The organism is Nocardioides sp. J54, assembly GCF_000519005.1.
Taxonomy (GTDB): domain Bacteria; phylum Actinomycetota; class Actinomycetes; order Propionibacteriales; family Nocardioidaceae; genus Nocardioides.
The window spans coordinates 1-55,781 of record NZ_JAER01000029.1; the positions used below are offsets into that span (position 1 = coordinate 1).

Consider the following 55,781-nt stretch of genomic DNA (forward strand, 5'->3'; position numbering starts at 1 on the left):
TGGACCCCCGACGTCTACCAGGGCGCCCCGACCGCGGTCACCGCCTTCATGGCCGCCGGCACCAAGGTCGCCGCCTTCGGCGCCCTCCTGCGGCTCCTCCACGTCGCCTTCGGCGGCGAGCGCTGGAGCTGGCAGCCGATGCTCTGGGTCATCGCGATCGCCTCGATGGTGCTCGGCGCCGCCCTGGCCGTCGTACAGAACGACGTCAAGCGGATGCTCGCCTACTCCTCCGTCGCCCACACCGGCTTCCTGCTCGTCGGCGTGCTCGGAGCCCAGGGCGCCAGCGAGCTCGCCGAGGGCCAGTACACCTCGCTCGAAGGCGTGCTCTTCTACCTCACCACCTACGGCTTCGCGACCGTCGCGGCCTTCGCGATGCTGACCCTGGTCCGCGACGCCGGCGGCGAGGCCACCCACTACGACCGCTGGGCCGGCCTGGGCCGGCGCTCGCCGCTGGTGGCCGGGACCTTCGCCTTCTTCCTGCTCTCGATGGCCGGCATCCCGCTGACCGCCGGGTTCATCGGCAAGTGGGCCGTCTTCACCTCGGCCATGTCGGCCGGCGCCTGGCCGATCGTGCTGATCGCGCTGGCCAGCAGCATCGTGGCGGCATGGGTCTACACCCGCCACATCCGGCTGATGTTCTTCACGCCCGAGGACGATCATGGCGCAGCGGCGGTGATCCGGCCGTCCCTGCTGACGAGCGGCACGATCGTGGTGTGCCTCGCTGCGACGCTCGTGCTGGGCGTCGTGCCGGGACCGGTGCTCGACCTGATCACGGCGGCGGGTGACTTCATCAGGTGACCGCCGGACCGGACCTCACCCTCGAGTCCACCCGCAGGGAGCGTGCCGCCCGGGCCGGTGAGCGCTGGGATGGGACTCTCCGACCGAAAGGCTCTCCGATGTCCGAAGCCTCGGGGCGTGCCCTGATCGTGCCGTCCGTCCTGCCCGCCGACCTCGCCCGGGTGGGCGAGGAGGTGTCCGCCCTCTGTGACGCCAGCGTCGACCGGATCCAGTGGGACGTGATGGACGGCGTCTTCGTGCCAAACCTGACCTTCGGCCCTGACCTGATCGCCGCGGCTGTGTCCGCGTCCCGGGTGCCCTTCGAGGCGCACCTCATGGTCGTCGAGCCGGACCGCCTGCTCCACCGGTACGTCGAGGCGGGCTGCGACCTGGTGATCGTCCACGCCGAGGCGTGCACCCACCTACACCGCACGCTGACCACGATCCGCGACCTCGGCGCTCGCAGCGGTGTCGCGCTGAACCCGCACTCGCCGGCCGACACGGTCGCCCACGTGCTCAGCGAGACCGACCTGGTGCTGGCGATGACCGTGAACCCGGGCTTCGGCGGCCAGGCCTACATCCCGTCCGTAGAGCACAAGGTGGCCCAGCTGCGCCGGATGATCGACGAGTCGGGGTACGAGATTGAGCTCGAGGTCGACGGCGGCATTACCGACACCACGATCGCCGGGGCGGCGGCTGCTGGCGCGGACGTGTTCATCTCCGGGTCCTGGCTGTTCAACCACGCCGCTGGGAAGGCCGCGGGCGTCGAGCTGCTGCGCCGCCTCGCCGACGAGGCCGCTCCGGCGCGATGACGGACGCCCCGGTCGAGACCGTCGTCTTCGACGTCGACGGCACCCTGGTCGACAGCGAGCGCGACGGCCACCGGGTGGCGTTCAACCGCGCCCTCGCCGAGCTCGGCCTCCCGGACCACTGGGACGTCGGGACCTACGGCGAGCTGCTCGCGATCGCCGGCGGCGCGCGGCGCCTGGCCCACTGGTTCGAGAGCCGGGGGAGGAGCGCCGGGGAGGCGCAGGAGCTGGCCGGCCGCGTGCACGCCCGCAAGACCGCGCTGATGGCCGGCATGGTCGCCGCGGGGGAGGTCCGGGCCCGGCCGGGCGCGGTCGCGCTGACCGACCTCCTCCGCGAGCACGGCACGACGATCGCGGTCGCCACGACCGGCACCCGGGCCTGGGTGGAGCCGCTGCTGGACCTCGCCTTCGGGCCGCGCTTCGAGGTGGTCGTCACCGGGACCGAGGTGCCGGAGCTCAAGCCCAGCCCGGCGGCGTACGTCGAGGCGCTGGCGCGGCTCGGCTGCGACCCGGCGCGGGCGGTGGCCGTCGAGGACTCGGAGAACGGGCTGCGGGCGGCGCTGGCCGCGGGCATGCGCTGCGTGGTGGTCCGCAACGACTACACCCGCGACCACGACACCGCGGGGGCGTCGCTCGTCGTCGACGCGCTGGACGCCCCCGCACTCGTGGACTGGTTCCGGGCGCGGCTGGGTCTCAGCCGGCGCGGACCCGGTCCCGTCGCTCCATGAGGCGCCACAGCATCGGGGTGAAGATGAGCTGCATCGCCAGGTCCATCTTTCCGCCGGGGCACACGATCGTGTTCGGGCGGGACATGAAGGAGTCGTGGAGCATCGAGAGCAGATAGGGGAAGTCGATGCCGCGAGGGTCCTTGAACCGGATCACCAGCATCGACTCGTCGGGCGTCGGGATGGTGCGCGCGATGAACGGGTTCGACGTGTCCACGACGGGCACCCGCTGGAAGTTCACGTCGGTGCGCGAGAACTGCGGGCAGATGTAGGTCACGTAGTCGTGCATCCGGCGCAGGATGGTCTCGGTGACCGCCTCGGTGGAGTAGCCCCGCCTCGCCTTGTCCCGCTGGATCTTCTGGATCCACTCCAGGTTGATCACCGGCACCACGCCGATCAGCAGGTCGACGTGCCGGGCGACGTCCACGTCGTCGGTGGCGACGCCGCCGTGCAGGCCCTCGTAGAACAGCAGGTCGGTGTCGTCCGGCAGCGCCTCCCACGCGGTGAAGGTGCCGGGCTCCTGGCCGTAGGGCTCGGCCTCGCCCTCGTCGTGGAGGTACTTGCGGACCTTGCCGGTGCCCCCATCGCCGTACTCGCGGAAGAGCTCCTCGAGCTCGCCGAAGAGGTTGGCCTCCGGGCCGAAGTGGCTGAAGGTGTGATTCTGGTCGGCGATGGCCTGCTCCATCTCCTCCTTCATCCCCATCCGGTCGAAGCGGTGGAAGCTGTCGCCCTCGACGAACGCGGCCGAGACCTGCTCGCGCCGGAAGATCTGCTCGAAGGTCCGCATCACGGAGGTGGTGCCGGCGCCGGAGGAGCCGGTGATCGCGACGATCGGGTGACGTGTCGACATGGCGGCCTCCTCAGGTCGCCGCGCGGTAGAGGCCGCGCAGGCCGTAGAGCGGGTAGCTGATGTCGTCGGCGTCGTTCGGCTCCTCGTGGTAGCGCACGATCCGCTCGACCTCCTCGCGACAGCCGAAGATGAACCCCACCCGCTGGTGCAGGTCGGTGGGCTCGATGTCGAGGATCCGGGTGCGCCCGGTCGAGGCGAGCCCGCCCGCGTGCTCGATCAGGAAGGCGATCGGGTTGGCCTCGTAGAGCAGCCGCAGCCGCCCTTGGACGTCGGGGTTGCGGGTGTCGCGCGGGTAGAGGAACACCCCGCCGCGGGTCAGGATGCGGTGCGTCTCGGCGACCAGCGACGCGACCCAGCGCATGTTGAAGTCCTTGCGCCGCGGTCCGGCGACGCCGGCGAGGCACTCGTCAATGTAGCGGCCGACGGGCCGCTCCCAGAACCGCCGGTTGGAGCTGTTGACCGCGAACTCCGAGGTGGTGGCCGGCAGCGTGATGTCGGGGTGGGTCAGGATGAACTCGCCCAGGTCCGGGTCGAGGGTGAAGCCGTGCACGCCGCGGCCGACCGACAGGACCAGCAGCGTCGAGGGACCGTAGATGGCGTAGCCGGCGGCGACCTGCCGGGAGCCGGGCTGGAGGAAGTCGGCGGTGGCCGCGTCGACCCCGGGGGTCGGGGCGCGGAGGATCGAGAAGATGCTGCCGACGGAGACGTTGACGTCGATGTTCGACGAGCCGTCGAGCGGGTCGAAGGCGAGCAGGTACTTGCCCCGTGGGTACGCCGAGGGGATCGGGTACGGCTCCTCGAGCTCCTCCGACGCCATCCCGGCGACCTGGCCGCCCCACTCGGTGGTCCGGAGGAAGATCCCGTTCGCGACGACGTCCAGCTTCTGCTGCTGCTCGCCCTGCACGTTCACGGCGTCGGCCTTCCCGAGCACCCCGGTGAGCGCGCCCGAGGCGATGCGGCGGGAGATCGCCTTGCACGCCAGCGCGACGTCGAGGATCAGTGCGTTGAGCTCGCCGCTGGATCCGGGGTGGCGGCGCCGTTCCTCGATGAGGAACCTGGCCAAGGTCGAACGGTCGGTGATCATCCGCGTCGCCCCTCCTGTGGTGGTTGCTGTGGAGGACGAGCGAACCAGCGGGAGCGGGGCGGCCACATCCAGCGCAGGGGTGAGCAGGTGGGTGACGGTTCCGGCGCGATCCGGGCGACGGTACGACGGGCCTGGGGCGGTGCGCGGGCGAGGTCACCCGTGCGGTCCACCCGCCGGGGTGAGCCCCGGCCGGCCCGAGCGGGCCTAGCATCGGCTCCTCGTGAGGCTTCGACGCTCCCTGCCCAAGGCGGCCCTGCTGGCCGGCTACGACGGGCTCATCTGCGACCTCGACGGGGTGGTCCACCGCGGCGGGGTCGCCGTGCCGGCGGCGGTCGGCACCCTCAACAGCGCGCTGCGTGCCCGCCGGCGGCTGACCTTCGCGACCAACAACGCGTCCCACCCGCCCGAGGCGGTGGCCGACCACCTGCGCTCCCTCGGGCTCGAGCGGTCGGGCTGGTCGGTGGTGACCAGCGCGCAGGCCGCGGCGCACCACCTGCGCGACGCGCTCGGCACCGGTGCCCGGGTCGTGGCGGTGGGCGGTCCGGGGGTCACCGCGGCGCTGACCGCCGCCGGCCTGGTTCCGGTCCGCGTGGACGCCGCCGGTGCCTCCGCCGCCGGCGCCCTGGTCCAGGGCCTGGGGCCGGACGTGTCGTGGACCGAGCTGGCCGCGGCGTCCGTGCTGGTCCGCGAGGGGATGCCCTGGGTGGTGACCAACACCGACCTGCTACTGCCGGGAGCCCGCGGCCCGCTGCCCGGCAACGGGACCCTGGTCGAGGTGGTCAGGACCGCGAGCGGGGTCGAGCCGTCGGCGATGGGCAAGCCCGGACGGGTCATGTTCGAGCTCGCCCGTGGCGCGATGGGGACCTCGCGGCGTCGTACCCTCGTGTGCGGGGACCGGCTCGACACCGACATCGCCGGCGCGGTGGCCGCCGGCCTCGACTCGGTCCTCGTCCTGTCCGGCGTCTCCTCGCTGCGCGACCTGGCCCTGGCCGCTCCGGCCCAGCGGCCGCGCTTCGCCGCCCCTGACCTCGGCGGTCTGCTGGCGGTGCCGCACCCGCTGCTCCCGGGCCGCTCCGGCCTCGCCGTGGTCTCCCGAGGCGGGCTGCCCGAGCCGGTGCCGTCGGCGGATCCCCAGCGCCGGCTTGCCTCGGTCGTCGCCCTCGCCTGGTGGGTGCTGGACGCCGGTGGCGAGCTGTGCCGCGACCCGGACGCGTGGGAGGAGCTTGAGCGCCGGGTCAGCCCGCCTCGCGCGGCGTCAGCGGCTGGATGACCCGGCCCTCGAACTCGTCCCACACGCGGTCGGCGCGGCTGGCGACCGTGCGCACGACCTTGCCGGCGACGCCGCTGTGCGGCAGGTGCGGGTGCGGCCGGGTGGGGGAGCGGCGCGCGGCGAGCGCCAGTCGGTCGCCGAGCCGGTGCGACTCGACCTCGGAGAGTCGCTCCGAGACCCGCGCGACCAGGTCGCGCTCGAGCTCGGCGACGGACTCGAGGTCGGTGCGCACCATCGTCCACACCTGCTCCCAGGCGCGGCCGACGTTCTGGGCCTGGCCGTACTGCTTGGCCTTCGCGATCACCAGCGCCCGCTCCAGGCGCTTCGCGGAGCGGAGGTACTCCCGGGCCAGCGAGCGGGCCTCCGGGTCGTGTTTGCGGGCGGCGGGGAGCACGATGTCGGCCACGGCGGCGAGGTGCTGCGTGGTCGCGACGAGGAAGTCGTCGGTGCAGGCCCTCCGGTCGCCCGGGCGCTGGCCCGGCAGCCGCGACACGGCCTGGCCGAGCCGGTCCTGCAGGGTGCTCAGGTGGTCTTCGATGGTGGTGCGCAGTGTCGTCATCGGTGCTCCTCGGCGAGAGAGACGATCGGGTCTGCCTGAAGCCTGCGCCGCCGATTCACAAAGGCACAAGGATGGGAATCGGCTCCCCCGTCGCCCTCACCCGCGGGGGTGAGGGGCATCCCCCGGGCGCGGGCGCACGCCGCCCGGCACCCGGGTACGACGGGCTCAGGGACGCGCGAGCGCCGGCACCAGGGCGCGGTGGACCGCGTCGCACGCGGCCGCCAGCCGCTGGTGGGCGCGGGCCGCGCCGCCGGTGGTCCACCCGTCGAGCGCGGGCTCGAGCAGGGCGCGGCCGAGCGCGAAGCCCAGCGCCCGCTGCTCGCCGTGGGCCTGCGCCAGGGCGGCGAGGGCGGCCAGCTGGTCGCTGACCGCGGACACCCTGTGGCCGGCGGAGAGGAACCACACCGCCGGCACCTCCGCGGGCACCGCCTCGTCGAGCACCTCGAGGGTGTGTTGGGCCACCGCGGTGGCCGCGATCGTGTGGCCCGCCCGCGGGCCCGGCGCCGAGAGCGGCAGCCGCAGGATCAGCCGGGCCGGGTCGCAGCGCACCTCGGCCGCCGCACGGAAGACCGCCTGGACCGCGTTGACGGTGACGGCCCGGGTGACGCCGACCGCGCTGCCCGGCATCGCCGGCAGGGCGACGGTGACCACCGGGACCAGCCCGGCCTGCTGGGCCAGTGCCGCCGCGGCGGCCACCGCCGGAGCGTCGACATGGGCCTCGCCGCGGGGGAACTCGCCCGGACGGCGGTTCGCGCGGACCTCGACGAAGCTCGCCCCGACCGCCCGGGCGGCGTCGAGCGAGCGCCCGATGTCCCCGGTGCCGCGCCCGAGGGCGAGGTGTACGCCGAGCGCGGTGCCGTCGCCCGCCGGTGGGGCCACCGGCGGGCGGAGCTGCTCGGTGTAGCCGGCGGAGAGCAGCACGCCGCCGAGCGACGCGCTCGGCCCCGGCGGGTGCACAGCGAACTCCACGAGATCGAGGGCCGCCTCCCCGCACAGCCCGCGATCGCGCAGTGCCATGTCGGCGTAGTCATCGAGGACGAGGACGCCGAAGCCCGGCCGGGCCAACGCTCCGAGGGTGAGGTCGAGGCGGGCCATGCCGGGAACCTACGAGCGCGCCCGCCCGGTATCCTCGCCCGGCGAGGGGGGAAGAGGGGTGGATCGCCTCGCCCCCGCCTCCCCGGCAGCGCGTGGGATCAGGCGGGCAGTGCGGTCAGCAGCGGGTCGAAGGCCGCGCGGCAGCGCACCGAGGCGTCGCTCGCCGCGACCACCAGCGCCGCGTCCTCGGTCCGGTTGTGGAGGTCGATCGCCCCGCTGTCCGGACCGTCGCGGTGGGCGTTGAGGAAGTCGTAGAGCATCCAGTCCAGCGCACACGCGGCCGCAAGGCGGTCGGCCTCCGGCAGGTCGGCGGCCGCGATCGTCGCCCGCAGTGCCGCCCGGTGCTCCTCCACCGCCGCCTCCTTGTTCACCCCGGAGCTGTCGTGCAGGAGCATGCCGAGGGTCGCCGGGAGGCGGCGCCCGTCGGTCGTCCGCACCACCCAGCGGGCGCCGGTCCAGGGCCGCTCCGGGTCGGCGACCACCAGGTCGCCGTACCCGCCGACGACGCCGAGGGTCGGGTCGTCGAGGGTGCCCTCGAGCGGGGCCGGGCCGAGCAGCCCGATCGGCTGGCGGGCCAGCACGCTGACCAGGGTCGCGGTGCCTACGATCTGGCCCGCCCGGACGTCGATCCGGCCGGCGCTGACGGCCACCGCGGCAGCGTACTCGTGGCACAGCCGGTCCAGGGACCGGTGCAGCTCGCGCAGCGCCCGCTGCTCGCCGGGGTCCGGGCGTCGGCCGCCCCCGAGCACCTCGCCGAGCCGGCCGGTCGCGATGATCAGCGCGTCGTCGAGGGCCTCGAGGTGGGTGGGCAGAAGGCGGTCGGGCTCGTCGTCGACCGCGACCAGGTCGGGCAGCGAGATCGGGGCACCGGCACTGGTGGCCCAGTAGAAGCCGGCCTGTCCCTCGTCCTGGACGATGCGCGGGCGTGCCACGGGCGTCAGGCCCCGCTCGTCGCCGGCTGGCTCCGGGCGGCGTCGATCCAGCGGGTCCACTGCTCGAGGCCCTCGCCTGAGCGGGCGCTCAGCTCGATCACCTCGGCGCCGGGGTTGACCGTGGCCAGGTTGGCACGGAACAGGTCGAGGTCGAAGTCGAGGTGGGGGAGCAGGTCCAGCTTGTTGACCAGCACCACGTCGACCGCGCGGAACATGACGGGGTACTTGAGCGGCTTCTCCTCGCCCTCGGTGATCGCGTAGATCATCACCGAGCGGTGCGCGCCCACGTCGAACTCGGCCGGGCAGACCAGGTTGCCGACGTTCTCGACGAACAGCACGTCGAGGCCGTCGAGGTCGAGCCGGCCGAGCGCGTCGGCGACCATCGGCGCGTCCAGGTGGCACTCGCCCCCGAACCCGTCGGCGGTGTTGAGCAGCGAGACCCGCGCCCCGGCGGCGGCCAGGCGGTCGGCGTCGATGCTGGTCTCGATGTCGCCCTCGATGACGCCCACCCGCTCGGGCGCGGGCAGCGTGCGCAGGGTGCGCTCGAGCAGCGTGGTCTTCCCGGCGCCCGGCGAGGACATCAGGTTGATGGTGAGGACCCCGGCGTCGTCGAGCACCCTGCGGTTCTCGGCGGCCCGGCGGTCGTTCTCGTCGAAGATCCGCTCGAGCACCACGATCCGGTCGGCCCCGGTCTCGTAGCCGGAGTGGTCGCCGAGGTGCTCGTCGTGCGGGTGGTCGTGGTCGTGCCCGTGACCATGTCCGTGACCGTGCCCGGTCTCGTCGTCGTGGCGGTGGAAGCGTCCCATGGTGGTGCCCTCCTAGGAGACCGGCCGGCGGGCCGCCGGCGTCCGGTCGTCGAGGTCGATGGTGGTGATCAGGAACTCCTCGCCGCTGACGATGTCGAGCGCGGCGGCGCCGCAGTGCGCGCACACCAGCACGAGCACCTGCTCCACCTCGGTGTCGCGCCCGCAGGAGCGGCAGCTGCCGACGACGGACACCGACTCGACCACCAGCTGCGAGCCGGCCAGCGGGCCGTCGGCGCTGACCAGCCCCCAGCAGTAAGTGAGCGTGCCGGGGATGACCTGCCGCAGCTTGCCCACCTTGAGGTGGACGGCGGCCACCTTGCGGTCGCCCGCGGCCTTCTCGACGACCTGGTGGATGGTGCGGCACAGGGACAGTTCGTGCATGTTTCTCCTTCGGGCTGGTCAGCGCCGCAACGTCTGGGACGGCGACTCGCCGAACCGTTTGCGGTAGGCGGCCGAGAAGTTGCCGAGGTGGTTGAAGCCCCACCTCTCGGCGACCTCGGTGACAGTCACGCCGTCCCTGGGCAGGGCGTCGGCGAGCTGGTTGCGGGCGCGCTCCAGCCGGCGGTCGCGCACGTAGTTCATGGGGGTGGTGCGCAGGTCGTCGTGAAACGCCTGCTGGATCGAGCGCACGCTGCGGCCGGTGTGGAAAGCGATGTCGCGCAGCGTGATCGGGTCGGCGAGGTGCTCCTCGATGTAGTTCACCGCCGCGCGTACGGCGGCCCGGCCACCCGTGTGCGAGACGTCGGTGAGGTCGTGGTGCATGTTCGAGTCCTGCACCCACAGCAGCGAGGAGATGACCAGCTCCTCGAGCGGCCCGGCGCCGATGCCCTGCTGGATCAGCGAATCGGGGGTCATCACCTCGCTGGAGAGCAGCTGGATCGCGCCGTGCCAGCGCACCGCGGGGTCGGTGGTCAGCAGCATCTCGGGCGCGAAACGGACCGGCCGGTCGACGCTGCGGCCCAGCATCCGGGCCAGCTGGCGCAGCAGGGCCGGCACCTCGATCCGCACGATCAGCAGCGGCGTGTCGAAGGACAGCTCGAGCCTGAGGTTGGTGCGCGGGTTCACCACGATCGCCTGGTAGGTCAGGCCGGTGACCGGCGTGCCGTCGTACTTGCACTCCATGAGGCCGGTGGTGGGCATCAGCACCGTGTAGTGGTCGCCGGTCGCGGCGAAGTCGAGGCGTGCGGCGTGGTGGTAGTCGAGGTGGGCCAGGGTCACGTCGCGCAGGCGGACCGCGTGCATCGAGGCCTGGAAGGGCTCGGTGGTCGTGCCGTCGAGGACGGCGAGGCGGTGCTGACCCAGCAGGTAGCCCGCGAGCGTCTCGGCCTCCTCTCGATCGCCGGTGCAGAAGATCTCGGCCCCGGCCAGCGCGGTCGGCACACCTCGTGACCGGATGCGGCGACGCACGGGCATCGTCGTCCGGGAGGTGTTGATGAAGCCGAGCTTCGCCAATCGGGTCATAAGCCCGAGTGTGGCCGAACCGAGCGGCCTTTGTGCGCTCTGGCGACCACAATTCTGCGCGAATTGGATAGTCAGTGCGCATCCCTGACATCTCGGGCTCCGCGCGGAGGAGAGTTGCGTTCATGCATCACAGGTCTGCGCGTTTTGGATTTCGCCTGCGCTGTTTCGATAGCAGGCGGCCGCGGCCGTTCCTATGGTGATGGGACGTTCATCACATCCGGCCGGGTTCACCGGCGGGACGACATCCCTCCGAGGAGCGCGCATGACCGCAGTACCGACGGTCCATCAGCAGGCCTCGCTCGACTCCCTGATGGAGCGCCTCGACGACCCGCAGGTGGCGGCGGCGCTGACGAACCTGCTCGACCACGCCGACCTGCTCGCCATCCTGATCGTGGGCCTCGACGGCCTGGTCGGGCGCAGCGAGACGATCGGCGCCGCCCTCGCCGAGGGCCTGAGCGACCTGCGCGGCATCGCGGGCAACGGTGACGGCGACGTGGTCGCCAGCCTCACGACGCTGTCCGCGGCGCTGCCGAAGCTGGTCCCGGTGATCACCGAGGTGATCGAGTCCGGCCTGGTCGACACCGTCATCGATTCGGGGATCACCGACCCCGCGATGATCACCGAGGTGTCGCGGATCGGCCGGGGCCTGACCGCCGGAGCTGCGGCCGCCAAGGACCAGCCGATCGAGGTCAACGGCATCTTCTCCGCCATGAAGCTGCTCAAGGACCCCGACATCCAGCGGGCGGTCAGCTACTTCGCTGCCGTCGCCAAGTCCATCGGCGTCGAACTCGGCAAGAGCTGACCCCAGAGAAAGGCAGAACACACCGATGTCCTCAGTCCTGTGGCTCCAGGGCGGTGCTTGCTCCGGCAACACCATGTCCTTCCTCAACGCGGAGGAGCCGAACGTCGTCGACCTCATCGTCGACTTCGGTCTCGAGCTCCTCTGGCACCCCTCCCTCGGCCTCGAGCTCGGCGCCAACGCCCAGAAGATCTTCTGGGACTGCGCGCGCGGTGACCGGCCGCTCGACATCTTCGTCTTCGAGGGCACCGTCATCGAGAAGGACGGGTACGACGTCTTCGCCGAGCGGCAGATGAAGGACTGGGTCACCGACCTGGCCAACGCCGCCTCGATCGTCGTCGCGATCGGCGACTGCGCCTGCTGGGGCGGCATCCCCGCGATGGAGCCCAACCCGTCGCAGTCGACCGGCCTGCAGTTCCACAAGCGCGACAAGGGCGGCTTCCTCGGCCCGGACTGGAAGTCGAAGGCCGGCCTGCCGGTCATCAACATCCCCGGCTGCCCGTCGCACCCGGACTGGATCACCCAGATCATCGTCGCGCTCGCGACCGGCCGCACCGCCGACATCGCGCTCGACGACCTGCACCGGCCGCAGACCTTCTTCAAGACCTTCACCCAGACCGGCTGCACCCGCGTGCAGTTCTTCGACTACAAGCAGTCGACGGTCAGCTTCGGCGAGGGCACCCGCACCGGCTGCCTCTTCTACGAGTTCGGCTGCCGCGGCCCGATGACCCACAGCCCGTGCAACCGGATCCTGTGGAACCGGCAGTCGAGCAAGACCCGCGCCGGCATGCCCTGCCTGGGCTGCACCGAGCCCGAGTTCCCGTTCTTCGACCTCAACAAGGGGACGGTCTTCAAGACGCAGAAGATCTCGGGAGTCATCCCCAAGGAGGTGCCGGAGGGCGCCGACCACCTCACCTACATGGCCCAGGCCTCCGCCGCCCGGATCGCTGCACCGCAGTGGTCCAAGGAAGACATGTTCGTCGTCTGACGCCCGGATCTGACACAGAGAAGAGACGCTCCACATGACCAGCACCGACCTTTTCGTCAGCCCCCTCGGCCGGGTCGAGGGCGACCTCGACGTCCGCGTCACGATCACCGACGGCGTCGTCACCGACGCCTGGACCGAGGCCGCGATGTTCCGCGGCTTCGAGATGATCCTCAAGGGCAAGGATCCGCAGGCGGGCCTCATCGTGACGCCGCGCATCTGCGGCATCTGCGGCGGCAGCCACCTCTACAAGGCCTGCTACGCCCTCGACACGGCGTGGAAGACCCACGTCCCGGAGAACGCCACCCTGGTGCGCAACATCGCCCAGGCGTGCGAGACCCTCCAGTCGATCCCGCGCTACTTCTACGCGCTGTTCGCGATCGACCTCGTCAACAAGAACTACGCCAAGTCCAAGCTGTACGACGAGTGCGTGCGCCGCTTCGCGCCGTACGTCGGCACGGCGTACCAGAAGGGCGTCGTCCTCTCGAACAAGCCGGTCGAGGTCTACGCGCTGTTCGGCGGCCAGTGGCCGCACAGCTCGTTCATGGTCCCCGGCGGCGTGATGAGCGCGCCCTCGCTGGCCGACATCACCCGGGCCACCGCGATCCTCAACCACTGGAAGGACAACTGGCTCGAGGCCGAGTGGCTCGGCTGCTCGATCGACCGGTGGCTCGAGATCAAGACCTGGGAGGACATGCTCGAGTGGGTCGAGGAGAACGAGTCGCAGTACAACTCCGACTGCGGCTTCTTCATCCGCTACTGCCTCGACGTGGGCCTGCACAAGTACGGCGGCGGGGTCGGCAACTACATCGCCCCCGGCACCTACTTCGAGCCCTCGCTCTACGACCACCCGACGTCGGAGGGCCGCAACGCGGCGCTGATCGGCCGTTCGGGCGTCTACGTCGGCGGCAAGCACTTCGAGTACGACCACCTGCGGGTCTCCGAGGACGTCTCGCACTCGTACTTCAAGGGGGACCGGCCGCTGCACCCGTGGGAGGGCGAGACGATCCCGCTCGACGTCGAGGAGGCGCGCAAGGCCGGCAAGTACTCCTGGGCGAAGTCGCCGCGCTACGACGTGCCGGACCTCGGCCGGATCCCGCTCGAGGCCGGCCCGCTGGCCCGCCGCATGGCCGCCGGCAACCCGGACCGCGCGGAGCACCAGGACTACGACCCGCTGTTCATCGACATGATGGCCAAGCTCGGCCCGTCGGTCTTCGTGCGCCAGATGGCCCGCATGCACGAGGGGCCGAAGTACTTCAAGTGGGTCATGGACTGGCTGTCGCGGATCGACCTCCACGGCTCGTTCTACACCAAGCCCGAGGAGCCGCAGTCCGGCAAGGGCTTCGGTGCCACGGAGGCAGCCCGCGGTGCGCTCCAGGACTGGATCGTCATCGAGGACGGCAAGATCGAGAACTACCAGGTCGTCACGCCGACGGCCTGGAACATCGGTCCGCGGGACTCGAACTCGACCAACGGCCCGATCGAGTCGGCGCTGATCGGCTCGCCGATCGTCGACATCGAAGACCCGGTCGAGCTCGGCCACGTCGCCCGCTCGTTCGACTCCTGCCTGGTCTGCACCGTCCACGCGTACGACGGCAAGACCGGCCGCGAGCTGAACAAGTTCGTCGTCAACGGGATGGTCTGAGCCGGGCGGCTGACACGATGACCGACGTGCTGCCCCACGAGCTGCTGAGCGACGAGTTCGCCCCGCCGCCGTGCGAGCTGCTGGTGATGGGCTGTGGCAACATCCTGCGCGGCGACGACGCGCTGGGGCCGCGGCTCATCCGCCGGCTGTTCGCCGAGGGCGTGCCGCAAGGAGTGCGGCTCGTCGACGGGGGCACGGCGGGGATGGACGTCGCCTTCCAGATGCAGGGAGCAGCACGCGTCGTCATCGTCGACGCGGCGATGACCGGCAACCCCCCGGGCACCCTCTACCGGGTGCCCGGGGAGGAGCTGGCCGAGCTGCCGCCGGCATCGGGGCTGCACACCCACTCGTTCCGCTGGGACCACGCCCTGGCGTTCGGGCGCTGGCTGCTCGGGCCGAAGTGCCCGACGGACGTGACGGTGCTGCTGGTCGAGGTCAAGGACGTCGCACCCGGCGAGGACCTCTCGCCGGAGGCGATGCGGGGCCTGGAGGACGTGGTCGCGCTGCTGCGCGCGGAGTTCTTCCCCGCGCCGGAGGCGGACAGCGTCGAGGTGACGGCCGACGGCTACCTGCACCTGGGCGCGGAGCTGGTGGAGCGCTACTTCCCGTCGGGGGTGGTGGGCGCGCTGCGCGACGGGGAGGGCATCTACCTGGTGCCGATCCGCAGCCAGGCCAACGGTGGCCACCTGCTCAAGCAGCGCAACGCACGGGGCGACCGGTCGCTGCTGCTGCGCGAGATCTTCGACAGGGATCCCGTTCCGGGCCCGAAGCGCGTTGACTGGGACGTGCAACGCGGGGCCCTGGCGGTGCGGTTCGACTGATCCGGTCCCGTCCCCGCGGCGGAGGAGGCGCGCGATGGACGAGGAGCCGGCCCACCGACGAGACACGGAACCGACGGAGGAGGAGAAGGCAAGGGCACGCAAGGAGTGGCGCACGCAGGCGCCGAGCGGTCGGCACGAGGCCTACGCGGTCGAGACCGTCGTCGTCCCCGAGAGGGGGCAGTGGGCGGTCGACGTCGTGGTCGTCTTCGAGGACGAGGTCGTCCGCCACCGCATCGACACCTACCGCACCGAACGACTGGCACGGATCAGTGCCGACCTGATCAGGCGGACCGCGCTCCGGGAGCTCCCGGGCGGTCCCATCAACGGATGACCCGGCACCACGCCGGGGCACGACATGGAAGGGCGAGTTCCATGGGCGAAGGCCTCAGCGACCTCCCGCGACCCCAACCGCTCGGGGTGTTCCCGCTCCCGGCGGGCTACCTCCTGATCCCTGCCAGCGACGATCCCGCCGTCGACGAGGCCCGTACGACGATGCTGGCGGGCCGCCTCCCCACGACCTGGCCCGATGCCCTGGCCGCCCACCGGCTGGCCCACGCCGGCGACCTCGACGGCGCGCTGGCAGCCGTGGGCGACGACGGGGCCGGCACGTTCAACCGCTACGTGATCGACCCGACCGGGGTCGACCGCGCCGCCCTGCGCGCGTCCCTGCCCGCCGGGCTGGCGCCCCTCGTGGACGTGGTCGCCTATGCGTGCGGCCTCAGCGACGTCCCGCCCGGGGAGGGAGAGGCGACCGGCGAGGTGCTGGCCCTGGTGCGGGCCGCGCGGGCGACCTCCCTCCTCGAGGCGGGCGACGCGACCGGTGCGGTCGGCGTGCTGAACGACGCGGCGGAGGCGGCCGAGCCGGTCTCCGTCCCGCTCGCCGCGATCCTGCTCGGCAACGCCGCGGTGATTGCGCACGACCACAGCCTGCCCGACGCCGACCCGGTCAACGAGCTCGGTGCGGTCCTCAAGGTGCTGGAGGACGCCGACCTCCCGGTCGCCCGGGCCGAGCTGCACCTGCAGCGCGGGCTGTGCCTGCACGAGCTGGCGGCCGCCGGCCGGCGGCCGCTGACCGACGCGGTCGACGAGTACTACTCGGCGCTCCAGCTGGTCGGCCAGGCCAGCGCCCCGCACGTGTGGGCGAGCGCGAACCTCAACCTCGGCACGGCGTACCTGACGATGCCGATGGTCGAGGCCAGCGACCAGCTCCGCGCCGGCATCGCGATGCAGGCGCTGCGCGCCTCGCTCGAGGTGTTCACCCAGGAGGACTTCCCGCAGGAGTGGGCGAGCGCGCAGATGAACCTGGCCAACGCGCTGGTCTACACGCCCTCGACCCACCAGGGCGACAACATCGTCGAGGCCGTCGAGCGCTACGAGGAGGTGCTCGAGCTGCGCCAGCGGCAGGGTGACCCGCTCGGCCGGGCGCGGATCCTGGCCAACCAGGGCAATGCGCTGGCCCACCTCGGGGTGTTCGACCACGCGAAGTCCAAGCTGCACGAGGCCCGCTTCCTCTTCGAGGAGCAGGGCGACGTCGACGCGGTGATGGCCGTGCGCGGCGTGCTCGACGAGATCGCCCGCCAGGTGGTGCCCGGCAGCCAGGGACCGAAGTTCGGGGTCCCCCAGGGCGAGGAGGTGGAGCTGGTCCGCGAGCTCCGCGAGCAGGGGGTCGAGTCATGACGAGCCTGGCCGACCGGCCGGTCGCACCGGCGCCCGAGGACCGCGACGTCGAGGTCCTCGCCCAGGCGCTCGACGACGCGGTCGCCGCGCTCGCCGAGGTCACCGACCCCTCGGGCCAGCGCGTCGCGCAGGCGCTGCGCTCCTCGCTGGAGGACGTGCACCGGGCCGCCCTCGTCCACGTCGTACGACGCCTGCGGGACGACGCACGCGGCAAGGAGCTGCTGTTCGAGATCGTCGACGAGCCGGTCGTGCGGATGGTGCTGCTGATGCACGGCATCATCCGTCCCGACCCGATGACGCTCGCCCGGCAGGCCCTTGAGCAGGTCCGCCCCCAGCTGCAGTCCCACGGCGGCGACGTGGAGCTGGTCCGGATCGAGGGCGGCACCGCCTTCGTGCGCCTCTCGGGTGCGTGCAACGGCTGCTCGATGTCCGCGGTGACCATGCGCAACGGGGTCGAGGAGGCGCTCAAGGCCCAGGTGCCCGGCATCGAGGGAGTCGAGGTGCTGCCCAACGAGCCCGGCCCGACGCTGATCCCGCTCGGGGAGGTCGGCATCCGCACGGCCACGCCCGAGCGGGGCTGGGTGCGCAGCCTGCCGATCGGCGAGTTCACGCTCGACGCGATCACGGCCGTCGAGCTGGTCCCGGACGGCGCTCCGGCCGTCGACGCCATCGTGGTCAACGTGGGCGGCCAGCTGTCGGCGTACGTCAACGAGTGCGCGCACCTCGCGATGCCCCTCGACGACGCCGAGCTGGACACCAGCGACGGCTCGCTCACCTGCGCCCACCACGGCTACTGCTTCGACGCGCTGAGCGGCGAGTGCCGGACCTTCCCCGGTGCCCAGCTCGAGCAGCTGCCGCTGCGGGTCGAGGACGGCGAGGTCTGGATCAGGGTGTCGGCATGAGGGTGTCGGCATGAAGGTCCGGGTGATCCCGACGGGCTCCGAGCACCTCGGTGCCCGGCTGGGCGTGGATCCGTTCGCCCCGGCGGGACCGGCGCCGGAGACCTACGGGAGCTGGCGGCCCGAGGTGGTCGTGGGGGCCACCTCGGCCGGTGGCCTGCTCCTGCCGCAGGCGGAGCCGACGGCGTCGTACGTCTACGCGCCGCGCGGGGTGTGGCTCGAGGACGAGCTCCTGGTGGTGGCCGACACGGGCAACCACCGGGTGCTGGTCTTCGACCGGATCCCGTCGACGGACGGCGAGCCGGCGGACGTCGTGCTCGGCCAGCCGGACGCGACGTCGGAGGGCCCGCAGGCGGGCGGCCGGGGACCCGACCAGGGCATGCACCTGCCGACCGGGCTGCTCCGCACGCCTGACGGTCGCTTCCTCGTCGCCGACGCCTGGAACCACCGGATCCTGGTCTGGGACCGGGTGCCGTCGGGGGACCGGGCGCCGGACCTGGTGCTCGGCCAGCCGTCGGCGAGCGACGTCGAGCCCAACCGCGGCGGCGCGCCGTCGGCGACGAGCTTCTACCAGCCGTTCGGGATCGCGCTGGTCGACGGACGCTTCTACGTCGCCGACACCTACAACCGCCGCGTGCTGGTGTGGGTGGACGGGGTGCCGACCGATCCCGACGTCCCCGCCGACATCGTGCTGGGCCAACCGGACCCCACCTCGCGCGGGGAGAACCGCGACGGTCCGGTGGCGCCCGACTCCTTCCGCTGGCCGCACATGGTCACCGGCAACGGCGGCGGCATCGTGGTCGCCGACGCCGGCAACCACCGGCTGCTCGGGTGGCATCGCCACCCCGACGGCGACGTGCCCGCCGACTACGTGCTGGGCCAGCCCGACATGGGCACCGGCGTCGAGTTCCCCTACCGGCCGCAGACCGGCACCGGCCTCCGCTTCCCGTACGCCGCCGTCCGCACCCCTGACGGGCTGGCGGTCGCCGACACGTCGAACAACCGGGTGCTGCTGTGGGAGGGCGACCCCCGCGACCAGCACACCGTGCCCGCCTGGGTCCTGGGCCAGCCGACCTTCGCCGCGAACGGCGAGAACCGCTGGGAGCAGGTCGGCCCGGACACCCTGTGCTGGCCCTACGGCCTCGCCGCGTCCGGCGACCGGCTCGCCATCGCCGACTCGGGCAACAACCGCGTCGTGGTCTGGAGGCGGGGATGACGCGGACCACGACCGCCGGCCGCAGCATCGAGGTGCGCGGCGTGGTCCAGGGCGTCGGCTTCCGCCCGCACGTCGCGCGGCTGGCCGCCGCGCACGGCATCGCCGGCGAGGTGGGCAACGACGAGCTCAGCGTCTTCATCGAGGCCGAGGGCACCGCCGCGGCGCTCGACGCCTTCGTGCGCGCGCTGGTCGCGGAGGCGCCGCCGCTGGCGAGCGTCCTCGACGTCCGGGTGACCGACCGGGCGCCGTCCGGCGCCTCCGGGTTCCGGATCGTGCCGAGCCGGCACCGGGTGGGCGCGCGCACGCTGGTGCCGCCGGACGTCGCGGTGTGCGACGACTGCCTCGCCGAGATGCGCGACCCCGGCGACCGGCGCTACCGGCACCCGTTCATCACCTGCACCAACTGCGGCCCGCGGTTCACGATCATCACCGACCTGCCCTACGACCGGCCGGCCACGACGATGCGGGACTTCCCGCTGTGTGCCGCCTGCGCCGCGGAGTACGCCGACCCGGGGGACCGCCGCCACCACGCGCAGCCCGTCTCGTGCCAGGCCTGCGGGCCGCGACTGTGGTGGGAGCCCGTCGCGGACACCGACACCGTGGTGCTGGGTGACGACGACGTGCTGGTCCTCGCCCAGGGGATGCTGTCTGCGGGCCGGATCGTCGCGGTCAAGGGCGTCGGCGGCTTCCACCTGGCCTGCGACGCGACCTCGCCGGAGGCGGTCGACCTGCTGCGCGAGCGCAAGCACCGCCCGGACAAGCCGCTCGCGGTGATGGTGCGCGACCTCGAGCAGGCCCGCCGGGTCGTCGAGCTGACGCCGGCCGCGGAGGCCGCGCTGTGCCAGCCGTCACGGCCGATCGTGCTGCTCCCCCGTCGTACGGACGGTCCGCTGGCGCCGTCCGTCGCCGGGGACCTGGACGAGGTCGGCGTGATGCTGCCCTACGCACCGCTGCACCACCTCCTCTTCGAGCCGGTCCCGGGGTGGCCGGGCACCGGGGCGCCGCCGCTGCTCGTGATGACCTCCGGCAACCTCGCCGACGAGCCGCTCGCCTTCACCAACGCCGACGCGCGGGCCCGCCTGGCCGGGATCGCCGACGGCTTCCTGATGCACGACCGCGAGATCGCGGTGCCGTGCGAGGACTCGGTGGTGACCGTCGTGGACGGGGAGGAGGTCCCGGTCCGCCGCTCGCGCGGGTACGCCCCGCTGCCCGTCGCGCTGCCCGCGGAGCTCGGCACCGGGCCGACCGTGCTCGCCGTCGGCGCCGAGGTCAAGAACACCTTCTGCCTGGTGCGGGAGGATCTCGCGTTCTGCTCGGCGCACATCGGCGACATGGGCAGCCTGGAGAGCCAGACCGCGTTCGGCCGCTCGGTCGACCAGCTGGTGCGGCTGCGCGACGCCGAGCCCGAGCTGGTGGTGGCCGACCTGCACCCGGGCTACGCCACCCGACGCTGGGCCGAGGACCACGCCGCCGGGATCGGCCGCCCCCTGCTGACGGTCCAGCACCACCACGCGCACCTCGCGTCGCTGCTGGTGGACCGCGAGCGGGTGGGCACCCCCGTCCTCGGCGTCACGTACGACGGCACGGGCTACGGCTGCGACCGCCAGGTCTGGGGCGGGGAGATCCTCGCGATGGGCGCCGACCTGGCGACCTTCGAGCGCGCCGGACACCTGGCGCCGCTGCTGCTGCCGGGCGGCGAGGCCGCGGTGCGCAACCCGTTCCGGACGGCCCTGGCCCTCCTGGCCGGCGCGGAGGTCGCCACCGACTGGGCACCGGCCGACGTCGCCGCGGCGGAGGTGGCGCTGGTGCGCTCCCAGCTGGCGTCCGGCACCGCGTGCGTCTCCACGACCAGCGTCGGGCGGCTGTTCGACGGCGTCGCCGCGCTGCTCGGCGTGCGGCCTCGTGCCGGCTACGAGGCACAGGCCGCCGTCGAGCTGGAGGTGCTGGCCAGGAAGGCCCGCCACGGCGTACCGCTGGCCCTGCCGGTGGCCGGCGGCGTCATCGACTGGAGGCCGCTGGTCCACGACGTCGTTGCCGCGCTGGGGGGTGGCAACGAACCCGCCTCGGTGGCCCGGGGATTCCACGACGCGCTGGCCGCGGCCACCGCGGAGCTCGTGGTCGCCGAGGCGCGGGAGCGACAGATCGGCGTGGTGGGGCTGACCGGTGGCGTGTTCGCCAACCGCGAGCTGACCGCCGCGCTGCGCCAACGGCTGGCCCGGGCCGGCCTCGAGGTGCTCACCCACCGGCGGGTGCCCTGCAACGACGCCGGGCTAGCGCTCGGCCAGGCCGCGATCGGGCGAGCACTGGCCGCCCGAGGGTTGGCGTCACGGAGAGGAGTGGTCTGAATGTGTCTGGGAGTCCCGGGCCGGATCGAGAGGATCTGGTCCACCGAGGACGGCGCGCTGGTCGCGCTGGCCGAGTTCGTCGGGGAGGTGCGCCAGGTGTGCCTGGACTACCTGCCCGACCTGGTGGTCGGTGACTACGTCATCGTGCACGCCGGCTACGCGCTGACCCGGCTGACCGAGGAGTCCGCCCGCGAGACCGTCGCGATGATGGTCGACCTCGGGCTGCTGGCCGCCGACGAGCTCGCCGGCGGCAGCGCCGTGGTGGCGGCGATCCAGGCGCGGGAGTCGTCATGAGCACGACGTACGACGTCGGGGCCGCGCCGGGCCTGATCGACGAGGACCTCTCCGCCGACCTCGCCGGGGCCGCGCTGGCCCTGGCCCGCCGCTTCCACGCCGGCGCCACGCTGTGGGTGATCTCGCCCCAGTGGGAGCCGCACGCGCACCACGTCGCGGTCGAGTTCGTGCACCCGGTCGTCGTGGGCAAGCGGGCCCTGCCGTCCGTCGCACTGGTCGCCGCGGACACGGTCGCGGAGACCCGGATCGCCACCCGGCCCGGCGACGTCGTGCTTGCGGTGGCCGACGCCGCCGACGCGGCCGTCGCCGACGTGATGCGCCGCGCCCCCGCCTGGGGGGCCGAGACCATCTGGATCGGGTACGGCGAGCGTCCGCCCGCCGGCGCCGCGGACCACGTGCTGTGGGTACCCACGGCCGACCCGATGACGCCGGCGACCGGCCGGTTCGTGCTGATGTACCACCTGCTGTGGGAGCTCACCCACGTCTGCTTCGAGCACCCCGGCCTGCTGAAGCCCGAGGAGCCGGAGTGCACAGACGAGGTGTGCGTGACCTGCTCCGACGAGGGGCGGCTGGGCGAGGTCGTCGCGCCGCCGGCCGACCTGCTGTCGGGCGCGCTGGTGCGCACCGCCGACGGCGAGGAGTACGTCGACACGATGGTCGTCGGCGAGGTGGCTCCCGGCGACCTGATCCTGATCCACGGCGGGGCCGCCCTCACCCGGCTGGGAGAGGAGCCGGGCGCATGAACGACGAGAACACCGACTTCCTCTACCCGTTCATCGAGGCGCAGGAGACCGACGCGACGGCACTGCTGACCGACCTCGCGTCCTCGGCCCGGGCCAAGGCCACCGAGAGCGCCCGCCTGCAGGCGGCGTCGCTGGAGGAGTGGGGCCCCGAGATCGAGGCCGCGGGCCGGGCGATCGCCGAGCGGTTCGCCGCGGGCGGGCGGATGTACACCTTCGGCAACGGCGGCTCGTCCACCGACGCCGAGACGCTGGCCTCGCTGTTCGCGCGCCCGGCGCACGGCCGCCCGCTGGCGGCGCGCTGCCTGGCCGCGGACCAGGCGGTGATCACGGCGCTCGGCAACGACGTCGGCTTCGACGTCGTCTTCTCCCGCCAGCTGATGGCGCACGCGCGGCCCGGCGACATCGCCGTCGCGCTGTCGACCTCGGGCAGCTCCGAGGACCTGATGACGGCGCTGGTGGAGGCCCGGCGCCGGGGCCTGCTGACGATCGGCTTCTCCGGTCACGACGGCGGCCGGATGGCCGTCGCCGACGAGGTCCACCACTGCTTCACCATCCGGTCGCAGAGCATCCACCGGATCCAGGAGAGCCAGGCGCTCGTCGGCTACCGGCTCTGGGCGACCGCCCAGCACCACCTCGAGACCCTGCGGAAGGGGTATGCGTCATGACCAGCGAACGGCTGACCCCGTCGGCCCACGAGGTGCCGGACCCCGAGGACCGGACCCGGATCCGGATCGAGGAGTTCCGCAAGCGGCGCCCCCGGCTCGTCGACGAGGTGGTCACCATGGCCCACGGCGCCGGTGGGAAGTCCTCGGCGGCGCTCGTCGACCACGTCTTCGTGGAGGCCTTCCGCAACCCGGAGCTGGAGAACCTCGGCGACGGGGCGGTCCTCGCCCTCCCCACCGGTGAGCGGCTGGCGTTCTCGACCGACTCCTACGTCGTGGCGCCGTACGAGTTCCCGGGCGGGTCGATCGCCGACCTCGCGATCAACGGGACCGTCAACGACCTGGCCGTCAGCGGCGCGCGGCCGCAGTGGATTTCCGCGGCGTTCGTCATCGAGGAGGGATTCTCGATCGACAAGCTCAAGCAGCTGGCGGGCGAGATGCGGGCGGCGGCCGACGCGGCCGGCGTCCAGATCGTCACCGGTGACACCAAGGTCGTGCCCAACGGCGCCGCCGACGGGCTCTACATCACCACGTCCGGGGTCGGCGTGATCCCGGCCGGGCGCGAGCTCTCGCCGCTGGCGGTGCGCGCCGGCGACCGGCTGATCGTGTCCGGCACCATCGCCGACCACGGCATGGCGATCATGCTGGCCCGCGGCAACCTCGACATCGAGGCCGACATCGAGTCCGACTCCGCGCCCGTCAACGGGCTCGTGGAGGCCCTGCTCGCCGCCGCCCCCGGCACCCGCTGGATGCGCGACGCGACCCGGGGCGGACTCGGCACGGTCGCCAACGAGCTGGCCCAGGCCGCCGGGGTCGGGGTGGTCCTCGACGAGGGCCTGCTGCCGATCGACCCGACGGTGCTCGGCTGCTGCGACATGCTCGGCATCGACCCCGTCTACGTCGCCAACGAGGGCAAGTTCGTCGCCGTCGTCCCCGCCGACGAGGCGGAGGTAGCGGTGGCCGCGCTGCGCTCGCAGCCCGGCGGCGCGCAGGCCGCCGTGATCGGCGAGGTCCTCGCCGACCCACCCGGGATCGTGGCGATGCGGACGCCCTTCGGCGGTACCCGCATCGTCGACATGCTCGTCGGCGACCCGCTGCCCCGGATCTGCTGACCCACCGAACCCACGCAGGGAGATTGGAGACCCACCATGTGCCTGGGAATTCCCGGCCAGGTCGTCGAGATCGTCGATCCCGACGAGCACCTGGCCCGCGTCGACGTCAGCGGCGTCCGGCGCATCATCAGCATCAAGCTGCTCGCCGAGCAGGACGTCGTACCGGGGGACTGGGTGCTGGTGCACGTCGGGTTCGGGATGGCGAAGATCGACGAGCGGGAAGCGCAGCTGACGCTCGACCAGGTCCAGAAGATGGGCCAGGACTACCTGGACGAGATCGACATGTTCAAGAGCACCGACGTGGGAGATGGGATCAGCGCATGAAGTTCGTCGACGAGTTCCGCGACCCGGCCGCAGCCCGCGCCCTGGTCAAGTCCATCACCGAGATCGCCGGTGACACCGAGTGGAAGTTCATGGAGGTGTGCGGCGGGCACACCCACACGATCTACCGGCACGGCATCGAGCACCTGCTGCCCGAGAACATCGAGTTGGTCCACGGCCCCGGCTGCCCGGTCTGCGTGATCCCGATGGGCCGCATCGACGACGCCATGTGGCTCGCCGAGCAGCCCGACGTCGTGTTCACCACCTTCGGCGACATGATGCGGGTCCCCGGGTCCCGCGGGTCGCTGCTCGACGCCAAGGCGCGCGGTGCCGACGTCCGCTTCGTCTACTCGCCGCTCGACTCGCTCAAGATCGCGGTGGAGAACCCCGACAAGCACGTCGTCTTCTTCGCCGTCGGCTTCGAGACCACGGTGCCCTCGACCGCGGTGACCCTGCTGCGGGCCAGGACGCTCGGGGTGAAGAACTTCAGTGTCTTCTCCAACCACGTCACGATCGTGCCGCCGATCAAGGCGATCCTGGAGAGCCCGGACCTGCGGCTGTCCGGCTTCCTCGGGCCCGGCCACGTCTCGACCGTCGTCGGCATCCGGCCCTACCGGTTCGTGCCGGAGGTCTACGGCAAGCCCGTGGTGGTGGCCGGCTTCGAGCCGCTCGACATCCTCGCCTCGGTGCACATGCTGCTGCAGCAGTACGCCGGCGGGCGGTGCGAGGTCGAGAACCAGTACGCGCGCGTCGTACGACCGGAGGGAAACACGGCCGCGCTCAAGCTGATGGCCGAGACCTTCCAGCTGCGCCCGCACTTCGAGTGGCGCGGGCTCGGGTTCATCTCGCAGAGCGCGCTCAAGGTCCACGACGACTACGCCGACTTCGACGCCGAGGTGCGCTTCTCGATGCCCGGCGTGCGGGTCGCGGACCCGAAGGCCTGCCAGTGCGGCGAGGTCCTCAAGGGCGCGATCAAGCCGTGGGAGTGCAAGGTCTTCGGCACGGCGTGCACGCCGGAGACCCCGATCGGCACCTGCATGGTCTCGCCCGAGGGCGCCTGCGCCGCCTACTACAACTTCGGGCGGCTGCACCGCGAGACCGCGCTCATGGTCGGGCAGGGCGCACCCGTTGGCTGATCCCGGCGCCGGTGGCCCGGACGCGACCCGTCCCGCCGGCCACCGGCTGTTCGCCCAGTACGCGCACGCTCCGAACGCGCTGGGCTACTGCGGTCCTGCCGGATCCGCAGCACTGGTCGCCGCCGCGACCGGCTCGCCCCCGGTCGCGGCGGTCACCGAGATCGCCGAGGTGGCCCGCCGGTTCTCGGGTGCCTGGCCCTACCAGCGGCTGCTCGGCGAGCTGCTCGGCATCGACGACCCGCTCGACCCGCGGGTGGTGCGGGGCTACTGGACCGGCAACGATCTCGCCGCCGCTGTCGACGGGCGCGCCTTCGGCGAGCGGCTGCTCGCCGAGTTGAAGCCGCAGGCGGCGCACTACTGGGCGCACCTGACCGAGGACCTGCTCGTGGAGGCGGCGCCGAGCCACGCCTTCCACGTCCTGGCGGTCTACCCGTGGTCCCGCCTGCTCGGCCACGGCCCCGAGCCGCTGGGCGTCCTCGAGTCGTGCCGGGTCGGCTGGGCGGTGGTGGAGGAGGTACGGCCGGACGAGCTCGTCGTGCGCGGGCCGCGGCTCGGCTACCTGCCCGCATCGGGCGGGGCGGGCGGGCCGGCCGTGCCGGCCCGGCTGGAGCTGGGGCCGGACGAGGTGCGCACCATCGGCTACCGGGTCGACGGGCGTCCCTTCGTCCCGGACCCGGCCGTGGGCGAGCACGTCGCCGTGCACTGGGACTTCGCCTGCGACCGGCTGGGTGAGGCGGACGTGGCGGCGCTGGTGGCCCAGACCGAGCACCAGCTCGCGGCGATGGCGCCGCGGATCGCGGGAGCGACCGGGGTCAGGTCCGGCTGAGCATCCCGTCGTCGCGCGTCGGGTGGCGGCTGCTCGCGTGCAACAGGTGGTGGAGCAGGATCAGCTGGGTCAGCGCGAGCGGCTCGCTGCGGGTGTCGGGGCCGGTCAGGCCCAGGCCGCTGGGCGGCTCGGCGCCGACGCCGAGGTTCGCCCAGATCGCGTCGCCGAACTCCCGGGCGTCGTGCGCCGACGCGTGGCCGTGCACGTGCAGGCAGTCGGTGGGGGTGCCGTCGTCGTCGCGGATGATCCGCAGGTGCACCGCCGCGCGCCGGTCCTCGGTGAGGATCCGGTCCAGCGCGGGGTGCCGGATGGTCGGGCGGAGCAGGATGTCGGCAGAGAGCGCGGCGTCGGGGGAGTCGGCGCCGGGCCCGACCTCCGGCGCGAAGCGCACGACGATGTCGGCATCGCGCCGCTGCGGCCGGACGAAGGCCTCGGAGTCCGGCGCCCGGCGGGCGAGCTCGGCCAGGACGTCGGTGCGGCTGTACCCGCGCGTCGTCGTGTCCCGGGCGACCTTCCAGCGCTGCCGGAGGTCCTCGGGCGGGTCGAGATAGACGGTGACGTCGAAGCAGGCGCGCATCAGCTTGGTCTGCAGGGGGAGCAGGCCCTCGACGATCACGAAGGCCGGAGGCTCGACGTACTCGGGGCGGCCGAGGGTGCCCGTGGCGTGGTCGTAGACGGGCTTGAGGATCGGGCGGCCGAGCGCGAGCAACTGGAGGTGCTGCTCGACGATGTCGAGGTGGTTGCCGTCCGGGTGGAGCGGGGTGATCGCGAGTGCGGCCCGCTCCACCCGGTCGTGGCGGTGGTAGTCGTCGATGCTGATCGACAGGCACTGGTCCGCGCCCAGCGCGGCCGTGAGCCCCTCGCTCAGCGTGGTCTTGCCCGACGCCGAGTCCCCGGCGATGGCCAGCATCACCGGGTGGGACCGCTCGGCGGCCCGCGCCCGCGCCATCGCGACGACCTTCTCGAGCATCACTGGCCGCGTCGTGCCTGCAGCGCCGAGCGTGCCGCCGCGGCCACCGCGTCGACCGTCAGCCCGACGTGCTCGAGGACGGCGGGTCCCGGTCCGGAGGCACCGAAGCGGTCCACCCCGACGACCGCGTCGGCGAGGTGGCGCCAGCCGAGGGTGGTGCCGGCCTCGACGGCCACCGTCGCGGTCGCCGCCCCGAGCCCGGTACGACGGGCCTCGTACCGCTCGCGCCAGGGCACCGAGACCACCCGCACCGCCAGGCCCTCCCCGGCCAGAACGTCCGCGGCGGCCAGGGCGAGGGCGACCTCCGAGCCGGAGGCGACCAGGTCGACGTCCGGCTCGGAGGCGTCCCGGACGACGCGGTGGCCGTCGCGGGTGAGGTGGCCGGCCGTCGGCCTGCCCGGGAGGGCGGGCAGGCCCTGCCGCGACAGGGCGAGGACGGTCGGCCCTTCGGTGTGCTCCAGGGCGCTGCGCCACGCCTCGGCGGTCTCCTGGGCGTCGGCCGGCCGGAGCACCCGCAGGTTCGGGATGAGGCGCAGGGAGTCGAGGTGCTCGACCGGCTGGTGGGTCGGGCCGTCCTCGCCGACGGCGACCGAGTCGTGGGTCAGCACGTAGATCACCGGCTGGCGCATCAGCGCGGAGAGCCGCAGCGCCGGGCGGAGGTAGTCGGCGAACACCAGGAAGGTGCTCCCGAAGCAGCGCAGCCCGCCGTGCAGGGAGATGCCGTTGAGGACGGCGGCCATCGCGAACTCGCGAATGCCGAAGTCGATCCGCGCGCCGCTGTAGTCGCCCGGTCCCACCGGCCGCGTGCCCACGTCCGTACCGGTCGAGCCGGACAGGTCCGCCGAGCCGCCGACCAGCTCCGGCAGGGCGGTGGAGAGCGCCTGCAGCACGGCCTTGGAAGACTGCCGGGTCGCCAGGGGAGTGGTCGGGAGGGACGCCGCGACGCCGGCCCAGAACTCGTCGTCGAGGTCGGCGGGCAGGTCGCCGCGCTCGGCGCGCTGCCAGGCGGCGGCGCGGGCCGGCTCGGCCTCGCGCAGCGCCACGACCTGGCCCTCCCACTCGGTGCGGGCGTCGTGGCCGGCCGCGGCGAGCGCACGGCACTCCGCCCGCACCTCCTCCGGTACGACGAAGGCCGCCTCCGCGTCCCGTCCCACCCGCCGCTTGGCCTCGGCCAGCCGCTCGGGCCCCAGCGGCGACCCGTGCGCCGCCGAGGTGCCGGCGACGTCGGGGGCGCCGTGGCCGATGACGGTACGCACGGCGACGAGGCTGGGCCGCGGGTCGGCCGTCGCCTCGGCGAGCGCGGTGTCGATCGCCTCGACGTCGGTGCCGTCGGCGACCTCCACGACGTGCCACCCGTAGGCGCGGAAGCGCGCCTGCTGGTCGTCGCTCGAGGAGCGGTCGACGGCGCCGTCGATGGTGATCCGGTTGTCGTCCCACAGCACCGTGAGCCGGCCCAGGCCGAGGTGCCCGGCCAGCGAGGCGGCCTCGTGGCTGATGCCCTCCATCAGGCAGCCGTCGCCGGCGATCGCCCACGTCCGGTGCCCCACGATCTCGGGGAACCGCGCGGCCAGCATTCGCTCGGCGAGCGCCATGCCGACGGCCATCGCGATGCCCTGGCCCAGCGGTCCGGTCGTGGCCTCGACGCCGGGCGTGTCGCCGTGCTCGGGGTGGCCGGGTGTGCGCGAGCCGAGCTGCCGGAACCCGCGCAGGTCGGCCTCCGCGACGTCGTACCCGAACAGGTGCAGCAGGGCGTACTGCAGCGCGGACCCGTGGCCCGCGGAGAGCACGAACCGGTCCCGGTCGGGCCACTCCGGGGCCGACGGGTCGTGGCGCAGGTGGCGGGAGAACAGGGTCCAGGCCATCGGCGCGGCGCCCATCGGCATCCCCGGGTGCCCGCTGTTCGCGGCCTCCACCATGTCGGCCGCGAGCAGCCGGATGGTGTCGATCGCGAGCTGGTCGACGGTGGCGGCGGCGGGCGCCGGCGCGGTGGTGGTCGTGGGGCTGCTCATGTTCACAGGAGACCGAAGCCGACCCCCGCGGGGACTCACCCACAGGGGTGGCCGCGCTGGTGGAATTCGCGCGCAGCGGCCGACGGGGCCTGCCGGAGCGCCTAGGCTGCGGTCATGGAGGCCGAGGAGGAGGCAGTCGCTGTGCCGACGCGCAGCGGCCCCACGCGCATCGTGATGGCGGACGACCACGAGATGGTCCTGCACGGCGTACAGGCCATGCTCGCCCACTTCGCCGACGAGGTCGAGGTGGTCGGCACGGCCACCGACCTGGCAGGCGCGATCTCCGTGGTCCGCGAGACCTCGCCCGACATCGTGCTGTGCGACATCCGGCTCGGCCGCGACAGCGGCCTGGACCTGTGCCGCCGGGTCAAGCAGCTCCAGCCGGAGACCCACGTGGTCTTCCTGACGGTCTACGACGACGAGCAGTACGCCTACCAGGCGCTGCGCGCGGAGGCCTCGGGCTACGTGCTCAAGCGGGTGGACGGCTCCGAGCTCGTCGAGCACCTCCAGCGGGTGGTGGCCGGTGACGTGGTGATCGACCCGACCCTGGCCGGGCGGATCGCGATGTCGGCCGCCCGGGTCAACGCGGGCGAGTTCTGGCCGGGCGCGCGGCTGGGCCTGACCCAGCGCGAGAGCGAGGTGCTGGCGTTGCTGGTGGCGAGCCACTCCAACAAGGGCATCGCGGCCAAGCTGGTTGTCAGCGAGGACACGGTGAAGACCCACATCCGCGGGCTCTACCGCAAGCTCGCCGTCTCCGACCGGGGCGGCGCGATCGCCGTCGCCCTGCGCGAGGGCCTCTACCAGTGACGGTCCAGGTCGTGGCCTCGTGGCGGACCTGAGCCGGATCCACGAGCTCCTGGTCTCCTCGGGCGAGCTCGACCTGCGCGACGTGTCGTGCGCCTTCGCCGACCTGTTCGAGGCGGACGGGGCGACCGTCTTCGTCGTTGTTGACGCCGAGCTGCGCGTCGGCGGCGCCTACCCTGGCAACGAGGACGCCGCGCGGGAGCTGAGCATCCCCGTCGGGTACGGCGTCGTCGGCCTCGTCGCCCAAGGCGGCAACTCGGTGACCATCGTCGACGACGCGCCCCGCAACCCGTACCACCGCGCCCTGCTCGGCCTCGGCGAGGGCGAGGTCGTCTCGCGACTGTGCGTGCCCGCGCACGGGCTGGAGGGCACCATCGTCGGGGTGATCTCGGTGCACCGCCGCGACCACCGCCCCTTCGAGACCGAGGAGCTCGCCCGGGCCCAGCGCCTCGCCGACCTCGTCGGAATCCGCCTGTACGCCGAGGGGCTGCGCGGCGACGTCGAGGACCACCACTCGCTGCGGGACCGGCTGATCGCCCAGGCGATCTCCGCCCAGGAGGCGGAGCGGCGCCGGATCGCCGGCGACCTCCACGACGGGGTGACCCAGGCGCTGGCCTCGCTCTCCTTCCACCTCAGCGCGGCGCACACCGGCCTCGCCGTGGCACTGCGTGGCGACGCTGACGCCGACCCCCGGCTCACCGGGACGCTCGCGGAGATCGCCGCGGCCCGCCGGCTGGCCGGCCTGGCCTACGACGAGACCCGTGCCGCGATCACCGGCCTGCACTCGCTGCTGCTCGAGGACCTCGGCCTGGTGGCCGCCCTGGAGTCGCTGTGCCAGTCGCTGCCGCAGCTCGAGGTGGAGTTCCGCTCCGACGAGCCGACGGCCTTCGACGTCGTACCCGACCACGCCGCGGCCGCCCTGTTCCGCATCGCCCAGGAGGCGCTGAACAACGCGATCAAGCACGCCCAGGCCCACCGGGTGGTGCTGTCGCTGCGCCGGGTCGGCGACGCGGCGGTGCTGGGCGTCACCGATGACGGCGCCGGCTTCGACGTCCAGTCGGTGCGGGAGCGAGGCCGGTCCTCGGCCACGGAGCACTTCGGGCTGGAGTCGATCGTCGAGCGCTCGGCGCTGATCGGCGCCACCTTGCGCATCGACTCGATCGAGGGCCGGGGCACGGCCGTGATCGTGGAGTTCCCGCTGCACTGAGCCGGGCGGAGAGCCCTCAGCGCGGTCGCGCCGGAGCCTCACCGCACGAACCAGCCGCGAGAGCCCCGAAAAGGTGGGTGGCCGGCCCACGGATGGTCAGTCCGCGGGCCGGCCACCCGGCGGTCACGCGGACAACGGTGCCGGCGCACGGCCGGCGACCGCTCCGACTGCCCGCGTGCAGTTGGCGAGGAGCACGGCCTGCGCCCCCGCGCGGCTGGCCTCCTCACCTCCCCACTGGTGGAGCGCATCGCTCACCAGCGCCCGCCCGAAGGAGAAGGTCAGGTTCCAGCTCGGCTCCCCGGCCTCCACGTTGAGGGCGGCGAGGTACCGGCAGGCGGCGTCGTTGTCGTGGCCGCCGGAGAGGAAGGCGATGCCCGGTACGGCCGGCGGCACGCGCCGGTCGAGCACCGCGAGGGTCGCCGCAGCGACCTCCTCGGCCGACGCGGGGGTCGCGTCGAGGCCGGGGGTGACCAGGTTGGGCTTGAGGACGATGCCGCCGAGGTCCACCCGCTGGGCCTCCAGTTCGGCGAAGACCGCGGCGAGCGCGCGGTCGCTCACCGCGGCGCACACGTCGATGTCGTGGGCGCCGGAGCAGAGCACCTCGGGCTCGACGATCGGGACCAGGCCCTGCTCCTGGCACAGCGCCGCGTAGCGGGCGAGCGCGTGGGCGTTGGCGGACAGCGCGTAGTCGGTCGCGGCGGTGACGTCGATGACCGCGCGCCACTTCGCGAAGGCGGCGCCCATCGCGGCGTACTCCGCCAGCCGGCCGCGCAGGCCGTCGAGGCCCTCGGTGACCAGGGCGCCGGGCGCACCGGCGAGCGCGGAGGTGCCGGTGTCGACCTTGATGCCGGGCAGGATGCCCCAGCGGTGGCAGGCCTCGGCGAAGGGCATCTCGATGTCGCCCACGGACGCGTGCTGGCGCAGCGTCTCGTCGCACAGGATGACGCCGCTGACCAGGTCGGACAGGCCGGGCGTCGAGACCAGCAGCTCGCGGTAGAGGCGGCGGTTCTCCTCGGTGGCGGGGATGTTCTCGCCCTCGAGGCGCTGGGACATGGTGCGGACGCTCTCGTCCGCGGCGAGGATGCCGCGTCCGGAGCTGACGAGGGCGAGGGCGGTGTCGGCCAGGGTTCGCATGCCCACAGGCTGGCGGCGGCGCCCCGCCCGCCTCGTCACCCGCGCGGTTGGTTGTGAGGGTGGAATCGGAGGTCCGCCGCCGCGTCCGCGGCGCACACGTGCTCCACGAAGAGCCGGGTCGCGGGCGGCGGCGTGCTGTTCGTGACCAGGTGCCAGGGACGGTCCAGCGGCGTCCCCGTGACGGGTACGACGCGCAGGCTGCCCTCGCGCAGGGCGCCGGCCACCGCGTCGGCGTGCACGAGGGTGAGGCCCAGCCCCTCGCGGGCCGCGGCGAGCACGGCGCCGAGCGTGCCGAGGGTGAGCGTCGGCGGCTCCCACTGGCGCTGCTCGAGCAGGGCGAGGCAGGTCGATCGCGTGCCGGAGCCCTGGCCGCGCAGCAGCCACGTGGCCGATGCCGGCGGTACGTCGTACCCGGCTCCGGTGACGACGACGAGGCCGTTGGGCCGGGTGGCGACCGACACCAGGCCGGAGCCGCGGGGCGGGCGCCCGGCGATCGCGAGGTCGGTCTCGTGCTGCTCGAGCTCGGCGAAGAGGTCGTCGCGGGGGCGCACGGACAGGCTCAGGTCGACCTCGGGGTAGCGGTCCCGGAAGCCGGCGAGCAGGCGGGGGAGCACGGTCTCGCCCGCGGTGGCGACCGCGCCGATCCGCAGGCGGCCGGTCGCCGGGGTGCGCACCGCCGCGGCCGCCTCCTCGGCGAGGCCGAGCAGAGTGCGGCAGTAGCGGGCGTAGGTCCGCCCGCTTTCCGTGAGCCTGATGCCGCGTCCCTCGCGGCTCAGCAGCTCGACACCCAGTTGCCGTTCGATGCTCCCGACTGCCGCGGACACGGCCGGTTCGGTCACGTGCAGCTTCTCGGCCGCGCCACGGATGCTGCCCGTCTCCGCCACGGTCGCAAAGGTCCGCAGCCTCGCCCAGGTCACGTCCCTCATGGGCAAACATTAACTGAGAGATTATGAATGCCCATCAATATTTCCATAGTCGCTGAGGGGTGCGCCGGGCCACAGTTCGAGTACTCGAAGAACCCTCGCAGGCAAGGAGCAACCACATGGCGGTCGCGGAGAAGGAAGAGCAGAACCGCTGGGACCCGGGCGTCCACAGCTATGCGTCGATGGGCTACTACGACGCCGACTACGTGCCCAAGGACACCGACGTGCTCGCCGTCTTCCGGGTGACTCCCCAGAAGGGCGTGGACCCGATCGAGGCGGCCGCAGCCGTCGCGGGCGAGTCGTCCACCGCGACGTGGACCGTCGTGTGGACCGACCGGCTCACGGCCAATACCCACTACCAGGCGAAGGCCTACCGAGTAGAGGACGTTCCCGGGCGCCCCGGCGAGTACTTCGCCTACATCGCCTACGACATCGACCTGTTCGAAGAGGGCTCCATCGCCAACCTCACCAGCTCGATCATCGGCAACGTGTTTGGCTTCAAGCCGCTCACCGCGCTCCGGCTCGAGGACATGCGGATTCCCGTCGCCTACGTCAAGACCTTCCAGGGGCCGGCGCACGGCATCGTCATGGAGCGCGAGCACCTGAACAAGTATGGCCGCCCACTCCTCGGTGCCACGATCAAGCCGAAGCTCGGCCTGTCCGCCCGCAACTACGGGCGCGTGGTCTACGAGGCCTGCCGAGGCGGGCTGGACTTCACCAAGGACGACGAGAACATCAACTCGCAGCCGTTCATGCGGTGGCGCGACCGCTTCCTCTACTGCATGGAGGGCGTCAACCGGGCGATGGCCGAGACCGGCGAGATCAAGGGGCACTACCTCAACGTCACCGCCGGTTCGATGGAGGAGATGTACGAGCGGGCGGAGCTCGCCAAGGAGCTGGGCAGCGTGGTCGTCATGATCGACCTGACCATCGGCTACACCGCCATGCAGTCGATGGCCACCTGGGCCCGCAGGAACGGCGTCCTGCTCCACCTGCACCGAGCCGGGCACTCGACGTACACCCGCCAGAAGACGCACGGCGTCAGCTTCCGCGTGATCTCCAAGTGGTGCCGCCTGATCGGCGTCGACCACATCCACGCCGGCACCGTGATCGGCAAGCTCGAGGGCGACCCCGCCACGACGAGGGGCTTCTACGACACCCTCCGCGAGGACCACGTGCCGGCCAACCCCGCCAACGGGATCTTCTTCGACCAGGACTGGGCGAGCATGCCCGGTGTCATGCCGGTCGCGTCCGGCGGCATCCACGCCGGCCAGATGCACCAGCTCCTCGACCTCTTCGGGGACGACGTGGTGCTGCAGTTCGGCGGCGGCACGATCGGTCACCCGATGGGCATCGCCGCGGGGGCGGAGGCGAACCGGGTCGCGCTGGAGGCGGTCGTGAAGGCGCGCAACGAGGGGCGCGACCTGCTCCGGGAGGGCCCCGACGTGCTGCGCCGAGCGGCCGAGCGGTGCCGGCCCCTGGAGGCGGCGCTCGCCACCTGGGGAGATGTCACCTTCGAATACACCTCCACCGATGCGCCCGACGCGGTGCCGACCCCGAGCTACTGAGGAGCGAGACCATGTACCTGCGCCACGGAGCCTTCTCCTACCTGCCCGACCTGACCGACGACGAGATCGCCCTCCAGGTCCGCCACGCACTCGACAACGGCTGGCCGGTGTCGATCGAGCACACCGACGACCCCCACCCGCGCAACGTCTACTGGGAGATGTGGGGCCTCCCGCTGTTCGACCTGGTCGAACCGGACGGGGTGATGGTCGAGATCAACGCCTGCCGGTCGACCTTCCCGAACCACTACGTCCGGGTCCTGGCGTACGACGCCCGGCTCGGCCGCCAGACCACCGCCCTCTCCTTCCTGGTGCAGCGCCCGGCCGTGGAGCCGGACGTCGAGCTGGCCAGGGCCGAGGGCGGCGGCCGTGCCCAGGTGTATGGCGTGCGTACCGTCGCGCCGTCGGGTGAGCACAGTGGAGGCTGAGAACCCGGCCGAGGAGGAGTTCGACCTCGACGCCGACGACGCGCGCCGGCAGGTCGAGGAGACCCTCGCCTCGCTGGAGGCCGACCTGGTCGGCCTCGCCGCGGTCAAGGACCGGGTGCGAGAGATCGCCGCGCTGCTCCTGGTCGACCGGGCGCGCCAGCAGCTGGGACTGAGCTCGTCGCGTCCCACGCTGCACATGAGCTTCACCGGCGGTCCGGGGACGGGCAAGACGACGGTCGCCCAGCGGATGGCGCAGATCCTCCACGCCATGGGCTACATCAGGACGCCGCGGGTGCACACCGTCACCCGCGACGACTTGGTGGGGCAGTTCATCGGCCACACCGCGCCGAAGACGAAGGAAGCGATCGCCCGGGCCGCCGGTGGGGTGCTCTTCATCGACGAGGCCTACTACCTGTACCGGCCCGAGAACGAGCGCGACTACGGGCAGGAGGTGATCGAGATCCTGCTCCAGGAGATGGAGAGCGAGCGGGACAGCATGGTGGTCATCTTCGCGGGTTACGAGGACCGCATGGACACCTTCTTCTCCGCCAACCCGGGCCTCTCCTCCCGGGTGCCGCACCACATCTCCTTCGACGACTACACGCACCAGGAGCTGGTCCGGATCGCCGACCTGATGGTGGAGCGGGAGAACTTCCGCTTCGCGCCTGCGGCCCGGGCGGCCTTCTCGGACTACCTCGAGCTGCGCATGCGCCAGCCCCGGTTCTCCAACGCCCGCAGCGTCCGCAACGCCGTCGAGCGCTGCCGGCTCCGCCAGGCCAAGCGCCTGGTGGAGCTCCACCAGCCCCTCACCCGCGACGACCTGGTGACCCTCGCCGAGGGGGACGTCCGCGGGAGCAGCCTGTTCCGCGCCGCGCCCGACCGGACGCCGGACGCCGACGACCCGATCGATCAGAACGACCAGAACGACGAGCTCGACAAGGGAGCAACCCAGTGACTGTCCGCGTAGGCATCAACGGATTCGGCCGGATCGGCCGCAATTTCTTCCGCGCAGTGCAGGCCAGCGGGGCCGGCATCGAGATCGTCGGGGTCAACGACCTGACCGACAACGCGACGCTCGCGCACCTGCTGAAGTACGACTCGATCCTCGGCCCTCTCGGCACCGAGGTCACCTCGACCGACGACGCAATCATCGTCGGCGGCACGGAGATCAAGGCCTTCGCCGAGCGCGACCCTGCCGCCCTGGGCTGGGGCGATCTCGGCGTGGACGTCGTCGTCGAGTCGACGGGCTTCTTCACCGACGCCACCAAGGCCCGCGCCCATGTCGACGGCGGCGGTGCGAAGAAGGTCATCATCTCGGCGCCTGCCTCGAACGAGGACATCACGATCGTGATGGGCGTCAACCACGAGCTCTACGAGCCGGACGCCCACACCGTCATCTCGAACGCCTCGTGCACGACCAACTGCCTCGGCCCGATGGCGAAGGCGCTCAACGACGGCCTCGGCATCGTCAAGGGCCTGATGACCACGGTCCACGCCTACACCGCCGACCAGAACCTGCAGGACAACATCCACAAGGACCTGCGCCGCGCCCGCGCCGCCGCGCTGAACATCATCCCCACGTCGACGGGCGCCGCGAAGGCGATCGGCCTGGTGCTGCCCGAGCTCAAGGGCAAGCTCGACGGCTACGCCCTGCGGGTGCCCACCCCCACCGGCTCCCTGACCGACCTGTCGTTCGAGGCCTCGCGCGAGACGTCCGTCGACGAGGTCAACGAGATCGTGAGGGCCGCTGCCGACGGCCGGTTCCTGGTCTACTCGACCGACCCGATCGTGTCCTCGGACATCGTCACCAACCCGGCGTCGTGCATCTTCGACGCCCCGCTCACGAAGGTGATCGGCAACCAGGTCAAGGTCGCGGGCTGGTACGACAACGAGTGGGGCTACTCCAACCGCCTCGCTGACCTGATCAGCCACGTCGGCGCCTCGCTCTGAGCGCCACTCAGGCTCTGAAGCTTGTGACGGAGTGCAACGGACTGGGCGAGGTCAGCGGCACATGACAGGGCGAGGTCCCCTTCGCCGTCCGCCGTGCCGAGACCGACACGGTCTGCGCCCAGGACGGTCGGCCACGCCGACGGGTAGGTCGCTCCTCAGGAGCGTTCGATTCAACGTCGGTCAGATAGTTGCAATATGTCGTTATGTGCTTGGCCGCTTGAAGATCTCCCACAAACTCGGCGCGGTGGACAAGCACCGCAAGGCCGACCCCGGTCGAGCACGAGGCCGCCTACTACGCGACTGTCAACCGAGGGCCGCAACCCGCATAGGAGCGGCAGAGAACCTGGGGCGCTTCACCTTGCTCTTGTCCGCGTGCGTCTTCAGCTTGACCGTGTCGTCGTAGAGCTTCTTCTTCTGCTTGTCGGTCCTTGCGCGGAGGCCCAACGAGTCTTGGTCGGCATAGCACTGGTAGGCGATGCCGTCTGTCGAGAAGCCCTCGATCCCATAGTCACCGCCCATTTGGGCTGGCAGGTACACAAGCTCAGGTTGCGGATACTTCCGACGCCCAAGGCAACCCAAGGGGCCTCTTCGACGAGGCAGAGGCGGCGCTCGGCGGAGCCGAGTGAGACCGGGCCGCGCGAGGAGGACGGAGATTCGAGCCGTGTCGCGCTTGGGCACCGAAAACCACAGCAAGGGTCGCCTCGTCGGGTCATATCCCAGCAAGAGGTGCGCGCCTAGGGTCGCCGTCGCGTGCGGTGTTCGCGCAGGTCAGCGCTCGAATGCGCAAAGGGCAGCAAGGGCTGGGCCAATGACGCCCGCTCGCGCCGGATGCCCAGAGGTCGCAGGTTCAAATCCTGCCCCCGCTACAAGAAAGTAGCTTCTGACCTGCGGGAATGCAGGTCAGAAGCTACTTGGTATTTGAGCCATCCCCGCTTGTGTCGCGGTTTCGTGACCCGGAAACCCGTGAGGATGAGCCTCGACTGCCGGCGCGTTCCATGGCGACGAACCCGGGCATCACCGGGATGGCGCGGGTGTCAGAGGTCGTTGGAGGCACCTGCACGGTCAGGCCACGCTGGATCAGGTGTCGTAGTTCTGACTGAGCACCCGGTCCCTGCGCAAACACCCCATGAAGATGGTCGGGGGCCGTGCGCGGGCCGCAAAGCGGCTCATCCCAATCGGGGGTGTAGTTGCGGCCTGAAGCCTCCGGTCTCGAGCAGTGACCTGGCGATGTAGTTCGTGAGGTTGCGGAAGCCGAGCGCGGAGCCAAGTAGGTGCTCGAGCCGGCCGTTGATGGCCTCGGTCGGTCCGTTGGATGTGCCGGGTCGGTCGAAGTAGGCCAGCACGTCGTCGGCGCGCTTCTTCAACGTGCGGCCCAGCTTGGTGATCTCGACCAGTGGCTTCGGCACACCGGTGCTGACCGAGGCGATCTGAATTGCACTGGGTTTCGTTCCGCTTGATCAGTCAGGATGGGAACGATGGCCAGGTACACGAACGAGATGCGTGAGCGGGCGGTCCGGATGGTGGCCGAGGTCCGCCCGGAGCACCCGCACGAGACGGCCGCGCTGCGGCACGTCGCGGGGTTGTTGGGGATGAACGTCGAGACCCTGCGGCTGTGGGTTCACCGCGCTCAGGTGGATGCCGGAGTTCGTCCCGGGACGACCTCGGAGGATGCTGAGGAGATCAAGCGCCTCAAGCGTGAGGTTGCCGAGCTTCGCAGGGCGAACGAGATCTTGAAGTCCGCCTCAGTGTTTTTCGCCAAGGAGCTCGACCGTCCCACGACGAAGTGATCCGCTACATCGACGAGCACAAGGATCAGTTCGGGGTCGAGGCCATCTGCCGGGTGCTGCGCCCGGCAGTTCGTGGGTTCATCACCGCCCGCGGCTACCGCGCCGCGAAGACACGGCCGCCCTCGGCCCGCCAGCTCAAGGACGAGCTTCTGGTGCCCGAGATCGTCCGGTTGCACGCGGAGAACTACGACGTCTACGGGGTGCGGAAGATGCACGCCCTGATGCGACGGCAGGGCTGGGAGATCGGGCGCGACCAGACCGCGCGGCTGATGAAGATCGCCGACGTGCGCGGGGTGAAGCGGTCGAAGAAGGTGTTCACGACCAAGCCGGACCCGGCGGCGGTGAAGCCGGCCGACCTGGTCCAACGCCGCTTCCACGCCCCCGCGCCACGACGCCTGTGGGTTGCTGACATCACCTACGTCGCGACCTGGTCGGGATTCGCCTACGTGGCGTTCGTGACCGACGTCTACTCCCGGCGGATCGTCGGGTGGAACGTCGCTGCGACGGTGAAGGCCGACGTTCTCCCGCTGCAGGCACTCGACATGGCCGCCTGGGACGCCCGACGCGAAGGAGCCGCTGATCTGACCGGGCTGGTCCACCACGCCGACCACGGGTCGAACTACCTTTCGATCGTCTACACCGACCGGATCGGAGAACTGGGAGCGGAGCCGTCGACCGGGACCGTCGGTGACTCCTTCGATAACGCCCTCGCGGAGGCGGTCAACGGGCTCTACAAGACCGAGCTCATCCGACGCCGGGGGCCGTGGCGCACGATCGAGCAGGTCGAGCTCGCGACGCTGGAGTACGTGTGGTGGTGGAACAACCAACGCCTGCACGGGGAGCTCGACATGAGGACCCCGCTCGAGGTCGAGACGGCGTACTACGCTGCCCAAGAATCATCCCGGCCGGCACTCGCTGGCCAAGGGAACGCATAGGAACGAAGCCCAGCGCGATTCACACTGGTCTTTGGAGCCATTCTTTCTATGTCGCGGTTTTGTGATCCAGAAACCCGTGTGAGGATGAGGCCCGACCGGGCCCGACTGCCGGCTCGCGTCCAAGCGCGCAAGATTCGTTATGACCGGGCGAGTCTTGGAACAAGAAAGAGCCCTCGTCAACGGACTACTCGTCCTTGCTACGGCTAGCGAGGGTCAGGGCCATGTCGATGATCATGTCCTCCTGCCCGCCGACGAGTCCTCGGCTGCCGCACTCGGTCAGGATGTCGCGGACGTCCACCTCGTAGCGGGCGGCTGCGTTCTCAGCGTGCCGTAGGAACGAGGAGTAGACGCCTGCGTAGCCGAGGGTGAGGGTCTCGCGGTCGACGCGGACGGGGCGGTCCTGGAGGGGTCGGACGAGGTCGTCGGCGGCGTCTTGAAGGGCGAAGAGGTCGCAGCGGTGCTCGAAGCCGGACAGGTCGGCGACCGCGATGAAGGCCTCGATGGGGCAGTTGCCGGCGCCTGCGCCGTGCCCGGCGAGTGAGGCGTCGACGCGGGTGACGCCGTGCTCGACCGCGACCACGGAGTTCGCGACCGAGAGGGAGAGGTTCTCGTGGGCGTGGATGCCGATCTCGGTGGCGGGGTCGAGGAGGTCGCGGTAGGCGATCACGCGGTCGCGGACGTCGTTCATGGTGAGGCGGCCGCTGGAGTCGGTGACGTAGACGCAGTGGGCGCCGTAGGACTCCATCAGCTTGGCCTGCTGGGCGAGCTCGGCGGGCGGGGCCATGTGGGAGAGCATGAGGAAGCCGGACACGTCCATGCCGATCTCGCGGGCCGCCGCAATGTGCTGGGCGGAGATGTCGGCCTCGGTGCAGTGCGTCGCGACGCGCACGGACCGGACACCGAGGTCCCACGCGGTCTCGAGCTCGTGGATGGTGCCGACGCCGGGCAGCAGCAGCGTCGTGAGTCGGGCGCGGTCGATCGCGTCGGCCGCGGCCTCGATCCAGGCCCAGTCGGTGTGCGAGCCGGGGCCGTAGTTGACCGAGCCGCCGGCGAGGCCGTCGCCGTGGGCGACCTCGATCGCGTCGACGCCGGCGGCGTCGAGCGCGGTCACGATGCGGCGTACGTCGTCGGGTTCGATCCGGTGGCGGACGGCGTGCATGCCGTCGCGGAGCGTGACGTCCTGGACGAAGATCTTCACGAGAGAGCCTTCCCTGCAGCGACGCGCTCGGCCACCTGGAGGGCGGCCGACGTCATGATGTCGAGGTTGCCGGCGTAGGCCGGGAGGTAGTGCGCGGCGCCCTCGACCTCGAGGAACACCGACACCTGGTGGGTCGGCCGCTCCGCGCCGGGGGCGGTGAGTGTGTGGACCGGCTGGTCGGCCGGGATCTCGGTGATCTGGATGTCCTGCTTGAGCCGGTAGCCGGGGACGTAGGCCGCGACGTCGGCGACCATCTTCTCGACGCTCTGCCGGATGAGGTCGTGGGTGTCGGGGTCGGGTGCGGAGACCAGGCAGAACACGGTGTCGCGCATGATCAGCGGCGGCTCGGCCGGGTTGAGGATGATGATCGCCTTGCCGCGCTCGGCGCCGCCGACCGACACGATCGCCGCCGAGGTGGTCTCGGTGAACTCGTCGATGTTGGCGCGGGTCCCGGGACCGGCCGACTTCGACGCGATCGACGCGACGATCTCCGCATACCGCACCGGCACGACGCGGGCGACCGCGGCGACGACGGGGATCGTGGCCTGCCCGCCACAGGTCACCATGTTCACGTTCGGAGCGTCGAGGTGCTCGTCGAGGTTGACCGAGGGCACGACGTACGGCCCGATGGCCGCCGGGGTGAGGTCGACCATCCGCTTGCCGTGCGGGGTGAGCAGGGCGGCGTTGTGCTCGTGCGCCCTGGCCGAGGTCGCGTCGAAGACGATGCCGATCTCCTCGAACCCCGGGAGCGCGATCAGCCCCTCGACACCCTCGGCGGTGGTCGGCACCCCAAGGCGGGCTGCCCGGGCGAGCCCGTCCGAGGCCGGGTCGATCCCGACCATGGCCCCCATCTCGAGGTGCTCCGCGGTGCGCAGCACCTTGATCATCAGGTCGGTGCCGATGTTGCCGGAGCCGATGATGGCGACCTTCGTTCGGGCGGAGGTCATCTGTGAGTCCTCGGTTGTCGGTGTGGAGGCCTGGTCGGAGCCTGTGGGGTCCGCCGAGCAGATTCAGGATTCAGCTGAGGGCGACGGGCTGGGGGAGGGGTACGGACTTGCCGGGGTTCATGATCGACAGCGGGTCGAAGACCTGCTTGACGCCCGCCATGAGGTCGAGAGCGCGACCGCCGAGCTCGGCCTCGAGGAAAGGAAGCTTGAGCAGTCCGATGCCGTGCTCGGCCGAGATCGTTCCACCGAGCTCAAGGGTGGCGTCGAGGATCGCCTCGAAGGCCCCGCGGGCGCGGATCCTGGTCTCGGGATCCTGGTCCTCGATGAGAACGATGGGGTGCAGGTTGCCGTCCCCCGCGTGACCGAAGGTGGCGATGGTGATGGCGTGTCGTGCCGAGATGGCTTGGATCTGCTCGATCAGCTCGGGAAGGCGGGAGACATTCACGGCCACGTCCTCCAACAGAGGCACTCCACGGCGTTCCAGTGCCTCGAACGCAACACGGCGTGCGTGCAGCAGCATCTCGGCCTCCGTCGGGTCGGTGCTGCCGAACGTCTGGGTGGCGCCGGTTTCCTCGCAGATTCGGGTCAGGTCGGCGACCTCGCTTTCCACCAGGCCGTCCGTGGGCACCTGCACGAGCAGCAGCGCCGCGGCCGACGTGTCCAGATCCATCGACTGCCACTCCTCCACGGCGCGGATCGTGGTCTGGTCCATGATCTCGAGGAGCGTGGGCGGCTGAGCCCGGTCGACGCAAGCCACGACGGCGCGTCCGGCGTCGGCGACGTCGGCGAAGTAAGCCACGATTGTGGCGTGGCCCGGCTGGGATCGAGTCAGCCCGAGCGACGCGCCGGTCACGACTCCGAGGGTGCCCTCGGATCCGACGACGAGACTGGTCAGGTCGAGCCCCGCGACGCTCTTTGGAGCGGAGTGGCCGAACCGGACGAGGTCGCCGCCGGGCAGCACCATCTCGACCTCCCGGACCCAGTCCCGGGTCACGCCGTACCGGACGCAGCACAGCCCACCGGCGTTGGTCGCCACGTTGCCGCCGATCGTGCAAAAGGCCGAGCTGGCCGGGTCTGGTGGGTACAGCAAGCCGTGGGGGGCCACGTGCTGCTTGACCTCAGCGGTCAGCACCCCGGCAGCCACCCGTACGCGGCGGTCCGCGGCGCGCAGGACCGGCTCGTTGCGCAGCCGGTGCGTCGAAAGCACCACGCAGCCGTCGAGGGCGTTGGCGCCACCGGTGAGACCGGACCCGGAGCCCCGAGGAACGACCGCGACCTGATGGTCGGCAGCGACCTCGAGAATCCGCCGGACGTCGTCCACGTGGGACGGAACGGCCACGACGGCCGGAACACCGTTGTCGACCCACGGCGCCCGGTCGCGGCTGTACGCGGCCATCACGTCGACGTCGGTCACCATCAGCGCCTCGTCGCTCAGACGAGCGCTGAGCTGCCGGATGAAGGGTTCTGGGGACAAGGGGCCTCCGTTGCTCGGTGCGCATAGCGTCGGCGACGCGCTGCAAACGCACCCGAAACGCAAGGAGCGCGGATCTGTGACGGGCCGATTTCGGCTGTGTTTCGTGGCCCGGACCTATGGTTCTCGTCACAACCGCACGGTCAGAGGAGGACCCAATGTCGAGCCGCAAGGTCTTGCGCGGAGGCACCATCATTCCCGTCCAGGGCGACCTGCCGGCGGAGTTCGTCGGCGACATCCTGGTCGAGGACGGGAAGATCGCTGCGATCGGACCGTCGCTGGACGTCTCGGACATCCACGCCGAGTCAGTCGACATGTCCGGACACATCCTGGTGCCCGGGTTCACCGACACGCACCGGCACATGTGGCAGTCGATCTTCCGTTACGCCGGCACCGACTGGGTCCTCGCCGATTATGCCAACGCGATGTGGCGGATCCTCGGGCCGGTGTTCGAGCCGGAGGACACCTACCTGTCGTTGCGGGTGGGCCTAGCCGAGGCCCTGGACGCCGGTGTCACCCAGGTGTACGACTGGAACCACAACGTCAACAGCCCGGAGCACGCCGACGCGATCGTCGCCGCGCACCGTGACTCGGGAGCCCGAGTGATCTTCGGCTATGGCCAGTCCTCCCACACGTGGGCGCAGATCCTCGACCCGGCGATCGGTGCCAGCATCGAGGCGCCGTCGGAGGACATCTACCGGCTCAAGGAGACCTACTACTCCAGCTCCGACCAGCTGCTGACCCTCGGCCTCGCCGCCCGGGGCCCCGAGTGCTCGCCCATGAACATCGTGGAACAGGAGGCGAAGCTCGCCGCCGAGCTGGACCTGCGTAGCTGCGTCCACGTCGGCAACGGCAGCTGGGGCCACATGGGTCCCATCAAGACGATGCTCGGCGCCGGCTGCGACGGGTCCACCGTGACGTGGGTGCACTGCAACTCGGTCTCCGATGAGGAGTTCGACCTGATCCGCGACACCGGCGGCACCGTATCGTCCGCCACCGAGCTGGAGCAGCACATGGGCCACGGCCACCCGGCCATCGAGCGATGCCTCCAGCGCGGGATTGTGCCGGCGTTGTCCGTGGACACGTGCGTCAACGTCAGCGGTGACCTCTTCTCGATCATGCGGGCGGCGCTGTCGTCGGTCCGTGGCGACGTCCACCGGCGCCTCATCGAGGAGGGTGGCGACTCCGACCGGGTCCCCACCACCACCCACGACGTCCTGGAGTTCGGCACGCTCGCCGGCGCACGCGGCAACGGGCTGGGCGACGTCACCGGCAGCCTCGAGGTCGGAAAGCAGGCCGACATCGTCGCCATCGACACGCTGGCTCCCAACCTGATGCCCATGACCTACGCCGCCGGCTCCGTGGTGATGGGCGCCCACCCCGGCAACGTCTCCGACGTCCTGGTCGCGGGCAACTTCGTCAAGCGACACGGACGCCTGGTCGACCTCGACCTCGCCGACCTGGCGTCGAAGGCCGCTGACAGCCGGGACCGGCTCTTCTCCCGGGTCGGCGCGCACACAGGCGGCTGGATGCCTCCGCGGACCGAGCGCGACTGGCAGGCCACGCCCCAGTGACCGCGGCCGCCTCCACCCACGAGCGATGGATCGGAGCGAGATGACCGACCAGCCACCCACCAGCCAGCAGGTTCTCGACCAGCTTCGCGAGCGGCCCGAGGCCGACCGGGCGATCCTCTTCACCGGCGGCACCGTCCTCACGCTCGATCCGAGGATCGGCGACCTCGCCAAGGGCGACGTCCTCGTCCGTGGTCGGAGGATCGAGGCAGTCGGGCCGGACCTGTCCGACCGGGCCGGCGACGCCGTCGTGGTCGACGCCACCGGCCGGATCGTGCTGCCGGGCTTCCAGGACACCCACCGCCACTGCTGGCAAGGCCAGATGCGCCGCCTGATCCCCGACTGCGACAACAACAGCGCCTACCTCGTCGTGATGAACGAATGGCTCGGCACCGTCTACGAGCCGCACGACATCTACGTCGGCAACCTGATCTCGTCACTCGGCGCGCTCGACGCAGGCATCACCTCGATGCTCGACTTCTTCCACAACCCGCGTACGCCAGAGCACTCGGACGCCGCCATCGAGGCGCTCACCGCGTCCGGCATCCGTGCCGTACACACGTCGTGCGGCCCGATCGCCGGCGAAAGCGACGGATCCTGGCCGGGTGACGTCGCGCGGCTGCGCGACCGGTACTTCTCCTCCGATGACCAGCTCCTCACGCTCCGCATGGGCACGATCGGCGCGGCGTTCGCCAACCCACAGATCGCTCTCGGCGTCGACCGGGTCCGCCACGCGCGTGAGCTGGGCATCTCCCTCACCTCCGACGGGATCGCCGGCATCGAGGCGTCCAACCGGGTCCTCGAGCTCGCCGAGGCGGGACTCCTCGACGAAAACGTCGCTCTCATCCACTGCCTGGACATCCAGCCAGAGGCCTGGCAGGCCATCGCTGACCACGGGGTCAACGTCTCCATCCCGACCACCTCGGACGCGACCATCGGCATCTGGGACTCGGTGCCCGCCGTGCAGAAGGCGCTCGACGTCGGCATCCGACCGAGCCTCAGCGTCGACGTCGAGGCTGTGCTCAGCCCCGACATGTTCACCCAGATGCGGACCCTGCTGAACATTCAACGGATGATGGTTTTCGCACGGCGGCACGAGGGGGAGACCGACCACCCCGCGCCCCTCACCAACCGCGACGTCCTCGAGATGGCCACCATCGAGGGCGCGAGATTCAACGGGACCCTGGACCGCACCGGCACGCTCACCCCGGGCAAGCGCGCGGACCTGATCATGGTCACGGCCGACGACTGGAACACGCTGCCGCTCAACAACGCGGTCGGCACGGTCGTCACGGCCGCCGACACTCGCAACGTCGAGGCGGTCTTCGTCGACGGCCAGGTCCGCAAATGGGCGCACAGCCTGGTCGACCACGACCTTCGCCAGGTCCGCGAGCTCGTCGAGCGGTCGCGCGACTCGGTCATGCAGACCGCGGGGTTCGACCTCGACGTCCTGGAGCAGAAGGTCGGCTTCATGGCCAAGCCCCGATGACCGAGGCGCCGAGGCCGCGCCGGATCGTGCTCATGGCGATCGACGGCGACGACGACGCGGCGATCGTGCGGCGGGCGCACGAGTCGTTCACCGCGATCCCCGGAGTCCGCTGTCTGTCGGCGGTCGCTCCGTCGTCCTGCGTGAGCGGCGAGCCCTCGCCGTACTCCCATGTGTCGCTGTTCGAGTTCGAGGACGCGGAAGCTCGCCGCGCCTACCACCACCACCACGCGCACCGGGGCGCCCACGACCTGGTGCGCGCACACCTCGCGTCGGTCCTGGTCCTCGACCTGGGCTGACCCAGATCCATCCCAGCATCACCACTGACAGAGAGCAGGAGTTCATCATGGCCTATTCGCGCTACGAGATGTACCGGACCCACTTCGACGAGTACGCCGAGAAGTGGCAGGACTACTTCGCCATGAAGCTCGAGAACGGCGTCCTCGAGGTCCGGATGCACTCCGAGGGCGGTCCCGCGAGGTGGGACCTCGAGCTCCACAAGGCCTACATCCCGGTCTTCGCCGACATCCACCACGACCCCGACGTCGAGTGCATCATCCTCACCGGCACCGGCGACACCTTCCTCTCGACCTTCGACGAGGACAGCTGGACCCGCAACGACTTCCGCACCGAGTTCGAGCACCGACACGGGTACGACGTCTTCTACCAGGACCAGACCAAGGAGCCGTTCGCGCTGCTCAACATGGAGGTCCCGATCATCTCCGCGATCAACGGACCGCTGTTCATCCACGCCGAACTCGCCCTGCTCAACGACATCGTGCTCGCCTCGGAGACCGCGACCATCAAGGACGCCCACTTCTCCGGCGTCGGCATCGTTCCCGGCGACGGCGTCCACACGCTGTTCCGTGAGCTGATGGGCCACAACCGCGGCAAGTACTTCCTCTACACCGGACAGACCCTCGACGCGAAGGAGTGCCTGGACCTCGGCCTCGTCAACGAGGTGCTGCCCCAGGACAAGCTCCTGGACCGCGCCTGGGAACTCGCCACCGACCTGTTCATGACCCGGGACCGCATCCAGCGCCGCCTCACCCGCGCGCTGTTCATCCAGCCCTGGCGCGAGCTCTGGACCAAGGAGCTCATGCTCGGCCAAGCCATCGAGTCGTGGGCCTGCCACAGCTACTGGCCGATGAAGGACACCGCCTACGACATCGTCAACCTCCGGGACGCCGAGAAGTGAGGCTGCACCACGCCAACTTCCGGACCGTTGAACCCGTTGCGTTGGTCGGGTTCTACCGGCAACTCGGGCTCAGCCTGATCGGCTGCGCCGACCTGGGCGGACCGTGCACCCTCTACCTCGGCGACCCCGAGGGAGGAGCGACCCTCGAGCTCACGGTCCGAGAGACCGCGGACCCCGACTGGCTCGGCAACCCCGGAACCGGTCACGTCGCTTTCCTCGTTGACGACCTCGACGCGGAGCTGGAGAGACTGACCGCCGCAGGCATCGACATCGAGATGCCGGCCTTCCACCCCGGTGGCCGCGCCGACGTCTACGTGGCCTTCGTCCGCGACCCGGACGGCAACCATGTGGAGCTTGTGCAAGCGCCGTTCCCGCAGGTCCGCGACGCGCTGCCCGCCGGGCTGACCTGGGAGGCGTGAGGTGTTCCTCGCCCGCACCCCAGCGCCCGACGGTCGGCCGCGTCTGCTCGCCACCGACGACCCCGCCTCCGGATGGCGGGACATCGCCGACCACTACATGCTCGGACTCGTCCGGCAGGGCGCGACCACCTCGGCGGCCATCCGTGTCGCCGCCGAGGTGGTCGGCGGAAGTCTGACCCGCGCCCTCGAGCACGGCGACCTCTTCCTCGACCAGGCAAGGGGATGCGCCGAGAGCCACGCGGGTGACCTCGACCAACTCCATCCGGAGCGGTTCCTCTGCCCGGTCGACCCGCCTGTCTACCGCGACTTCATGGTCTTCGAGGAGCACTTCTCCTTCGGCTACCGGTGGCGCGGACTGGAGACGCCGGAGGTCATGTACGAGATGCCTGTCTCCTACCTGGGGAACCCGGCCTCGTTCGTCGGGTCCGGAGACGAGATCCCCTGGCCGCACTACGCGGAGGAGATCGACTACGAACTCGAGCTCGGCATCGTGCTCAGCCGGCCCGCCGCGGGCCTGACGCCGGACACAGCCCGGGGCTCGATCCTCGGCCTCACCATCCTCAACGACGTCAGCGCCCGCGACATCCAGCGTCGCGAGATGACGGCCGGGCTCGGGCCCAGCAAGGGCAAGCACTTCGCCTCCGCGGCCGGACCGTGGATCGCCACGCTCGACGAGCTCGACGACGACCTGGCCATGCGCGCGGTCGTCAACGGCGAGACCCGCTGCGAGACGCACAGCGCCGAGATGATCTGGTCGCTCGAGGAGATCGTCGCCTGGGCATCGGCCGCCGAGGTGATCCCGGCCGGGTCGCTGCTCGGCACCGGCACTGCCAACGGAGGCTCCGGCGTCGAGTTCGGCCAGTTCCTAGAAGCCGGCGACCGCGTCGCGCTCAGCGTCGACGGACTCGGCACGCTCGAGAACACCCTGGGTGCCCGCGGGTCGGGCTGGGTTCCGGACCGGCGCACCCCGGCCAAACGATGACGAGCCGCGTCCTACAGTAGAAGGGACGTAGGAGAAGGTTCGAGCAATGCGACTGGTCCGATCGAAGACGACGATCCCCGTCACCGGGGCCAGCGCCGTCCTCCGCGCCCGGCTCATAGACCTGATCACCGAGCGTCTGCGCGCCGGGTCTCACGTGCGCGTCAACGCCACCGCCGGCTCCGGCAAGACCACTGCCGTAGCGTCGGCCGTCGCGGTGCTCGCCTCGGGAGACGACGCCGCGGCACCGCTGCCCGTCGCGTGGCTGACGCTCGATCCCATGGACGTCGCGCCAGGCCGGCTCCTGATCTATGTAGAGGCCGCCCTCCGGGTCGCGATCCCCGACCTCGCCGACGTCGTCTCCGAGTCGGTACGGCGCGGCGCGTCGCTGATGGACACCGCCGCGTTCCTAGCGGAGGCGCTCGACGGCCATGAGGTCGCACTGGTGATCGACGAGACCGAGAAGATCGCGCCGTCCGCGGAGGCATGCTCCGTGCTCGACACCTTCGTGATGAACCTTCCCCTGTCTGCGCGCACCGTTCTCATCGGCCGCGAGGACGTCGGGTCGCGCTTCCTCGACCCGCTCCGCGGATCGACCCTAGTCCTCGGTGACCGTCACCTCGCCTTCACCCCCGACGAGGCCGAGCAAGTGCTGAGCGCTCGCGGCGTCCACGAGGTGAATGCCGCCGAGGCCGTCGAGCTCACCCGCGGCTGGATCACCGGCATCCTCTTCGAGCTCTGGCGCTACTCCGACCACGAACGGGGCGCCGGCGGCGAGACCGACCCGCTCAACGGCTACCTGTCGCAGGAGATCATGGGCAGCCTCTCGGAGGAGCAGCAGCGAGCCCTCGTCGCCACCTCTTTGCTCGATGAGGTGACACCATCGCGAGCCGAGGCCCTCGGCGTCAGTCAGGCCGGCGAGCTGTTGTACTCGATGTCGCGGCTGCACCTGCCGGTGGAGTTCAACGCCGCCTGCACCTCGCTGCGGTGCCATCCCCGGTTCCGGGAGTACCTGCAGACACAGCTACAGCTACGTGATCCCCGCTGGGTCCGCTCGGTTCACGGAGCATACGCCCGCCTGCTGATGGCCGAACGACGCCACGAAGACGCAGTCGAGGAGTTCTTGGCCGCCGGCGAACCGACGAATGCCGCGGGGGCAGCCGAAATCGCGATCCGCAGTGTTGTCGACCGCCTCGACTTCACGCTCGCGCAACAGTGGCTCGAGGCGATCGGGACATCCGAGGTCCGCCGACGCCCGCGGCTGCTGGCGGCAGCCGTCCAGATCGCCTGCGAGGCGGAGCGGTACGGCGAAGGCGCGGAGCACGCGGACCGGCTCCTCGCCGAGGACCCGGACCGGCTCACGGAGGTGCTCACCCCGGCGTTGGTCAGCACCATCGCATGGTGCTACTTCCTCGTCAGCAGGATCGAGGACGCCCAACGCCTGCTCGCCACATCCCCCGACGGCCCAGAAGTCCGGATGATGCGGTTCTGCATCGGCCTCGAGCTCCTCGACGACCCCACCCACTACCGGGACCGCCCACCCGACTGCGACGGGCCGGCGGACGGGCTGCTGATCCGCGCGGACCTGGCGCACGGTCGCTTCGACCGAGTCCTCGACACCCACTCGCGCCCATGGTCGGCGATCTCCCTGGGGCGAGTGGGTGCACTGCGGGCACTCGGCCGGACCGCCGAGGCCGCCGAACTCCTGGACGACACTCCCTCCACCACCTGGACCGCGGTTCGGACCAGAGCGGAGCTGATGGCCGACACCGGCCAGCACGAGCTCGCCTACACCGCACTACTGCAAGGACGCGACAACCTCGCGCGGTCCGGGTCGAACCTCTACCGGATGTTCTCGCTCCTCTTCGAGACGTCCCTCGCGCTGCGTGCGCGGAAGGACACCCAGTTCGCCCGCGCCGCTCTCAACGAGGTCGAACGGGAGGCGACCGCCCAGCGCCGCGCCCGCATCGTCGAACAGCTCCACCTCTGGCGAGGCTTAGCGGCACTGCTCGACGAAGACCAGGAGACGGCGGTCCGTGAGCTGCGCGCAGCTGTCGAGGTGATGACCGCCTGGGACCGCCTCCTGCTGCTCCCGACGGCTGCCGTCTACCTGGCGGAGGCCGAGTGGCGCGCAGGCGATCCCGACGCCGCAGACGCAGCCGCCAACCTGGCCGTGGAAGCCTCGGACCGGCAGGGCTCGCGCCACCTGCTCATCCAGGCCCTCAAGGAGTTCCCCGCCGTCGCCTCCCGCCGGCTCGACGCCGAGAGCGCCACGGACTCGACTTGGCATGCGCTCGGCCGCGCCGTGCTCGATCACGAAGCGATCTCGCTGCACCACCTGAGCGCCCGGGTGAACGTCCTTGACGTCGGACAGCAGGCGATCGACGTCGACGGGGTCGAAGTCGTGCCGAAGCTTGTGAAGAGCGTCGAGCTGCTCGCCTACCTCGCCGCCGCGGGCGGCCGCGCCGCAAAGACGTCGGTGGTCGCCAGTCTCTTCGAGAACTCCTCCGCGGACTCAGCCGCGGCGTACTTCCGGATGGCGCTGAGCGGACTGCGCAAGGTTCTCCCGGCCGACGCGCCCCTCGGCCTAGACAACAACGACGTCGTGTGGGAGGGCTCCTCGCTGACGAGCGCGTCGACAAGCCTCGAACGCGGCGTCGCCGCGCTGAGTCAGCTCCCAGCACCCCAGCAGCGCGATCAGGTGGAAAAGCTGATCGCCGGGCTGTCGGCGGGGGAGTTCCTGCCGCACTCGCGCTCCGAATGGGTCCTGGCCCGCCGTGAGCACTTGGCGACCCTGCTCACCGACGTCCTCGAGATGGGCGGCCACATTGCCTTCCGCGACGACGACTACCGACGAGCCGGGGAGCTCGGCCAGCAGGTGCTCGACCGCGACCCGCTGCGCGAGCGGTCGTGGCGGCTCCTGATGCGGGTTGCGTCGGCGGTCGGCGATGGTGACCGAGTGACGTCCACCTACCGCCGATGCGTGCAGGCGCTCGCTGATATCGGCGCGACGCCCGAGCCCGGCACCGTTGCGCTCGCCAAACAGCTGCGCGGCGAGCAGGCTCCGAGCGCGCGCTGATCCAGTAGGCGTGTCGTACGGCCACCGCACCCGGGTTTCGGGTTCTTTTGCGGCTCCCTTCCAATACTCGTGACCGTCATCACAGCCCGGTCCTGCCGGGTCACCCCACGAGTCGTCCGTCGCCGAGCGTCCACCACCCGGTCGGCCGGCTGACTCGAACCCCGAGGAGGAGTCGGTGTCGATGCCGTCGATCCAGCCTGTGCTCTCCACGCGCGGACTCTCCAAGGACTACCCGGGCATGCGCGCGCTCGACGGCTTGGATCTCGACCTCCTGCCCGGCGAGATCCACGGTGTCGTAGGCGCCAACGGCGCCGGGAAGAGCACAGTGATCCGGCTGCTGTCCGGTCTCCAGGAGCCGTCGTCCGGAGTCATCCTCATCGACGGCGAGCCTGTGTCGATTTCAAGTGTGTCTACTGCCGAGAGCCTCGGCATCAGTGTTGTGCACCAAGAGCTGCCCCTGCTGCCGAACCTGACCGCGGCCCAGAACATGGTGGTCGGACGCGAGCGCAGTCGCCTCCTGGCGCCGGCCCGCAAGCGGCGTGACCAAGCGACGTACCGGCGGGCGGCCGCCGGACTCCCGGGCGCTCCGGCTCCGGCGAGCCGCCTCGAGACCCACGGCCTCTACGCGTGGCAGATGGTCGCCATCGTGCGCGCCACTGCCGACGCGGCCCGGGTGCTCATCCTCGACGAGCCCACGTCCAGTCTCACGGTCGACGAGCGCAACGCGCTCCACGAGCGCGTGCGAGCGCTCGCCGCGAACGGCCTGTCCGTGCTGTACGTGAGCCACTTCCTCGACGACATCCTCGACGTCGCATCCACGGTCAGCGTGCTCCGCGACGGACGCCTGGTGCACCGTGGTCCGACCGTCGATCTCGACGAGGAGTCCCTGCTCGCACACATGACGTCGGGCACAGGTGCATCGCGAGCCGGCGACGTCACGGTCCAGCCGCTGCGCTCGGCGAGTGAACCCTCTGCCCGAACGAGCAATGCCGGCGGCCAGGGCCTCGTCCTCGACGACTTGAATGTCGGCGAGGTCGTCCTTCCGCACCTCGCGGTACGGCCGGGCGAGATCGTGGGCCTCTACGGTCTCGAGGACTCGGGTGCCCGCGACGTCGTCGAGTCTGTGTTCGGTCTCCGGCCACGGACGGGCTCGGTCCGCTGGGCGGGGCATTCGGTCAAGGCCAACCCGCGCGACGCCATCAGCCGCGGCATCACCCTGGTCACGGGCGATCGCAAGCGCGCCGGCATCGCGTCCTGGAGCGTCGAGATGAACCATGCGCTCCCGAGGCTGTCCCAGCGTCCTCTCCTCGCTCCGGCGCCGCGGCGCAGCATGCGTCGCGAGACCGAGAGGAGCATCCAGGAGTTCCGCGTCAAGGGCCGCGCAGGTCAACGCTTCGCAGGACTCTCGGGCGGGAACCAGCAGAAGCTGCTCCTAGCGCGCTGGATCGGCACTGCCCCCGTGATGTGCATGCTCCTCGACGAGCCGACCCACGGCGTCGACGTCGGAGGTCGCCGCGCTATCTACGACCAGCTCCGCGAGTTCGCGGCGCGTGGCAACGCCGTCCTGCTGCACAGCACCGACCCCGAGGAAGTCGTCGAGCTCTGCGACCGGGCGATCCCGTTCGCGAGCGGCCGGCCCCTCGAGGAGATCCCGCGCGACGACCTCGACATCGACGCGCTCGAGCACGCGGTGCGTGCCAGCACCCGACACCAGTCCTCCGACCTCGAGGTGACTCCATGAACACCGTCCTGACCCGCTTCACCGCTGCGGGAAGGTTCGTCATCCGCGACTACGCGGTCGGCGTCGTCCTGGTCGCAGTCTGCGTCTACCTCTCCGTCCGGAGCCCGCAGTTCTCGACCGCGGCCAACGTCTCCAACGTCCTCGATCAGGTTTCGATGATCGGCATCATCACGATGGGGATGGCGATCCTGCTCGTGTCGGCCAACTTCGACCTGTCGGTCGGCGGCATGGTCGGTCTAGCGACAGTAGTCACCGCCAAGGTGATCAACGACCAGGGACTCGCCGTCGGCGTGGCCGCGGGCATCGGTGTGGCGGCCCTCCTCGGGGCGATCAACGGCATCATCGTCACGAAGCTGAAGGTCAACTCGCTCGTGGCGACGTTGGGGTCCGGCCTTGCCTACACCGGACTCGCCCTGCTCTGGTCCGAGAGCACGCCGATCCCGGTCACTGACACGGCTCTGACCGACTTCATGAACACGAAGATGCTCGGCGTCTCGATGCCCGCCTACTTCTTCTTGGGCGCGATCCTCCTCGCGACGTGGTTCCTGCACATCACCGTCGCCGGTCAGCAGACCTACGCCGTCGGCGCTAACGCCGAGGCCGCCCGGTACGCCGGGGTCCGGGTCGAGCTGATCCGTTTCATCCCCTTCGTCCTGACCGGTCTCTTCGCCGGCGTGGCCAGCATCATCCTCACCGGCCTGTTGGGCAGCGGTGTCCCCACGGCGGCGTCCTCTTGGCCGCTGCAGGTCGTCGCGGGAGCCGTCGTCGGCGGCATCAGCATCGCCGGCGGCCGCGGGACCATCGCGATGGGCGTCCTGGGCGTCCTGCTCATCGGCATCATCAACAACGGCCTGAACCTGCTCAACTTCGACGCGGCCTACCAGAACATCGCGACCGGAGCGATCCTCGTCGCGGCCGTCGCCGTCGACTCCGCACTGCAGGCCTTCTGGCGGAACCGTCCGCCGACCCCGAACGGCGGCTCTCCGGGGGCTGCGAGCGAGCTCACGGGTGAGCACGCACCCTCCGACGGCTCCGTCGGAGCATCCGCCGCCCCGGTTCGCGCCTGATCCGGTCGGCTCTCGTCAACTCACCACTCCACTGGAGGACCGATGTCCAAGTATCTGCGATCCCCGCTCGTGTGGCTCACCACCGCTGCCGTCCTCGGCCTCTCGGTGACGGGTTGCTCGTCCGACGACGGATCGACCAACGCATCCGACAACTCCTCGTCGTCGGGCGGTTCCGCCGAAGGCGCCCTGGTCCAGGTCATCGAGGCCGTTCCGACGCCCGCGGTGCTGGGGCTCGGCGAGGGCTACCAGCAGAAGGCCGACGAGCTCGGCATCGACTTGCAGGTGGCCCAGTCGGCCGGAGATCCCACCAAGGACCTCGCGAACATCCAGGACGCCATCTCCAAGGGCGCCAAGGGGCTTCTGCTCATCCCGCTGAGCGTCGACGCGATCCGCCCGGCCCTCAAGCAGGCCGTCGACGAGGGGATCTGCGTCGGGATCGCGTACTCCAACATCACGGAGGAGAACGAGATCACGCCCGGGATCAAGACCTACTTCGGCTACAGCGACGACGAGGGTGGCCGCAACCTCGTGGATGCGATGGCCACCGAAATGGGCGACCAGGGCGGCATCGTCTACATCGGCGGAACGTCCGCCGACCCTGGCTCGCAGACCCGCGAAGCGGCCGTTGAGGATCAGCTCGCCTCCGAGCACCCCGACATCGAGTTCCTCGACGCACAGCCGGCCGACTACGACCCCGCCAAGGCGCGCAGCGTCATGCAGGACTACGTCCAGCGGTACGGCGACCAGATCACCGGTGTGATCACCGCCGCAGACAGCATGGCGGAGACGGTTGCCGACTACCTGGCCACCACCGACCTGGCTGACCAGGTCGTCGTCGGCAGCTTCGGGGGGCAGCAGACGTTCGTGGACATGATCGCGGCCGACGGCCCGGCGTTCGCAACGGTTCCGCTCCCGGTCGTCGACGACGGCGCTCGCGCCATGGAGCGCATCGCGGAGTGCATCGAGGGCGACACCGACACCGTCTTCGACAGCTCGACGACCCAGGAGTCCATGCAGCCGTTGGAGGACGCCGGCTACGTGATCACCTCCGACAACGTCGACGC

At 71.2% G+C, this 55,781-nt stretch carries 53 protein-coding genes and 1 pseudogene (1 of these 54 running past the window's edge); 37 read left to right on the forward strand and 17 right to left on the reverse strand.

Annotation, left to right across the window (positions count from 1 at the left end):
* From NOCJ54_RS0116565 to NOCJ54_RS0116575, 3 genes are all read left to right on the forward strand, one after another.
* Positions 1-798, forward strand: a 798-nt coding sequence (locus NOCJ54_RS0116565) for an NADH-quinone oxidoreductase subunit N (protein WP_028656383.1), incomplete at its 5' end; no start/stop codon positions are given.
* Between the two features lie 98 nt (positions 799-896).
* The gene (gene rpe, locus NOCJ54_RS0116570) at positions 897-1,589 is read left to right on the forward strand and encodes a ribulose-phosphate 3-epimerase (RefSeq protein ID WP_028656384.1); all 693 of its coding nucleotides are present in this window, start codon (positions 897-899) and stop codon (positions 1,587-1,589) included.
* Complete coding sequence (locus NOCJ54_RS0116575) at positions 1,586-2,314, forward strand: HAD family hydrolase (protein ID WP_028656385.1); 729 nt, start codon at positions 1,586-1,588, stop codon at positions 2,312-2,314. The genes rpe and NOCJ54_RS0116575 overlap by 4 nt, the downstream gene beginning before the upstream one ends.
* Here the strand turns inward: NOCJ54_RS0116575 and NOCJ54_RS0116580 are convergent.
* Entirely contained in the window at positions 2,280-3,161 is an 882-nt protein-coding gene (locus tag NOCJ54_RS0116580) for a phosphoribulokinase (protein WP_028656386.1), read from the reverse strand. The genes NOCJ54_RS0116575 and NOCJ54_RS0116580 overlap by 35 nt on opposite strands.
* Before the next feature lie 10 nt (positions 3,162-3,171).
* A complete protein-coding gene (locus NOCJ54_RS0116585) occupies positions 3,172-4,245 on the reverse strand; it encodes a class 1 fructose-bisphosphatase (protein ID WP_028656387.1) in 1,074 nt (357 codons plus the stop codon).
* A gap of 220 nt (positions 4,246-4,465) precedes the next feature.
* Between NOCJ54_RS0116585 and NOCJ54_RS26405 the strand changes: the two genes are divergently transcribed.
* On the forward strand, positions 4,466-5,515 hold the full coding sequence (locus NOCJ54_RS26405; RefSeq protein WP_036518385.1) for an HAD-IIA family hydrolase: 1,050 nt from the start codon (positions 4,466-4,468) through the stop codon (positions 5,513-5,515).
* On the opposite strand, the gene NOCJ54_RS0116595 is transcribed toward NOCJ54_RS26405, so the two are convergent.
* The 6 genes from NOCJ54_RS0116595 to NOCJ54_RS0116620 all read right to left on the reverse strand — a co-directional run bounded on the left by NOCJ54_RS0116595 (position 5,481) and on the right by NOCJ54_RS0116620 (position 10,368).
* The gene (locus NOCJ54_RS0116595; protein ID WP_028656388.1) at positions 5,481-6,074 is read right to left on the reverse strand and encodes a hypothetical protein; all 594 of its coding nucleotides are present in this window, start codon (positions 6,072-6,074) and stop codon (positions 5,481-5,483) included. The two genes, NOCJ54_RS26405 and NOCJ54_RS0116595, sit on opposite strands and share 35 nt — an antisense overlap.
* 165 nt (positions 6,075-6,239) lie before the next feature.
* Positions 6,240-7,169, reverse strand: coding sequence for a class I fructose-bisphosphate aldolase (locus tag NOCJ54_RS0116600; protein ID WP_028656389.1), 930 nt, complete (start codon positions 7,167-7,169; stop codon positions 6,240-6,242).
* A gap of 98 nt (positions 7,170-7,267) precedes the next feature.
* Positions 7,268-8,101 carry a hypothetical protein gene (locus NOCJ54_RS0116605; protein ID WP_028656390.1) on the reverse strand — a complete coding sequence of 278 codons (834 nt, stop codon included), beginning with the start codon at positions 8,099-8,101 and terminating at the stop codon, positions 7,268-7,270.
* A gap of 5 nt (positions 8,102-8,106) precedes the next feature.
* On the reverse strand, positions 8,107-8,907 hold the full coding sequence (gene hypB / locus NOCJ54_RS0116610) for a hydrogenase nickel incorporation protein HypB (RefSeq protein WP_028656391.1): 801 nt from the start codon (positions 8,905-8,907) through the stop codon (positions 8,107-8,109).
* Between the two features lie 12 nt (positions 8,908-8,919).
* Positions 8,920-9,288 (reverse strand): hydrogenase maturation nickel metallochaperone HypA/HybF, encoded by a 369-nt coding sequence (locus NOCJ54_RS0116615; protein ID WP_028656392.1) that lies wholly within the window; start codon positions 9,286-9,288, stop codon positions 8,920-8,922.
* An 18-nt stretch (positions 9,289-9,306) separates the two neighbouring features.
* The gene (locus NOCJ54_RS0116620; protein WP_028656393.1) at positions 9,307-10,368 is read right to left on the reverse strand and encodes an AraC family transcriptional regulator; all 1,062 of its coding nucleotides are present in this window, start codon (positions 10,366-10,368) and stop codon (positions 9,307-9,309) included.
* A 262-nt stretch (positions 10,369-10,630) separates the two neighbouring features.
* Here NOCJ54_RS0116620 and NOCJ54_RS26410 point away from each other — a divergent pair, with 262 nt between their 5' ends.
* The 16 genes from NOCJ54_RS26410 to NOCJ54_RS26425 are packed head-to-tail and all read left to right on the forward strand — an operon-like array spanning position 10,631 to position 25,849.
* Positions 10,631-11,170 carry a DUF1641 domain-containing protein gene (locus NOCJ54_RS26410; protein WP_051485967.1) on the forward strand — a complete coding sequence of 180 codons (540 nt, stop codon included), beginning with the start codon at positions 10,631-10,633 and terminating at the stop codon, positions 11,168-11,170.
* Between the two features lie 25 nt (positions 11,171-11,195).
* Positions 11,196-12,155 (forward strand): hydrogenase, encoded by a 960-nt coding sequence (locus NOCJ54_RS0116630; RefSeq protein WP_028656394.1) that lies wholly within the window; start codon positions 11,196-11,198, stop codon positions 12,153-12,155.
* A 34-nt stretch (positions 12,156-12,189) separates the two neighbouring features.
* Positions 12,190-13,797: a nickel-dependent hydrogenase large subunit gene (locus NOCJ54_RS0116635; protein WP_028656395.1), complete on the forward strand. Its 1,608-nt coding sequence runs from the start codon at positions 12,190-12,192 to the stop codon at positions 13,795-13,797.
* Positions 13,798-13,814: 17 nt separating this feature from the next.
* Positions 13,815-14,618: a hydrogenase maturation protease gene (locus tag NOCJ54_RS0116640; RefSeq protein WP_028656396.1), complete on the forward strand. Its 804-nt coding sequence runs from the start codon at positions 13,815-13,817 to the stop codon at positions 14,616-14,618.
* 34 nt (positions 14,619-14,652) lie between these two features.
* A complete protein-coding gene (locus NOCJ54_RS26415) occupies positions 14,653-14,949 on the forward strand; it encodes a hypothetical protein (RefSeq protein WP_198020248.1) in 297 nt (98 codons plus the stop codon).
* A 41-nt stretch (positions 14,950-14,990) separates the two neighbouring features.
* A complete protein-coding gene (locus tag NOCJ54_RS26420) occupies positions 14,991-16,295 on the forward strand; it encodes a hypothetical protein (protein ID WP_198020249.1) in 1,305 nt (434 codons plus the stop codon).
* A complete protein-coding gene (locus tag NOCJ54_RS0116655; protein ID WP_028656397.1) occupies positions 16,292-17,197 on the forward strand; it encodes a Fe-S cluster biogenesis protein NfuA in 906 nt (301 codons plus the stop codon). Before NOCJ54_RS26420 ends, NOCJ54_RS0116655 begins: the two co-directional genes overlap by 4 nt.
* A 10-nt stretch (positions 17,198-17,207) precedes the next feature.
* A complete protein-coding gene (locus tag NOCJ54_RS0116660) occupies positions 17,208-18,410 on the forward strand; it encodes an NHL repeat-containing protein (protein WP_198020250.1) in 1,203 nt (400 codons plus the stop codon).
* Complete coding sequence (hypF, locus tag NOCJ54_RS0116665; protein WP_028656399.1) at positions 18,407-20,755, forward strand: carbamoyltransferase HypF; 2,349 nt, start codon at positions 18,407-18,409, stop codon at positions 20,753-20,755. Before NOCJ54_RS0116660 ends, hypF begins: the two co-directional genes overlap by 4 nt.
* Positions 20,756-21,049, forward strand: coding sequence for a HypC/HybG/HupF family hydrogenase formation chaperone (locus NOCJ54_RS0116670; RefSeq protein WP_028656400.1), 294 nt, complete (start codon positions 20,756-20,758; stop codon positions 21,047-21,049). It abuts the gene before it with no gap.
* Complete coding sequence (locus NOCJ54_RS0116675) at positions 21,046-21,792, forward strand: hydrogenase assembly protein HupF (RefSeq protein ID WP_028656401.1); 747 nt, start codon at positions 21,046-21,048, stop codon at positions 21,790-21,792. The genes NOCJ54_RS0116670 and NOCJ54_RS0116675 overlap by 4 nt, the downstream gene beginning before the upstream one ends.
* Positions 21,789-22,457: a D-sedoheptulose-7-phosphate isomerase gene (locus NOCJ54_RS0116680; RefSeq protein WP_028656402.1), complete on the forward strand. Its 669-nt coding sequence runs from the start codon at positions 21,789-21,791 to the stop codon at positions 22,455-22,457. Before NOCJ54_RS0116675 ends, NOCJ54_RS0116680 begins: the two co-directional genes overlap by 4 nt.
* Positions 22,454-23,566 (forward strand): hydrogenase expression/formation protein HypE, encoded by a 1,113-nt coding sequence (gene hypE / locus NOCJ54_RS0116685; RefSeq protein WP_084255347.1) that lies wholly within the window; start codon positions 22,454-22,456, stop codon positions 23,564-23,566. The genes NOCJ54_RS0116680 and hypE overlap by 4 nt, the downstream gene beginning before the upstream one ends.
* 36 nt (positions 23,567-23,602) lie before the next feature.
* Entirely contained in the window at positions 23,603-23,890 is a 288-nt protein-coding gene (locus NOCJ54_RS0116690) for a HypC/HybG/HupF family hydrogenase formation chaperone (RefSeq protein WP_028656404.1), read from the forward strand.
* Positions 23,887-25,023 (forward strand): hydrogenase formation protein HypD, encoded by a 1,137-nt coding sequence (hypD, locus tag NOCJ54_RS0116695; protein ID WP_028656405.1) that lies wholly within the window; start codon positions 23,887-23,889, stop codon positions 25,021-25,023. Before NOCJ54_RS0116690 ends, hypD begins: the two co-directional genes overlap by 4 nt.
* Entirely contained in the window at positions 25,016-25,849 is an 834-nt protein-coding gene (locus NOCJ54_RS26425; RefSeq protein ID WP_051485968.1) for a DUF6390 family protein, read from the forward strand. Before hypD ends, NOCJ54_RS26425 begins: the two co-directional genes overlap by 8 nt.
* On the opposite strand, the gene NOCJ54_RS26430 is transcribed toward NOCJ54_RS26425, so the two are convergent.
* Both NOCJ54_RS26430 and tkt read right to left on the reverse strand, forming a co-directional pair.
* On the reverse strand, positions 25,836-26,819 hold the full coding sequence (locus NOCJ54_RS26430) for a phosphoribulokinase (protein ID WP_051485978.1): 984 nt from the start codon (positions 26,817-26,819) through the stop codon (positions 25,836-25,838). The genes NOCJ54_RS26425 and NOCJ54_RS26430 overlap by 14 nt on opposite strands.
* Positions 26,819-28,828: a transketolase gene (gene tkt, locus NOCJ54_RS26435; RefSeq protein WP_051485969.1), complete on the reverse strand. Its 2,010-nt coding sequence runs from the start codon at positions 28,826-28,828 to the stop codon at positions 26,819-26,821. Before tkt ends, NOCJ54_RS26430 begins: the two co-directional genes overlap by 1 nt.
* A gap of 114 nt (positions 28,829-28,942) precedes the next feature.
* On the opposite strand from tkt, the gene NOCJ54_RS0116715 reads away from it, so the two are divergent.
* Complete coding sequence (locus tag NOCJ54_RS0116715) at positions 28,943-29,635, forward strand: response regulator (RefSeq protein ID WP_051485970.1); 693 nt, start codon at positions 28,943-28,945, stop codon at positions 29,633-29,635.
* A 19-nt stretch (positions 29,636-29,654) separates the two neighbouring features.
* Positions 29,655-30,839: a GAF domain-containing sensor histidine kinase gene (locus tag NOCJ54_RS0116720; protein WP_222430475.1), complete on the forward strand. Its 1,185-nt coding sequence runs from the start codon at positions 29,655-29,657 to the stop codon at positions 30,837-30,839.
* Positions 30,840-30,962: 123 nt separating this feature from the next.
* On the opposite strand, the gene NOCJ54_RS0116725 is transcribed toward NOCJ54_RS0116720, so the two are convergent.
* Positions 30,963-31,973 carry a class I fructose-bisphosphate aldolase gene (locus NOCJ54_RS0116725; protein ID WP_028656408.1) on the reverse strand — a complete coding sequence of 337 codons (1,011 nt, stop codon included), beginning with the start codon at positions 31,971-31,973 and terminating at the stop codon, positions 30,963-30,965.
* Between the two features lie 35 nt (positions 31,974-32,008).
* Complete coding sequence (locus NOCJ54_RS26440; RefSeq protein ID WP_036518388.1) at positions 32,009-32,899, reverse strand: LysR family transcriptional regulator; 891 nt, start codon at positions 32,897-32,899, stop codon at positions 32,009-32,011.
* Positions 32,900-33,015: 116 nt separating this feature from the next.
* On the opposite strand from NOCJ54_RS26440, the gene NOCJ54_RS0116735 reads away from it, so the two are divergent.
* The 4 genes from NOCJ54_RS0116735 to gap are packed head-to-tail and all read left to right on the forward strand — an operon-like array spanning position 33,016 to position 36,839.
* Positions 33,016-34,464 carry a form I ribulose bisphosphate carboxylase large subunit gene (locus NOCJ54_RS0116735; protein ID WP_028656409.1) on the forward strand — a complete coding sequence of 483 codons (1,449 nt, stop codon included), beginning with the start codon at positions 33,016-33,018 and terminating at the stop codon, positions 34,462-34,464.
* Positions 34,465-34,475: 11 nt separating this feature from the next.
* Positions 34,476-34,889 (forward strand): ribulose bisphosphate carboxylase small subunit, encoded by a 414-nt coding sequence (locus NOCJ54_RS0116740; protein WP_028656410.1) that lies wholly within the window; start codon positions 34,476-34,478, stop codon positions 34,887-34,889.
* On the forward strand, positions 34,870-35,844 hold the full coding sequence (locus NOCJ54_RS26445) for an AAA family ATPase (protein ID WP_232221813.1): 975 nt from the start codon (positions 34,870-34,872) through the stop codon (positions 35,842-35,844). The genes NOCJ54_RS0116740 and NOCJ54_RS26445 overlap by 20 nt, the downstream gene beginning before the upstream one ends.
* Positions 35,841-36,839: a type I glyceraldehyde-3-phosphate dehydrogenase gene (gap, locus tag NOCJ54_RS0116750; RefSeq protein ID WP_028656411.1), complete on the forward strand. Its 999-nt coding sequence runs from the start codon at positions 35,841-35,843 to the stop codon at positions 36,837-36,839. Before NOCJ54_RS26445 ends, gap begins: the two co-directional genes overlap by 4 nt.
* A 303-nt stretch (positions 36,840-37,142) precedes the next feature.
* Here gap and NOCJ54_RS0116755 read toward each other — a convergent pair whose 3' ends face one another.
* Together NOCJ54_RS0116755 and NOCJ54_RS0116760 are read right to left on the reverse strand one after the other, a co-directional pair.
* Complete coding sequence (locus tag NOCJ54_RS0116755) at positions 37,143-37,376, reverse strand: hypothetical protein (RefSeq protein ID WP_145724546.1); 234 nt, start codon at positions 37,374-37,376, stop codon at positions 37,143-37,145.
* Positions 37,377-38,005: 629 nt separating this feature from the next.
* Positions 38,006-38,266: pseudogene (locus NOCJ54_RS0116760) on the reverse strand (transposase); the annotation flags it as partial.
* Positions 38,267-38,305: 39 nt separating this feature from the next.
* On the opposite strand from NOCJ54_RS0116760, the gene NOCJ54_RS0116770 reads away from it, so the two are divergent.
* Positions 38,306-39,561, forward strand: a protein-coding gene (locus NOCJ54_RS0116770; protein ID WP_232221814.1) for an IS3 family transposase whose coding sequence is annotated in 2 segments (ribosomal slippage) — positions 38,306-38,591 and positions 38,591-39,561 — 1,257 coding nt in all. Because the reading frame shifts where the segments join, the coding sequence is not laid out codon by codon here.
* A 184-nt stretch (positions 39,562-39,745) separates the two neighbouring features.
* Here the strand turns inward: NOCJ54_RS0116770 and dmpG are convergent.
* The 3 genes from dmpG to NOCJ54_RS0116785 form a co-directional block, all read right to left on the reverse strand.
* The gene (gene dmpG, locus NOCJ54_RS0116775; protein WP_028656416.1) at positions 39,746-40,759 is read right to left on the reverse strand and encodes a 4-hydroxy-2-oxovalerate aldolase; all 1,014 of its coding nucleotides are present in this window, start codon (positions 40,757-40,759) and stop codon (positions 39,746-39,748) included.
* The gene (locus tag NOCJ54_RS0116780) at positions 40,756-41,706 is read right to left on the reverse strand and encodes an acetaldehyde dehydrogenase (acetylating) (RefSeq protein ID WP_028656417.1); all 951 of its coding nucleotides are present in this window, start codon (positions 41,704-41,706) and stop codon (positions 40,756-40,758) included. The genes dmpG and NOCJ54_RS0116780 overlap by 4 nt, the downstream gene beginning before the upstream one ends.
* A gap of 70 nt (positions 41,707-41,776) precedes the next feature.
* Positions 41,777-43,120 carry an FAD-binding oxidoreductase gene (locus tag NOCJ54_RS0116785; protein ID WP_198020251.1) on the reverse strand — a complete coding sequence of 448 codons (1,344 nt, stop codon included), beginning with the start codon at positions 43,118-43,120 and terminating at the stop codon, positions 41,777-41,779.
* 215 nt (positions 43,121-43,335) lie between these two features.
* Here NOCJ54_RS0116785 and NOCJ54_RS26450 point away from each other — a divergent pair, with 215 nt between their 5' ends.
* From NOCJ54_RS26450 to NOCJ54_RS0116835, 10 genes are all read left to right on the forward strand, one after another.
* A complete protein-coding gene (locus NOCJ54_RS26450; RefSeq protein ID WP_036518390.1) occupies positions 43,336-44,751 on the forward strand; it encodes an amidohydrolase family protein in 1,416 nt (471 codons plus the stop codon).
* Positions 44,752-44,791: 40 nt separating this feature from the next.
* Positions 44,792-46,237: an amidohydrolase family protein gene (locus NOCJ54_RS26455; protein WP_051485971.1), complete on the forward strand. Its 1,446-nt coding sequence runs from the start codon at positions 44,792-44,794 to the stop codon at positions 46,235-46,237.
* Complete coding sequence (locus NOCJ54_RS0116800; protein WP_028656419.1) at positions 46,234-46,533, forward strand: Dabb family protein; 300 nt, start codon at positions 46,234-46,236, stop codon at positions 46,531-46,533. Before NOCJ54_RS26455 ends, NOCJ54_RS0116800 begins: the two co-directional genes overlap by 4 nt.
* 47 nt (positions 46,534-46,580) lie before the next feature.
* Complete coding sequence (locus tag NOCJ54_RS26460; RefSeq protein ID WP_051485972.1) at positions 46,581-47,432, forward strand: enoyl-CoA hydratase/isomerase family protein; 852 nt, start codon at positions 46,581-46,583, stop codon at positions 47,430-47,432.
* Positions 47,429-47,851: a VOC family protein gene (locus tag NOCJ54_RS30035; protein WP_051485973.1), complete on the forward strand. Its 423-nt coding sequence runs from the start codon at positions 47,429-47,431 to the stop codon at positions 47,849-47,851. The genes NOCJ54_RS26460 and NOCJ54_RS30035 overlap by 4 nt, the downstream gene beginning before the upstream one ends.
* Before the next feature lies 1 nt (position 47,852).
* The gene (locus tag NOCJ54_RS26470; RefSeq protein WP_051485974.1) at positions 47,853-48,833 is read left to right on the forward strand and encodes a fumarylacetoacetate hydrolase family protein; all 981 of its coding nucleotides are present in this window, start codon (positions 47,853-47,855) and stop codon (positions 48,831-48,833) included.
* A 46-nt stretch (positions 48,834-48,879) separates the two neighbouring features.
* Positions 48,880-51,909 (forward strand): BTAD domain-containing putative transcriptional regulator, encoded by a 3,030-nt coding sequence (locus NOCJ54_RS0116820; protein ID WP_028656420.1) that lies wholly within the window; start codon positions 48,880-48,882, stop codon positions 51,907-51,909.
* 181 nt (positions 51,910-52,090) lie between these two features.
* Entirely contained in the window at positions 52,091-53,650 is a 1,560-nt protein-coding gene (locus tag NOCJ54_RS26475) for a sugar ABC transporter ATP-binding protein (RefSeq protein WP_232221817.1), read from the forward strand.
* Complete coding sequence (locus NOCJ54_RS0116830) at positions 53,647-54,717, forward strand: ABC transporter permease (RefSeq protein WP_028656421.1); 1,071 nt, start codon at positions 53,647-53,649, stop codon at positions 54,715-54,717. The genes NOCJ54_RS26475 and NOCJ54_RS0116830 overlap by 4 nt, the downstream gene beginning before the upstream one ends.
* A gap of 42 nt (positions 54,718-54,759) precedes the next feature.
* Positions 54,760-55,781, forward strand: partial view of a sugar ABC transporter substrate-binding protein gene (locus NOCJ54_RS0116835; RefSeq protein WP_084255355.1) — the 5' portion only. 19 nt of this gene lie beyond the right edge of the window; 1,022 of the gene's 1,041 nt are visible here — the first part of the coding sequence; its start codon is at positions 54,760-54,762; its stop codon lies beyond the right edge, outside the window.

What these genes read in the sequence shown, in the direction of transcription:
- NOCJ54_RS0116660 (WP_198020250.1), top strand. Translation starts at nt 17,208, where the DNA reads ATGAAGGTCCGGGTGATCCCGACGGGCTCCGAGCACCTCGGTGCCCGG.
- NOCJ54_RS26460 (WP_051485972.1), top strand. Translation starts at nt 46,581, where the DNA reads ATGGCCTATTCGCGCTACGAGATGTACCGGACCCACTTCGACGAGTAC.
- NOCJ54_RS0116690 (WP_028656404.1), top strand. Translation starts at nt 23,603, where the DNA reads ATGTGCCTGGGAATTCCCGGCCAGGTCGTCGAGATCGTCGATCCCGAC.
- NOCJ54_RS0116820 (WP_028656420.1), top strand. Translation starts at nt 48,880, where the DNA reads ATGCGACTGGTCCGATCGAAGACGACGATCCCCGTCACCGGGGCCAGC.
- NOCJ54_RS0116655 (WP_028656397.1), top strand. Translation starts at nt 16,292, where the DNA reads ATGACGAGCCTGGCCGACCGGCCGGTCGCACCGGCGCCCGAGGACCGC.
- rpe (WP_028656384.1), top strand. Translation starts at nt 897, where the DNA reads ATGTCCGAAGCCTCGGGGCGTGCCCTGATCGTGCCGTCCGTCCTGCCC.
- NOCJ54_RS0116615 (WP_028656392.1), bottom strand. Translation starts at nt 9,288, where the DNA reads ATGCACGAACTGTCCCTGTGCCGCACCATCCACCAGGTCGTCGAGAAG.
- NOCJ54_RS0116670 (WP_028656400.1), top strand. Translation starts at nt 20,756, where the DNA reads ATGTGTCTGGGAGTCCCGGGCCGGATCGAGAGGATCTGGTCCACCGAG.
- NOCJ54_RS26410 (WP_051485967.1), top strand. Translation starts at nt 10,631, where the DNA reads ATGACCGCAGTACCGACGGTCCATCAGCAGGCCTCGCTCGACTCCCTG.
- NOCJ54_RS0116580 (WP_028656386.1), bottom strand. Translation starts at nt 3,161, where the DNA reads ATGTCGACACGTCACCCGATCGTCGCGATCACCGGCTCCTCCGGCGCC.
- NOCJ54_RS0116635 (WP_028656395.1), top strand. Translation starts at nt 12,190, where the DNA reads ATGACCAGCACCGACCTTTTCGTCAGCCCCCTCGGCCGGGTCGAGGGC.
- hypB (WP_028656391.1), bottom strand. Translation starts at nt 8,907, where the DNA reads ATGGGACGCTTCCACCGCCACGACGACGAGACCGGGCACGGTCACGGA.
- NOCJ54_RS0116585 (WP_028656387.1), bottom strand. Translation starts at nt 4,245, where the DNA reads ATGATCACCGACCGTTCGACCTTGGCCAGGTTCCTCATCGAGGAACGG.
- NOCJ54_RS26455 (WP_051485971.1), top strand. Translation starts at nt 44,792, where the DNA reads ATGACCGACCAGCCACCCACCAGCCAGCAGGTTCTCGACCAGCTTCGC.
- NOCJ54_RS0116640 (WP_028656396.1), top strand. Translation starts at nt 13,815, where the DNA reads ATGACCGACGTGCTGCCCCACGAGCTGCTGAGCGACGAGTTCGCCCCG.
- NOCJ54_RS0116735 (WP_028656409.1), top strand. Translation starts at nt 33,016, where the DNA reads ATGGCGGTCGCGGAGAAGGAAGAGCAGAACCGCTGGGACCCGGGCGTC.
- NOCJ54_RS26420 (WP_198020249.1), top strand. Translation starts at nt 14,991, where the DNA reads ATGGGCGAAGGCCTCAGCGACCTCCCGCGACCCCAACCGCTCGGGGTG.
- NOCJ54_RS0116740 (WP_028656410.1), top strand. Translation starts at nt 34,476, where the DNA reads ATGTACCTGCGCCACGGAGCCTTCTCCTACCTGCCCGACCTGACCGAC.
- NOCJ54_RS0116595 (WP_028656388.1), bottom strand. Translation starts at nt 6,074, where the DNA reads ATGACGACACTGCGCACCACCATCGAAGACCACCTGAGCACCCTGCAG.
- NOCJ54_RS0116575 (WP_028656385.1), top strand. Translation starts at nt 1,586, where the DNA reads ATGACGGACGCCCCGGTCGAGACCGTCGTCTTCGACGTCGACGGCACC.
- NOCJ54_RS0116680 (WP_028656402.1), top strand. Translation starts at nt 21,789, where the DNA reads ATGAACGACGAGAACACCGACTTCCTCTACCCGTTCATCGAGGCGCAG.
- NOCJ54_RS0116630 (WP_028656394.1), top strand. Translation starts at nt 11,196, where the DNA reads ATGTCCTCAGTCCTGTGGCTCCAGGGCGGTGCTTGCTCCGGCAACACC.
- NOCJ54_RS0116800 (WP_028656419.1), top strand. Translation starts at nt 46,234, where the DNA reads ATGACCGAGGCGCCGAGGCCGCGCCGGATCGTGCTCATGGCGATCGAC.
- tkt (WP_051485969.1), bottom strand. Translation starts at nt 28,828, where the DNA reads ATGAGCAGCCCCACGACCACCACCGCGCCGGCGCCCGCCGCCGCCACC.
- NOCJ54_RS0116675 (WP_028656401.1), top strand. Translation starts at nt 21,046, where the DNA reads ATGAGCACGACGTACGACGTCGGGGCCGCGCCGGGCCTGATCGACGAG.
- NOCJ54_RS26450 (WP_036518390.1), top strand. Translation starts at nt 43,336, where the DNA reads ATGTCGAGCCGCAAGGTCTTGCGCGGAGGCACCATCATTCCCGTCCAG.
- NOCJ54_RS26415 (WP_198020248.1), top strand. Translation starts at nt 14,653, where the DNA reads ATGGACGAGGAGCCGGCCCACCGACGAGACACGGAACCGACGGAGGAG.
- NOCJ54_RS26430 (WP_051485978.1), bottom strand. Translation starts at nt 26,819, where the DNA reads ATGCTCGAGAAGGTCGTCGCGATGGCGCGGGCGCGGGCCGCCGAGCGG.
- NOCJ54_RS26475 (WP_232221817.1), top strand. Translation starts at nt 52,091, where the DNA reads ATGCCGTCGATCCAGCCTGTGCTCTCCACGCGCGGACTCTCCAAGGAC.
- NOCJ54_RS26440 (WP_036518388.1), bottom strand. Translation starts at nt 32,899, where the DNA reads ATGAGGGACGTGACCTGGGCGAGGCTGCGGACCTTTGCGACCGTGGCG.
- NOCJ54_RS0116600 (WP_028656389.1), bottom strand. Translation starts at nt 7,169, where the DNA reads ATGGCCCGCCTCGACCTCACCCTCGGAGCGTTGGCCCGGCCGGGCTTC.
- hypF (WP_028656399.1), top strand. Translation starts at nt 18,407, where the DNA reads ATGACGCGGACCACGACCGCCGGCCGCAGCATCGAGGTGCGCGGCGTG.
- NOCJ54_RS0116725 (WP_028656408.1), bottom strand. Translation starts at nt 31,973, where the DNA reads ATGCGAACCCTGGCCGACACCGCCCTCGCCCTCGTCAGCTCCGGACGC.
- NOCJ54_RS0116780 (WP_028656417.1), bottom strand. Translation starts at nt 41,706, where the DNA reads ATGACCTCCGCCCGAACGAAGGTCGCCATCATCGGCTCCGGCAACATC.
- NOCJ54_RS0116620 (WP_028656393.1), bottom strand. Translation starts at nt 10,368, where the DNA reads ATGACCCGATTGGCGAAGCTCGGCTTCATCAACACCTCCCGGACGACG.
- hypE (WP_084255347.1), top strand. Translation starts at nt 22,454, where the DNA reads ATGACCAGCGAACGGCTGACCCCGTCGGCCCACGAGGTGCCGGACCCC.
- NOCJ54_RS0116715 (WP_051485970.1), top strand. Translation starts at nt 28,943, where the DNA reads ATGGAGGCCGAGGAGGAGGCAGTCGCTGTGCCGACGCGCAGCGGCCCC.
- hypD (WP_028656405.1), top strand. Translation starts at nt 23,887, where the DNA reads ATGAAGTTCGTCGACGAGTTCCGCGACCCGGCCGCAGCCCGCGCCCTG.
- NOCJ54_RS0116830 (WP_028656421.1), top strand. Translation starts at nt 53,647, where the DNA reads ATGAACACCGTCCTGACCCGCTTCACCGCTGCGGGAAGGTTCGTCATC.